Annotated in this window: 48 protein-coding genes, 2 pseudogenes and 1 riboswitch (2 of these 51 running past the window's edge); of the genes and pseudogenes, 17 read left to right on the top strand and 33 right to left on the bottom strand. The window is 70.9% G+C overall.

Features of this window, described 5'->3' with window-relative positions; translation table 11 throughout:
- The 3 genes and pseudogenes from ACZ4WS_RS05595 to ACZ4WS_RS05585 form a co-directional block, all read right to left on the bottom strand.
- Positions 1 to 1,498, bottom strand: partial view of an ABC transporter substrate-binding protein gene (locus ACZ4WS_RS05595; RefSeq protein WP_467977452.1) — the 5' portion only. Its footprint begins 59 nt before the window's first position; only the first 1,498 of its 1,557 coding nucleotides appear in the window; the start codon lies at positions 1,496 to 1,498; its stop codon lies beyond the left edge, outside the window.
- Between the two features lie 147 nt (positions 1,499 to 1,645).
- Positions 1,646 to 2,473, bottom strand: a pseudogene (locus ACZ4WS_RS05590) (metallophosphoesterase); the annotation flags it as partial.
- Between the two features lie 588 nt (positions 2,474 to 3,061).
- On the bottom strand, positions 3,062 to 3,304 hold the full coding sequence (locus tag ACZ4WS_RS05585; RefSeq protein ID WP_467977450.1) for an SCO4848 family membrane protein: 243 nt from the start codon (positions 3,302 to 3,304) through the stop codon (positions 3,062 to 3,064).
- Positions 3,305 to 3,395: 91 nt separating this feature from the next.
- On the opposite strand from ACZ4WS_RS05585, the gene ACZ4WS_RS05580 reads away from it, so the two are divergent.
- On the top strand, positions 3,396 to 4,727 hold the full coding sequence (locus tag ACZ4WS_RS05580) for a D-alanyl-D-alanine carboxypeptidase family protein (protein ID WP_467977448.1): 1,332 nt from the start codon (positions 3,396 to 3,398) through the stop codon (positions 4,725 to 4,727).
- Here ACZ4WS_RS05580 and ACZ4WS_RS05575 read toward each other — a convergent pair.
- From ACZ4WS_RS05575 to ACZ4WS_RS05560, 4 genes are read right to left on the bottom strand one after another with little or no spacing between them, the layout of a single operon-like run.
- Positions 4,681 to 5,589 carry a YihY/virulence factor BrkB family protein gene (locus ACZ4WS_RS05575; protein WP_467977446.1) on the bottom strand — a complete coding sequence of 303 codons (909 nt, stop codon included), beginning with the start codon at positions 5,587 to 5,589 and terminating at the stop codon, positions 4,681 to 4,683. The two genes, ACZ4WS_RS05580 and ACZ4WS_RS05575, sit on opposite strands and share 47 nt — an antisense overlap.
- Entirely contained in the window at positions 5,577 to 5,993 is a 417-nt protein-coding gene (locus ACZ4WS_RS05570) for a GtrA family protein (protein WP_467978297.1), read from the bottom strand. The genes ACZ4WS_RS05575 and ACZ4WS_RS05570 overlap by 13 nt, the downstream gene beginning before the upstream one ends.
- 29 nt (positions 5,994 to 6,022) lie before the next feature.
- The gene (locus ACZ4WS_RS05565) at positions 6,023 to 6,967 is read right to left on the bottom strand and encodes a decaprenyl-phosphate phosphoribosyltransferase (protein ID WP_467977444.1); all 945 of its coding nucleotides are present in this window, start codon (positions 6,965 to 6,967) and stop codon (positions 6,023 to 6,025) included.
- A complete protein-coding gene (locus tag ACZ4WS_RS05560; protein ID WP_467977443.1) occupies positions 6,960 to 7,490 on the bottom strand; it encodes a phosphatase PAP2 family protein in 531 nt (176 codons plus the stop codon). Before ACZ4WS_RS05560 ends, ACZ4WS_RS05565 begins: the two co-directional genes overlap by 8 nt.
- A 142-nt stretch (positions 7,491 to 7,632) precedes the next feature.
- On the opposite strand from ACZ4WS_RS05560, the gene ACZ4WS_RS05555 reads away from it, so the two are divergent.
- Together ACZ4WS_RS05555 and ACZ4WS_RS05550 are read left to right on the top strand one after the other, a co-directional pair.
- Positions 7,633 to 8,982, top strand: a complete 1,350-nt coding sequence (locus ACZ4WS_RS05555; RefSeq protein ID WP_467977441.1) for an FAD-binding protein — start codon at positions 7,633 to 7,635, stop codon at positions 8,980 to 8,982.
- Positions 8,983 to 9,039: 57 nt separating this feature from the next.
- On the top strand, positions 9,040 to 9,795 hold the full coding sequence (locus tag ACZ4WS_RS05550; protein ID WP_467977439.1) for a decaprenylphospho-beta-D-erythro-pentofuranosid-2-ulose 2-reductase: 756 nt from the start codon (positions 9,040 to 9,042) through the stop codon (positions 9,793 to 9,795).
- 29 nt (positions 9,796 to 9,824) lie between these two features.
- On the opposite strand, the gene ACZ4WS_RS05545 is transcribed toward ACZ4WS_RS05550, so the two are convergent.
- Both ACZ4WS_RS05545 and trpS read right to left on the bottom strand, forming a co-directional pair.
- The gene (locus tag ACZ4WS_RS05545) at positions 9,825 to 10,409 is read right to left on the bottom strand and encodes a 2'-5' RNA ligase family protein (RefSeq protein WP_467977437.1); all 585 of its coding nucleotides are present in this window, start codon (positions 10,407 to 10,409) and stop codon (positions 9,825 to 9,827) included.
- A 225-nt stretch (positions 10,410 to 10,634) separates the two neighbouring features.
- Positions 10,635 to 11,648, bottom strand: coding sequence for a tryptophan--tRNA ligase (gene trpS, locus ACZ4WS_RS05540; protein ID WP_467977435.1), 1,014 nt, complete (start codon positions 11,646 to 11,648; stop codon positions 10,635 to 10,637).
- Positions 11,649 to 11,793: 145 nt separating this feature from the next.
- Between trpS and ACZ4WS_RS05535 the strand changes: the two genes are divergently transcribed.
- From ACZ4WS_RS05535 to ACZ4WS_RS05520, 4 genes are all read left to right on the top strand, one after another.
- Positions 11,794 to 12,363, top strand: a complete 570-nt coding sequence (locus ACZ4WS_RS05535) for an RNA polymerase sigma factor (protein WP_467978295.1) — start codon at positions 11,794 to 11,796, stop codon at positions 12,361 to 12,363.
- The gene (locus ACZ4WS_RS05530; RefSeq protein ID WP_467977433.1) at positions 12,356 to 13,276 is read left to right on the top strand and encodes a hypothetical protein; all 921 of its coding nucleotides are present in this window, start codon (positions 12,356 to 12,358) and stop codon (positions 13,274 to 13,276) included. The genes ACZ4WS_RS05535 and ACZ4WS_RS05530 overlap by 8 nt, the downstream gene beginning before the upstream one ends.
- A 151-nt stretch (positions 13,277 to 13,427) precedes the next feature.
- Positions 13,428 to 14,099: a hypothetical protein gene (locus ACZ4WS_RS05525; RefSeq protein WP_467977431.1), complete on the top strand. Its 672-nt coding sequence runs from the start codon at positions 13,428 to 13,430 to the stop codon at positions 14,097 to 14,099.
- Positions 14,100 to 14,195: 96 nt separating this feature from the next.
- A complete protein-coding gene (locus tag ACZ4WS_RS05520; protein ID WP_467977429.1) occupies positions 14,196 to 14,897 on the top strand; it encodes a hypothetical protein in 702 nt (233 codons plus the stop codon).
- Between the two features lie 16 nt (positions 14,898 to 14,913).
- Here the strand turns inward: ACZ4WS_RS05520 and ACZ4WS_RS05515 are convergent, their stop codons facing one another.
- Entirely contained in the window at positions 14,914 to 16,359 is a 1,446-nt protein-coding gene (locus ACZ4WS_RS05515; protein WP_467977427.1) for a glycine hydroxymethyltransferase, read from the bottom strand.
- Positions 16,360 to 16,390: 31 nt separating this feature from the next.
- Positions 16,391 to 16,477: riboswitch (ZMP/ZTP riboswitch) on the bottom strand.
- A gap of 158 nt (positions 16,478 to 16,635) precedes the next feature.
- Between ACZ4WS_RS05515 and rocD the strand changes: the two genes are divergently transcribed.
- A complete protein-coding gene (gene rocD / locus ACZ4WS_RS05510) occupies positions 16,636 to 17,850 on the top strand; it encodes an ornithine--oxo-acid transaminase (RefSeq protein WP_467977426.1) in 1,215 nt (404 codons plus the stop codon).
- A gap of 19 nt (positions 17,851 to 17,869) precedes the next feature.
- Here the strand turns inward: rocD and ACZ4WS_RS05505 are convergent, their stop codons facing one another.
- A complete protein-coding gene (locus tag ACZ4WS_RS05505; RefSeq protein WP_467977424.1) occupies positions 17,870 to 19,054 on the bottom strand; it encodes a glutathionylspermidine synthase family protein in 1,185 nt (394 codons plus the stop codon).
- 38 nt (positions 19,055 to 19,092) lie between these two features.
- Positions 19,093 to 19,443, bottom strand: coding sequence for a hypothetical protein (locus ACZ4WS_RS05500; RefSeq protein ID WP_467977422.1), 351 nt, complete (start codon positions 19,441 to 19,443; stop codon positions 19,093 to 19,095).
- A gap of 187 nt (positions 19,444 to 19,630) precedes the next feature.
- On the opposite strand from ACZ4WS_RS05500, the gene ACZ4WS_RS05495 reads away from it, so the two are divergent.
- Both ACZ4WS_RS05495 and ACZ4WS_RS05490 read left to right on the top strand, forming a co-directional pair.
- Positions 19,631 to 20,836, top strand: a complete 1,206-nt coding sequence (locus tag ACZ4WS_RS05495) for an RNA-guided endonuclease InsQ/TnpB family protein (RefSeq protein WP_467977420.1) — start codon at positions 19,631 to 19,633, stop codon at positions 20,834 to 20,836.
- 54 nt (positions 20,837 to 20,890) lie between these two features.
- On the top strand, positions 20,891 to 21,715 hold the full coding sequence (locus ACZ4WS_RS05490; protein ID WP_467978293.1) for a DMT family transporter: 825 nt from the start codon (positions 20,891 to 20,893) through the stop codon (positions 21,713 to 21,715).
- A gap of 132 nt (positions 21,716 to 21,847) precedes the next feature.
- Here the strand turns inward: ACZ4WS_RS05490 and pdxR are convergent, their stop codons facing one another.
- A complete protein-coding gene (gene pdxR, locus ACZ4WS_RS05485; RefSeq protein ID WP_467977418.1) occupies positions 21,848 to 23,236 on the bottom strand; it encodes a MocR-like pyridoxine biosynthesis transcription factor PdxR in 1,389 nt (462 codons plus the stop codon).
- A 93-nt stretch (positions 23,237 to 23,329) separates the two neighbouring features.
- On the opposite strand from pdxR, the gene ACZ4WS_RS05480 reads away from it, so the two are divergent.
- The 3 genes from ACZ4WS_RS05480 (at position 23,330) to ACZ4WS_RS05470 (ending at position 25,092) form a co-directional block, all read left to right on the top strand.
- The gene (locus ACZ4WS_RS05480; protein WP_467977416.1) at positions 23,330 to 23,869 is read left to right on the top strand and encodes a carboxymuconolactone decarboxylase family protein; all 540 of its coding nucleotides are present in this window, start codon (positions 23,330 to 23,332) and stop codon (positions 23,867 to 23,869) included.
- Entirely contained in the window at positions 23,866 to 24,312 is a 447-nt protein-coding gene (locus tag ACZ4WS_RS05475; RefSeq protein ID WP_467977414.1) for a carboxymuconolactone decarboxylase family protein, read from the top strand. Before ACZ4WS_RS05480 ends, ACZ4WS_RS05475 begins: the two co-directional genes overlap by 4 nt.
- 63 nt (positions 24,313 to 24,375) lie before the next feature.
- The gene (locus ACZ4WS_RS05470; RefSeq protein WP_467977412.1) at positions 24,376 to 25,092 is read left to right on the top strand and encodes an isocitrate lyase/PEP mutase family protein; all 717 of its coding nucleotides are present in this window, start codon (positions 24,376 to 24,378) and stop codon (positions 25,090 to 25,092) included.
- Between the two features lie 90 nt (positions 25,093 to 25,182).
- Here the strand turns inward: ACZ4WS_RS05470 and ACZ4WS_RS05465 are convergent, their stop codons facing one another.
- The 5 genes from ACZ4WS_RS05465 to ACZ4WS_RS05445 form a co-directional block, all read right to left on the bottom strand.
- Entirely contained in the window at positions 25,183 to 26,139 is a 957-nt protein-coding gene (locus ACZ4WS_RS05465; protein WP_467977410.1) for an ABC transporter substrate-binding protein, read from the bottom strand.
- Position 26,140: 1 nt separating this feature from the next.
- The gene (locus ACZ4WS_RS05460) at positions 26,141 to 28,087 is read right to left on the bottom strand and encodes an ABC transporter permease (RefSeq protein WP_467977408.1); all 1,947 of its coding nucleotides are present in this window, start codon (positions 28,085 to 28,087) and stop codon (positions 26,141 to 26,143) included.
- Entirely contained in the window at positions 28,087 to 29,178 is a 1,092-nt protein-coding gene (locus tag ACZ4WS_RS05455; protein ID WP_467977406.1) for a quaternary amine ABC transporter ATP-binding protein, read from the bottom strand. Before ACZ4WS_RS05455 ends, ACZ4WS_RS05460 begins: the two co-directional genes overlap by 1 nt.
- Entirely contained in the window at positions 29,178 to 30,707 is a 1,530-nt protein-coding gene (locus ACZ4WS_RS05450) for a GMC family oxidoreductase (protein ID WP_467977404.1), read from the bottom strand. Before ACZ4WS_RS05450 ends, ACZ4WS_RS05455 begins: the two co-directional genes overlap by 1 nt.
- 79 nt (positions 30,708 to 30,786) lie before the next feature.
- Positions 30,787 to 32,298, bottom strand: a complete 1,512-nt coding sequence (locus ACZ4WS_RS05445) for an aldehyde dehydrogenase family protein (protein WP_467977402.1) — start codon at positions 32,296 to 32,298, stop codon at positions 30,787 to 30,789.
- 210 nt (positions 32,299 to 32,508) lie between these two features.
- Between ACZ4WS_RS05445 and ACZ4WS_RS05440 the strand changes: the two genes are divergently transcribed.
- Entirely contained in the window at positions 32,509 to 33,408 is a 900-nt protein-coding gene (locus ACZ4WS_RS05440) for a GNAT family N-acetyltransferase (RefSeq protein ID WP_467977400.1), read from the top strand.
- 138 nt (positions 33,409 to 33,546) lie between these two features.
- On the opposite strand, the gene ACZ4WS_RS05435 is transcribed toward ACZ4WS_RS05440, so the two are convergent.
- From ACZ4WS_RS05435 to ACZ4WS_RS05415, 5 genes are all read right to left on the bottom strand, one after another.
- Positions 33,547 to 34,536: a malate dehydrogenase gene (locus tag ACZ4WS_RS05435; RefSeq protein WP_467977398.1), complete on the bottom strand. Its 990-nt coding sequence runs from the start codon at positions 34,534 to 34,536 to the stop codon at positions 33,547 to 33,549.
- Between the two features lie 364 nt (positions 34,537 to 34,900).
- A complete protein-coding gene (locus ACZ4WS_RS05430; protein WP_467977397.1) occupies positions 34,901 to 36,160 on the bottom strand; it encodes a helix-turn-helix domain-containing protein in 1,260 nt (419 codons plus the stop codon).
- Positions 36,161 to 36,555: 395 nt separating this feature from the next.
- Complete coding sequence (locus ACZ4WS_RS05425) at positions 36,556 to 37,047, bottom strand: helix-turn-helix domain-containing protein (protein ID WP_467977395.1); 492 nt, start codon at positions 37,045 to 37,047, stop codon at positions 36,556 to 36,558.
- Positions 37,048 to 37,363: 316 nt separating this feature from the next.
- On the bottom strand, positions 37,364 to 37,831 hold the full coding sequence (locus ACZ4WS_RS05420) for a DUF3017 domain-containing protein (RefSeq protein ID WP_467978291.1): 468 nt from the start codon (positions 37,829 to 37,831) through the stop codon (positions 37,364 to 37,366).
- A 181-nt stretch (positions 37,832 to 38,012) separates the two neighbouring features.
- Positions 38,013 to 38,867, bottom strand: coding sequence for a bifunctional methylenetetrahydrofolate dehydrogenase/methenyltetrahydrofolate cyclohydrolase (locus ACZ4WS_RS05415; protein ID WP_467977393.1), 855 nt, complete (start codon positions 38,865 to 38,867; stop codon positions 38,013 to 38,015).
- A 268-nt stretch (positions 38,868 to 39,135) separates the two neighbouring features.
- Between ACZ4WS_RS05415 and ACZ4WS_RS05410 the strand changes: the two genes are divergently transcribed.
- Complete coding sequence (locus ACZ4WS_RS05410; RefSeq protein WP_467977392.1) at positions 39,136 to 39,738, top strand: phage holin family protein; 603 nt, start codon at positions 39,136 to 39,138, stop codon at positions 39,736 to 39,738.
- Between the two features lie 103 nt (positions 39,739 to 39,841).
- On the opposite strand, the pseudogene ACZ4WS_RS05405 reads toward ACZ4WS_RS05410, so the two are convergent.
- The 3 genes and pseudogenes from ACZ4WS_RS05405 to purN all read right to left on the bottom strand — a co-directional run.
- A pseudogene (locus ACZ4WS_RS05405) lies at positions 39,842 to 40,387 on the bottom strand (RNA-guided endonuclease InsQ/TnpB family protein); the annotation flags it as partial.
- Positions 40,388 to 40,575: 188 nt separating this feature from the next.
- On the bottom strand, positions 40,576 to 42,174 hold the full coding sequence (purH, locus tag ACZ4WS_RS05400) for a bifunctional phosphoribosylaminoimidazolecarboxamide formyltransferase/IMP cyclohydrolase (RefSeq protein ID WP_467977390.1): 1,599 nt from the start codon (positions 42,172 to 42,174) through the stop codon (positions 40,576 to 40,578).
- Entirely contained in the window at positions 42,171 to 42,791 is a 621-nt protein-coding gene (purN, locus tag ACZ4WS_RS05395; protein WP_467977388.1) for a phosphoribosylglycinamide formyltransferase, read from the bottom strand. Before purN ends, purH begins: the two co-directional genes overlap by 4 nt.
- A gap of 493 nt (positions 42,792 to 43,284) precedes the next feature.
- Here purN and ACZ4WS_RS05390 point away from each other — a divergent pair, with 493 nt between their 5' ends.
- On the top strand, positions 43,285 to 44,196 hold the full coding sequence (locus tag ACZ4WS_RS05390; protein WP_467977386.1) for a hypothetical protein: 912 nt from the start codon (positions 43,285 to 43,287) through the stop codon (positions 44,194 to 44,196).
- A gap of 168 nt (positions 44,197 to 44,364) precedes the next feature.
- On the opposite strand, the gene ACZ4WS_RS05385 is transcribed toward ACZ4WS_RS05390, so the two are convergent.
- Positions 44,365 to 45,978 (bottom strand): cell division protein PerM, encoded by a 1,614-nt coding sequence (locus tag ACZ4WS_RS05385; protein ID WP_467977384.1) that lies wholly within the window; start codon positions 45,976 to 45,978, stop codon positions 44,365 to 44,367.
- A gap of 96 nt (positions 45,979 to 46,074) precedes the next feature.
- Between ACZ4WS_RS05385 and ACZ4WS_RS05380 the strand changes: the two genes are divergently transcribed.
- On the top strand, positions 46,075 to 47,217 hold the full coding sequence (locus tag ACZ4WS_RS05380; RefSeq protein ID WP_467977382.1) for a sigma factor-like helix-turn-helix DNA-binding protein: 1,143 nt from the start codon (positions 46,075 to 46,077) through the stop codon (positions 47,215 to 47,217).
- Positions 47,218 to 47,295: 78 nt separating this feature from the next.
- On the opposite strand, the gene sucD is transcribed toward ACZ4WS_RS05380, so the two are convergent.
- From sucD to ACZ4WS_RS05350, 6 genes are all read right to left on the bottom strand, one after another.
- Positions 47,296 to 48,180 (bottom strand): succinate--CoA ligase subunit alpha, encoded by an 885-nt coding sequence (gene sucD, locus ACZ4WS_RS05375; protein ID WP_467977381.1) that lies wholly within the window; start codon positions 48,178 to 48,180, stop codon positions 47,296 to 47,298.
- A 22-nt stretch (positions 48,181 to 48,202) separates the two neighbouring features.
- The gene (gene sucC, locus ACZ4WS_RS05370; protein WP_467977379.1) at positions 48,203 to 49,381 is read right to left on the bottom strand and encodes an ADP-forming succinate--CoA ligase subunit beta; all 1,179 of its coding nucleotides are present in this window, start codon (positions 49,379 to 49,381) and stop codon (positions 48,203 to 48,205) included.
- Between the two features lie 432 nt (positions 49,382 to 49,813).
- A complete protein-coding gene (locus ACZ4WS_RS05365; protein ID WP_467977377.1) occupies positions 49,814 to 51,436 on the bottom strand; it encodes a hypothetical protein in 1,623 nt (540 codons plus the stop codon).
- A 150-nt stretch (positions 51,437 to 51,586) separates the two neighbouring features.
- Positions 51,587 to 52,570 carry a hypothetical protein gene (locus ACZ4WS_RS05360; RefSeq protein WP_467977375.1) on the bottom strand — a complete coding sequence of 328 codons (984 nt, stop codon included), beginning with the start codon at positions 52,568 to 52,570 and terminating at the stop codon, positions 51,587 to 51,589.
- A 122-nt stretch (positions 52,571 to 52,692) separates the two neighbouring features.
- The gene (locus tag ACZ4WS_RS05355) at positions 52,693 to 53,856 is read right to left on the bottom strand and encodes a VWA domain-containing protein (protein ID WP_467977373.1); all 1,164 of its coding nucleotides are present in this window, start codon (positions 53,854 to 53,856) and stop codon (positions 52,693 to 52,695) included.
- A protein-coding gene (locus ACZ4WS_RS05350; protein WP_467977371.1) for a DUF5682 family protein crosses the window boundary here: on the bottom strand, positions 53,853 to 55,998 show its 3' portion. It continues 332 nt past the right edge of the window; only the last 2,146 of its 2,478 coding nucleotides appear in the window; the start codon falls outside the window, past its right edge — the gene reads right to left on this strand; its stop codon occupies positions 53,853 to 53,855. The genes ACZ4WS_RS05355 and ACZ4WS_RS05350 overlap by 4 nt, the downstream gene beginning before the upstream one ends.

Raw genomic sequence — 55,998 nt, 5'->3', positions numbered from 1 at the left:
CGCCCCCGACGTCCTCACTGCTGAGTACATACTCCTTGCGCTGCCACAGGGGAATCAGCGGAACATCCTGAGCCACGACTTCCTGGAGCTGCTGGAGGTCGGACTCCGTACGGCTGCGGTCCTCGAACTGCTGGCTGTCCAGAATCAGCCGGTCGACTTCCTTGTTGCTGTAGCCGTTCTTCATGCTGTTGCCGCTGCCGACGAGCGGGCCGCTGAAGGTGTCGGGGTCGGGGAAGTCGGCGACCCAGCCGATCGCCCACGCGTCCAGCTTGCCCTCCGCGTACCGCTTCTGGAAGTCGGTCCACTCGTAGCCCTTGGTCTCCACCTTGAACAGTCCGCCGGCCTCCAGCTGCCGCTTGAGTTCGGCCGCCTCCTGCTCCGACGCGCCCCGCCCCTCGGCATACCCGTAGGTGAAACGCACCGGGAGCTGCACGCCCGCCTCCGTCAGCAATGCCCGCGCCTGCTTCGCGTCGGGTTTGGGATAGTCGTCGAAGAACGACGTCGAGTGCCCCGTGATACCCGCCGGAATCAGCCCGTACAACGCGTCGGTCGTCCCCTTGTACGTCTTGCTGACCAGTTCCTCGCGATTGACGAGCGCGGCGATGGCCTGCCGTACCCGCCGGTCGTGCAGCGGCGAGTTCGCACGCACATTGAGGACCAGGTTGCGGGTCTCGGCGCTGTCGGCCTCCGTGACGCGCTGCGTCGGGTCGCTCGGCGAGAGGTCCGCGAGCACGGCGGGGGGCAGCTGCCGGGAGGCGACGTCGATCTTCTTCGCCTTCCAGGCGCTGTGCAGCGCCTCGGAGTCGGCGTAATAGCGCAGCACGACGGGCCTGCCGGTCTCCTTGATGGCGCCCTCGTAGTGCGGGTTGGTGGCGAGGACGGCCCGCTTGTTCTTCGTATACGTCTTCAGTACGTACAGTCCGGTGCCGTCCGCGCCGGTGTCGGTGCGCAGGGCGTTCTTCGGATAGCGGGTGTGGTCGACGATCGAACCGGCTCCGGTGGCCACCTTGAACGGGAAGGTGGCGTCCGGCGACGCCAGATGGAAGGTGACGGTCAGCCCGCTCGCGTCCACCGAGCCGAGGGTGTCGAACAGCGACGCGGGCCCCACCAAGGAGTTGATCTTCTTGACCCGCTCGAAGGAGAACTTCACATCCTCCGCGGTCATCTTCCGCCCGCTCGGGAACGCCAGGTCATCCCGCAGCGTGCACCGATAGGTACGCAACCCACTGCCCACGAAGCCACAGCTCTTCGCCGCGTCCGGCACGGGTGCCGCGCCGCCCGGCTCGAAGGTCAGCAGCGACTGGAACACATTGCTGAACAACGCCCAGGATCCGGCGTCGTACGCGCCTGCCGGGTCGAGCGACGTGACGACGTCCGTCGTCCCGACCGTGATGGTCCTGTCGCTGTTCCCGTCCGACGGCAGCAACTGCCAGCCGCCCACTCCCACGCCCGCCAGCACAAGAAGCGTCGCGAGAATCCGTATGCGAACCGATCGCATCGGTGCCCCTCCCCAGGACCCACCGCACGTCACTCCCCTAGTGACGCGGATCACCTAATCACAGGTGTTTCAGCTGGGGAAGAGAATCTTGAAGAATGAACCAGGGAGATCGAAAAGACGATTTCAGGCCTGTTTCACAGCAAATTCTCAGGCTTGCTTCGACGCCAGCTCCACGACCGTGATGTCCGAGGGCGCGCCCACCCGGGTCGGCGGCCCCCAGGCTCCCGCGCCCCGGCTGACGTACAACTGGGTGTCGCCGTACCGCTCCAGCCCGGCGACCGTCGGATTGGCGGCGGCCGCGATGAAATTCCCCGGCCACAACTGCCCGCCATGCGTGTGCCCGGACAACTGCAGATCCACCCCGTGCCGGACGGCCTCATGGATCTGCACCGGCTGATGCGCGAGCAGCACGCACGCCCGCGCGGTGTCCCGATCCCCGAGCGCCTTCCCGAAGTCGGGCCCCTGCCCCTCGCTCTCGCCCTGTACGTCGTTCACGCCCGCGAGATCGAATCCGGCCACCTCGGTCCGCGCGTTCTCCAGGGGATGGATCCCCAGCTCCCGCACTTCCCGGACCCATTGCGCGGCACCGGAGAAGTACTCGTGATTACCGGTGACGAAGAAGCTCCCGTGCCGCGCCCTCAACTGAGCCAGCGGCGCGGCGGCCGGCCCCAGATCCTTCACGCTCCCGTCGACCAGGTCTCCCACCACCGCGATCAGATCGGGCTGAGTGGAGTTGATGGTGTCAACGACCTTCTGCGCGAACCCACGCCCGAGCACCGGCCCAAGATGGATATCGCTGACGACAGCGATCCGGAACCCATGCGCGGACCGAGGCAATTTGGCCAGCGGCACGGTCACCCGCTTCACCCTGGGCCCCCGCAGAACGCCGTACGTCCCGTACCCGACCGTCCCCACAGCCGCAGCCGCAGCCGCCCCACCCACCACCCGCGACACAAAGAGCCAGCGAGAGGCCGCCGACGCCGCACCCTTCGACGCCACACCCCCCACCACCCGCACCCGCCGACGCAACCGCAGGGGACGTGCCGGAACGTCCGCCCGCAGCGGCTGGCGCGTCAACGCCGGCACTTCCCTCAGCGACCGATTCCGCGCCTGACCGAGGACGGATGCTCCGGCGCGGCCACACCCACCAGCACGAAGACGATGACCATGACGCCGTAACCGTTCCTTTGGACTGAGCGGGAGTGAGCCCGATCAGCCGCACGCCCCGAACGGTCCTGGGCGCACTGGTCCCCGGCGTACTCATCCCCGAGGCGGCGACACGCATCCCGTGCGTGGTCCGATCCCGGGAGGCCAGTTCCCTGTGCGACCTGGCCATATGGAGACGGCCAGAGGCGACGGGGAGGCCCCGAACCATCACTCCGGTGGAGCGGGGGCCCCGCACGCTGGCACCGTTTCCGATGTCCCAGATCGCACAGCCACGCTAGCCCGGACCGCCCGGTGCATCGCAAGCCTGCAAGCCGACCATCACACGATCGAGCTAATCCGTCCTTGCGTGCATTCCTCGGCGAGCCTTTGCCGACCCCCGCTGAGCCGTATCCCCGGTTAGGACGTCCGGCGCAAAGCGCGCAACCCGCGCAACCCGATGCCGCCGACGACCGTCCCCAAGACAAAGGACACGACGGCAAGCGTCAGGTGCACCCAGAAGTACGCCGTCGGATCACCCGCGTCGTCGAACGCGAGCCCGCTGCCGTCTTTGTACAGATTCTTAATGAAAGTGACCCAAATGACCCAGCTCCACACCCCGAAGGCGAGCAGGAACCAGGAGACGGGGCGGCTGAGCTTCATGGGTCCAGTATCGCCGTCGTCGGCCGGAACCCGGCGCCGGGGTGCGGAGGGTGATGGGACTTCCCGACCGGAGCCCTGTACTTTCTCGACCGTGCCCGCGACCAAAAAGACCGTCAAGCGATCCCTGCTGGTCACTTCCGCCACCCTTTTGTCCCTTTCGCTCACCGCACCCGCGTTCGCGGACGCGAGCCCGACAGCGACTGCGACAACGACCCCGACAGAGACGTCGACAGCGACCTCGACGGCAACCCCGACAACGAGCCCGTCGGCCACTCCCCCGGCGAACATGTCGACCGTCGGCGGCGAACGGCTCGGCCAGGCCGGCACCCAGGTGAACCTCGGCACCGGCGCCCCCGTGCTCCCCAAGGACATCACCGCGCGCTCCTGGATCGTCGCGGACGCGGAGTCCGGCGACATCCTGGCCGCCCACAACGCGCACTGGCGGCTGCCCCCGGCGAGCACCCTGAAGATGCTGTTCGCCGACACGCTGCTGCCGAAGTTCCCGAGGTCCACCGAGCACAAGGTGGTCTCCTCCGACCTGGCGGGCATCGGCGCGGGCTCCAGCATGGTGGGGATAAAGGAGAACGAGACGTACACGGTCCACGACCTGTGGCTCGGCGTCTTCCTGCGCTCCGGCAACGACGCCGTCCACGTGCTGTCCCAGATGAACGACGGCATCGACCAGACGGTCAAGGACATGCAGGCGCACGCCGAGGAGCTCCAGGCCCTCGACACGCACGTGGTCAGCCCGGACGGCTACGACGAGAAGGGCCAGGTGTCGTCGGCGTACGACCTGACGCTGTTCGCCCGCTCCGGGCTGCAGAAGAAGGACTTCCGGGAGTACTGCTCGACGGTGACGGCGAAGTTCCCGGGCGAGACGACGAAGAGCGACAAGGGCAAGAACACCCGCGAGTCCTTCGAGATCCAGAACACCAACCGGCTGCTGACCGGCGACAGCGACGTCTCCACGTACCAGGGCATCGCGGGTGTGAAGAACGGGAACACCACCAACGCGGGCGCCACCTTCACCGGTGTCGCCGAACGCGACGGCAAGGTGCTGCTCGTCACGGTCATGAACCCGGAGAAGGACGAGCACAACGAGGTCTACAAGGAGACCGCGAAGCTGTTCGACTGGGGCTTCCAGGCCACGGGCAAGGTCCAGCCGGTGGGTGAGCTGGTGGCGCCGAAGGGGGTCGAGTCGAGCGCACAGCCGGGCGCGAAGGCGTCGGACGGCGCGTCGAATGGCGCGTCGGACGAGAGCAAGGCATCGGCCAAGCCCGTGGCCGCGGCCTCCGACGCCGGTTCGAGCGGCATCGAGATCGCCCTGGCCATCACGGGCGGCCTCCTCGTGCTGCTCGCGGCCGGTGTCTTCCTGGTCAACCGCCGTTGGCCGCTGCCCGATCTGATGCGCCGGCGCCGCTGACCTCGGCGGGTCGCTCGTCGTGCTGCGTCGCCGTCCAGGCGGCGCAGAACAGCAACAGCTTCGCGGTGAAGTTGATCCACAGCAGCAGCGCGATCGGCACTCCGAAGGCGCCGTACATGCTCTTCGACGCGACGCCCCTCATATAGCTGCTGAGCAGCAGCTTCAGCAGCTCGAACCCGGCGGCGCCGATCAGCGCGGCGACGATCAGCCGACGCCGCGGCGGCTGCACGCCCGGCAGCAGCGTCAGGATGTAGAGCAGAAGCAGGAAATCCGCGAGCACGGCGACGGCGAACGCGGCGGCCCGCAACAGCGACCCGCCCCACCCGCTCTCGTCGATGCCGATCTGCCGCGCGGTCCACCCCACCGTCGTGGACGCGACGGTCGAGGCGGCGATCGTCACGAGCACCGCGCCGCCGAGTCCGACGAGTACGCCGCCGTCTTTGAGCTTGCGCAGGAGGGGGTTCTCCTCGCTGTCGGGGAGCTCCCAGACGGCGCGCAGACACTCCCGCATCGAGCCGACCCAGCCGATGCCGGTGAACAGCAGGACGGCGCCCGCGATGAGGCCGATCGTGCCGGCGTTCTGGACGAGGCCGTTGATGTCCAGCTGGTCGGAGATGCCCGGCACCTGCTCGGCGAGCTTGTCCTGGAGCTCCTTCTGCCGGCTGCTGCTGAGCGTGGAGGCGGCGATCGCGGCGGCGACGGTCAGCAGCGGGAAGAGCGCCACGAAGCTGATGAACGTCATCGCCGCGGCGAGCCGCGTCCATTTCACCCGGTCCAGCCGCTCGTACGACTGCCACGCGTGCGTGGCCATCAGACGCGTCACGACGGGACCGACCCCAGGGAGCTTTTTCAGCCAGTCCATGATCCGACTCTGCCCTCGCCTCGGAAAACCAATGTGCGAGTACCCCAAAAACGCAGGACAGTAGCGAGCGCCATGCCGATTCCGGCGCCGGAGACGGTGTCCGCGCGCTGCGAGGTGAAGCCGAGGCCGTAGTGGCTGACGGCGATGCACAGCAGCTGGACGAGGGCGCCCGCGATGTTCACGGCGAAGAAGATCCCGTACTGGCGCAGGCGTCGTGCGGTCGTGTGCCGGTAGGTGCCGAGCGCGTTGCCCGTGTACGCCACCGAGCAACCCGCCACGAACGACAGCGCCTTGGCGGTCAGCGGGTCGAGGCCCACGGGCCCGCGCAGCCAGACGAAGAGGCCGAGGTCGGCGGCGTAGGCGAGGATTCCGACGGTGGCGAAGCCGAGGAGTTCCTGCGCCATGGGCCGCCGGGCGAGACGCTGGGCGAGGCTCACCAGTTGGCCACCGCCAGCCCGTACATCGCGAGCCAGACCAGCCCGATGAGCGCGAGCGCGCGGTCGCGCAGGACGACGTCCTCGGGCTCGCCCGCCGTGCCCCGGTCGGCGAAGACGGCGTACCGCAGGATGGCCAGAATGTAGGCAACCATCGACAACTGCCGCCAGGGCAGCACACCGGCGCCGGGCACACCGCCCTCCTCCAGGGCCCACAGGCAGTAGCCGAGAACGGAGACCCCGGCGGCCAGCTGCCAGACGAAGCGCAGATAGCCGGTGGTGTATTCGGTGAGCAACGCGCGCGTGGCGCCCGCTTTCCCGGCCATCTGGACGGCTTCGGAGTAGCGCTTCGCCGAGACCATGAACAGCGCCCCGAAGCCCGTGGTGATCAGGAACCACCGCGAGAGCGGGATACCGAGGGCGAGGCCGCCGATCATGGCCCGCATCAGGAACCCGGTCGTGACGACGACGAGGTCGACGACCAGGACGTGCTTGAGGCTGACGCAGTAGGCCAGTTGCATACCGATGTACGCGGTGAGCAGCGCGGCGACGGCCGGCGAGCTGAGCCAGGTCGCGGCGGCCGGGGCGAGGACCGCGAGGGTGCCTCCGACGGCGTACGCGACCGGGACGGGGACCTGGCCCGCGGCGACCGGGCGACGGCGCTTGACCGGGTGGGCGCGATCGGCGGCGGCGTCCCGGGCGTCGTTGACCAGGTACACGGCGGAGGCGCAGGCCGTGAACAGTGCGAAGACGAGCCCGAGTTGGGTGAGCGCGTGCCACGAGAAGAGCCGGCCCGCGGCGGCCGGGGCGGCCACGACCAGCACGTTCTTCACCCACTGGCGGGGGCGGGCGGTCTTGATCAGGCCCAGGGGCAGGCAGGTGAGGGTCTTCGCGGGGACCGGAGAGGCCGGCGTGCGCTCCAGAAGCGCGGTGCGCTCAGCCATGGCGGACTCCCATCCAGCGGGCGCCCAGACGTGCCGTCAGGACCCCCAGGGCCGCCCCGGCCGCGACGTCCGAGGGGTAGTGGACTCCGACGACCAGCCGCGAGAGGCACATCGCGGCGGCGAGCGGAGGGATCGCGTACGCGCCGAGCGCGCCGTACGCGACCGCCGCGGCCGCCGCCGAGGTGGCGTGCGCGCTGGGGAAGGAGTGCCGTCCGGCCGTGCGCACCAACGGCACCACGTGCGCGGGGCGCGGACGGCGCACGATCCGTTTCACGCCCATGCTGGCGAGGTGCGCGGCGGCGGTGAGCGCCGTTCCGCGCACCCACGCGCTGCGGCGCTCCCGGTCGGCCGCCGCTCCTGCGAGCCCCGCGGCGAGCCACAGCGCGCCGTGTTCCCCGCTCCAGGACAGGGCGCGCGCGGCGGCCGCCACGCGCGGATCCATGCCGTACCCGTGGAGTGCCGATAGCACCCGGTGGTCCATTCCCGCACGGCCGCCAGCACGGCCGTCGTCAATGTCGTCCATGTGATCTCACTCTTCTAGGGAGTGGTCGCAGAATTACGGCAATTTAGGACGACATCCCATTAATCACCCGTTTCGGTGAGGAGCCGTGAGGGCCGGGGAGATTGGGGCGTTATGCCCCCTTACCGGCGCTACGGTCACGGACATGCCTGCCGACACCGTCTCCGTCACGGGTTGGGGCCGCACCGCCCCGACCGCCACCCGCCTGGTCCGCCCGCGCACATACGAGGAGGCGGCGGCCGCCGTCCGGGAGTGCGGGACGCGCGGCGGCATCGCCCGGGGCCTCGGTCGGGCCTACGGGGACGCCGCGCAGAACGCGGGCGGCGCCGTGCTCGACATGACGGGCCTGGACCGGATCCACGCGATCGACGCGGACGACGGGATCGTCCTGTGCGACGCCGGAGTGAGTCTGCACCGGCTGATGGAAGTCCTGCTGCCGCTGGGCTGGTTCGTGCCGGTCACGCCCGGGACCCGCTATGTGACGGTCGGCGGTGCGATCGGCGCGGACATCCACGGCAAGAACCACCACGTGTCGGGCTCGTTCGCCCGCCACGTGCTCTCCTTCGAGCTGCTGACCGCCGACGGAGAGATCCGTACGGTCGGCCGTGACACCCCCCTCTTCGACGCCACGGCCGGCGGCATGGGCCTGACCGGCGTGATCCTCACGGCGACCGTTCAACTCCTGCCCGTCGAGACCTCGCTGATGTCCGTCGACACCGAACGCGCGGCGGACCTGGACGGCTTGATGGCCCGCCTCACCGCGACGGACCACCGCTACCGGTACTCGGTCGCCTGGATCGACCTGCTCGCGCGCGGGACGTCGATGGGCCGCTCGGTGCTGACGCGCGGCGAGCACGCTTCCGTGGACGAGCTGCCTCCACGCGCGCGGAGAGATCCGTTGGCGTTTCGCCCCGCGCAGCTCCCGGCCGCGCCCTCCTTCGTGCCGGACGGTCTGCTCGGCCGTGCGACGGTCGGCCTGTTCAATGAACTCTGGTACAGAAAGGCTCCACGCGCGCGTGCCGGTGAACTGCAGAAGATCTCGACCTTCTTCCACCCCCTCGACGGGGTGCCGCACTGGAACCGGATCTACGGGCGGGGCGGCTTCGTGCAGTACCAGTTCGTCGTCGGATACGGGCAGGAGGAGGCCCTGCGCCGGATCGTGCAGCGCATCTCCGAGCGCCGGTGTCCGTCCTTCCTCGCCGTCCTGAAGCGCTTCGGAGACGGGGATCCGGGCTGGCTGTCCTTCCCCATGCCCGGCTGGACCCTCGCCCTGGACATCCCCGCGAACCTGCCGGGCCTCAGCGCCTTCCTCGACGAGCTGGACGAGGAGGTCGCGGGCGCGGACGGGCGGGTGTACCTGGCGAAGGACGCGCGGCTGCGGCCGGAGCTGCTCGGGGAGATGTATCCACGGCTGGAGGAATTCCGGGCGCTGCGGGCCGAGTTGGACCCGCGATCCGTCTTCACCTCGGACCTGTCGCGTCGGCTCGGTCTCTGATGTCGCGCCCCTTGAGAGCGCGGTTTTGTTTTCTGGCCCCTTAGGAGTGTGGTTTTCATGAAGGACGCCTTCGGTATCCCCCAGTCCCTGCTGATTCTCGGCGGCACGTCCGAGATCGCGCTGGCCACCGCGCGTCGCCTGATCGTCCGGCGCGCCCGCACGGTGTGGCTGGCGGGACGGCCCTCACCCGCCCTGGAGCGGGCCGCCGAGCAGCTGCGCGAGCTCGGCGCGGACGCCCGCACCGTCGCCTTCGACGCCCTCGATCCCGAGTCCCACGAGACCGTGCTGGGCAAGGTCTTCGCCGAGGGCGACATCGACATGGTGCTGCTCGCGTTCGGCGTGCTCGGCGACCAGGCGCGGGACGAGAAGGAGCCGGTGTCCGCGGTGCGGGTCGCGCAGACCAACTACACGGGCGCGGTGTCGGCGGGGCTGGTGTGCGCGCGGGCCCTCCAGACACAGGGGCACGGCTCCCTGGTGGTGCTCTCCTCGGTCGCGGGCGAGCGCGCCCGCCGCTCCAACTTCATCTACGGCTCCAGCAAGGCGGGCCTGGACGCCTTCGCGCAGGGCCTGGGCGACGCGCTGCACGGAACGGGCGTGCACGTGATGGTCGTACGCCCCGGGTTCGTCCGTACGAAGATGACGGCCGGCCTGGCTCCGGCGCCGCTGGCCACCACCCCGGAGGCGGTCGCGACGGCCATCGAGACGGGGCTGCGACGGCGGTCGGAGACCGTGTGGGTGCCGGGGGCACTGCGGATGATCATGGCGGCGCTGCGGCATGTGCCGAGGCCGGTGTTCCGGCGACTGCCTGTCTGAGCCGCGTTCCCGAGGGGGCGGCCGGGGCGTCAGCGCGCGGGGAGTGTGCTGTCGCGCTCGGCGGGAGCGCACGCCTGCGGGGGCACCATCGCGCCCCCGAAGGCGAACTCCCGCAGCTGGCGCCAGACGCTGTCGGCGCCCTGCTCGTAGAGCGCGAACCCGGTGCAGGGCCACCCGGCCTCGTACCCGGACAGCTCCTCGTAGGCCCGGTCCATCGCCTCGTCCTCGATGCCGTGCGCCACGGTGACATGCGGGTGGTACGGGAACTGCAGCTCGCGCGCGACGGGCCCGGACACGTCCCTGACCTGCTTCTGCAGCCAGGTGCAGGCCTCCGCCCCCTCGACGACCCGCACGAAGACGACGGGCGACAGCGGGCGGAAGGTGCCCGTGCCGCACAGCCGCATCGGGAAGGGGCGCCCGGCGGCCGCGACCTCGACGAGATGCGCCTCGATCGCGGGCAGCGCCGAGTCGTCGACCTCCGTCGGCGGCAGCAGGGTGACGTGCGTGGGGATGCCGGAAGCCGCGGGGTCACCGAAGCCCGCGCGCCGCTCCTGGAGCAGGCTGCCGTGAGGCTCCGGGACCGCGATCGACACACCGATCGTTACGGTCCCCACGTCGTCTCCTGTCGTCGTCTCGATGGTCAGGTGTTCTTGCGGGCAGGGCTCGGTGGTGGTTCGGGCTCGGCTCTCGATGCTGCTTCGGGCTCGGCTATCGACTGTACGGCCGAGCAGCCCTGTACCGGCTGTCGTAGGGGTGTTGTGCTCGTCTCGTACTCGATGTCGAACGGACTGTGGTAGCGGCTGTGGTACCGACTGCCTTACCGGCTGCCTTACCGGCGGTCAGTGCTTGGCGGGCAGGAAGCCCACCTTGTCGTACGCCTGGGAGAGCGTCTCCGCGGCGACGGCACGCGCCTTCTCGGCCCCCTTGGCCAGGATCGAGTCGAGCGTCTCCGGGTCGTCCAGATACTGCTGGGTGCGCTCCCGGAACGGCGTCACGAAGTCGACCATGACCTCGGCGAGGTCCGTCTTGAGCGCACCGTAGCCCTTGCCGGTGTACTTCTGCTCCAGTTCCGCGATACCGGTTCCGGTGAGGGTCGAGTAGATGGTCAGCAGGTTGCTGATACCCGGCTTCTCGGCCGTGTCATACCTGATGACGGTGTCCGTGTCGGTGACCGCGCTCTTGACCTTCTTCGCCGTCGTCTTCGGCTCGTCGAGCAGGTTGATGAGGCCCTTCGGAGTCGACGCCGACTTGCTCATCTTGATCGACGGGTCCTGGAGATCGAAGATCTTCGCCGTCTCCTTGAGGATGTACGGCTTCGGGACCGTGAACGTCTCGCCGAAGCGGCCGTTGAAGCGCTCGGCGAGGTCGCGGGTGAGCTCGATGTGCTGACGCTGGTCCTCACCGACCGGGACCTCGTTGGCCTGGTACAGCAGGATGTCCGCGACCTGCAGGACCGGGTACGTGAAGAGGCCGACGGAGGCGCGTTCGGCACCCTGCTTGGCGGACTTGTCCTTGAACTGGGTCATACGGGAGGCCTCGCCGAAGCCGGTGAGACAGTTCATGATCCAGGCGAGCTGGGCGTGCTCGGGGACGTGGCTCTGGACGAAGAGCGTGCAGCGGTCCGGGTCGAGACCGGCGGCGAGCAGCTGGGCGACGGCGAGCCGGGTGTTGGCGCGCAGGTCCGCGGGGTCCTGCGGAACGGTGATCGCGTGCAGGTCGACGACCATGTAGAACGCGTCGTGCGACTCCTGCAGAGCCACCCACTGACGGACGGCGCCGAGGTAGTTGCCGAGGTGGAACGAGCCTGCGGTGGGCTGGATTCCGGAGAGCACGCGGGGACGATCAGAGGCCATGCTCACCATTCTCTCAGGTGTCGGGGCCCGGTCCGGAACCGGCCGGAAACAGATGTGGCACAGGTGGGAACCGATCTGCCTCGGGCGGTGTAGCAAGAGTGTGAGGACGCGGGAGGGGGGCCGCATCGTCGTCGACGAGGCCGTGGTGATCGCACGGGTACGCGCCGGGGAGCCGGAGGCGTACGCGGAGCTGGTGCGTGCCCATACAGGGATCGCGATCAGGGCGGCCAAGGCGCTGGGGGCGGGTGCGGACGCGGAGGACGTGGTGCAGCAGGCCTTCATCAAGGCGTACTGCTCGCTGGGGCGCTTTCGGGACGGCGCGGCGTTCAAGCCGTGGCTGCTGTCGATCGTCGCCAATGAGACGAGGAACACCGTGCGGACGGCGGTGCGCCAGCGGACGCTGGCCGGCCGGGAGGCCGCCTTCGCGGAGGCGGAGCCGCTGATACCGGAATCGGCTGACCCGGCGGTCGCGGCCCTGGAGATAGAGCGCCGCGCCGCCCTGCTGGCCGCCCTGGAGCAGCTGAGCGAGGAGCACCGCCTCGTCGTCACCTACCGCTATCTCCTGGAGATGGACGAACCGGAGACGGCCCAGGCCCTGGGCTGGCCGCGCGGCACGGTGAAGTCACGGCTCAACCGCGCCCTGCGCAAGCTGGGGCGACTGCTGCCGGACTTCGAACCTCGAGAACCTCGGGAAGGGGGTGATGAGCATGAGTGAGTCGTACGGGACAGGGGGCGCGGAGTCTCCCGATGGCGGGGGGTCCTTCGGTGAGCGGGGATCCTCCGGTGAGCCGGGGTCTTCCGGTCACCGGGGTCCGCGTGCACGTGAGGGTGTCTCGCGGTTGCCCGAGGAGCTGCGGGCGCTCGGGCGGTCGCTGGATCAGCCCGGGGCGGCCGGGAGCGAGTCGATGGTCGAGCGGGTGCTGGAGCAGATACTCGCCGAGCAGCTGTCGGCCCCGGTGGCCGAGCCGCCGGGGCCGGGTGAGCGCCTCCGTGCGGTGCGCCGCTGGGCACGGGTGCGATGGCGTGCGCTGACCGCCGGCCTGTGCGGTGTGCTGACGGTCCTCGTACTCACGCCCCCGGTGCGCGCCGCGGTCGTCGACTGGTTCGGCTTCGGCGGGGTCGAGGTGCGGTACGACCCGTCGGCGGTGCCCTCGCCCGGGGCCCGGGTGCCGGGGTGCGCCCCTTCGCTGACGCTGGCGCAGGCCGGGCGGCGGGCAGGTTTCGCGCCTCTCGTGCCCGACGCCCTCGGGGTGCCGGACGCGGTGGCGGTGACCCCCGAGCCCAAGGGGCGGCTCCTGATGAGCCTGTGCTGGCGCGAGCACGGGCGCACGGTCCGGCTGGACGAGTATCCGGCGCGCCTGGACATCGGCTTCGCCAAGACGGTGCGGGAGCCGCCGGAGTGGGTGTCCCTGGACGGGGACGAGAACTACGTCAATCCGGCGCTGTGGTTTCCGAAGCCGCATCTGCTGAATTTCTGGCTCATCGACGCGGACGGCCACCGTTTCACCCGCTCCGAGCGGACCGCGGGACCCACGCTGCTGTGGATGCACGGGGGGGACGTGACTCTTCGGCTGGAGGGGGTGGCGTCGAAGGCACGGGCGGTGGAGATCGCGAAGTCGTTGAAGTAGCCGGAATTACTGAAGTGGCTGGAATTGCCGAAGTAGCCGGAAATTTGGTCGGCGTCGAGTGGGAACCCCGGCGGGTCGAGCGGTCTACCAGAAGTGACACACGGCGTGCGGGCGGGCCGCACGCGGATCGACTGGCTGCTTGGGGGTTCGGATGCGCAGGCTTGGTGAACTGGACGCGGTGACGGGGACGTTGGCTGCGACCCTCGTCGTGGTGCTGATGGGAGCGCCGTCCGCGGTGGCAGGGGGCCCGACGAGTGTGCTGGTGGTCTCCCCGGAGAGCGCGGAGAGCGCGGCGCTGTACTACTCGGACGAGGAGTACGGGGAGTTGATGCGACTGCTGGGCGAGCCGGGCTCGGGTACCCGCGAGGAGCCGCCGGGGCTGGGCGCGGTCGAAGGACATCAGCTCAATGTCACGTGGCTGATGCATGACGTCGCGCCATGGCGGATCGACCGCGTCTATCCGGACTCGCCTCGGAACAAGGAGGTCTGGATACACACGACGACCGACCTGCCGAGCATGAACGGCTACTGGCACAAGGCCGAGCACCCGGCCAAGATGCGGTCACTGTTCAAGAAGCTCGGCGTACTGGGCAAGCCGTCCTCCGAAGGCGTCGGAGGAATCTTCCCTGCCCCCTGGCAGACCCCGGAGGACTCCACCACCGCGCCCACCCCCACCGAACAAACCCGTACGACGACCGCCGCAGCGACCGGCGACGGCACCGACTGGTGGTGGGCGATACCGGGGGCGGCGGCCGGGGCCCTGCTGGCCCGAGTACGACGACCGCGCAAGACGGAGCCTCGACAGGAGCTCCAGGACGTGTGAGGTGCTGGACGGACGAGAGAACGGACAGGCAGGTGGGGGGACGGGACAGATGGGGGCGGACGCCTGGGGGAACTGACGGATTCGGGGGACGGACGGATGAGGTTCCAGGTCGGACAGACGAGATCATGGCTCCTGTTCCTGGTTTCCGTGGCGCTGGCCGCGCTCGGGGCACCAGGGGCCCACGCCTCCACGCACACCACTGTGTATGCGAAGGCCGACATCCCTGACCTGGCGCTGGTCGTCGCCGGTGACACGGGGCGGACGACCGCCCTGCACTCCGGGGAGCGGGACTTCGTGCGGCTCTGGCGGTTGCTGTCGCCCAGGTACACGGGGACGGAGGGGGTGCCCGAGGCCTGGGAGGCGGGCAGCTTCCCGCGCGTGCGGGTCACGGTCGTCTGGGGACTGACCGGCGTCGGGGGCTGGCCGCAGACCAACCGCGCGCCCGGTGGCGACGTCGCCATCGAGCGCCAGGATCAGGTGTTCCTCGCGGAGGACGGCACGCCCTGGGTGCGCACGGATCCTTCGCCCGATGTGGAGGACGACGACATCCGCTGGCATCGGGCGCCGCGCTCGGTGTTCCAGCAGTTGGAGGAGGAGGGGAGGCTGTTCGGCTCCGGAAGCACATCGGTGGCTGCGTCGAAACCGCATCCGGTGGAGCGTGCGAAGGGGGCGATACCCGGGCTGGCGGCAGGCCTGGTCCTCGGAGTCGGCGGCACCCTGCTGATACGCCGCGCGGCGGCCCGGCGTGATGCTGCCGGACCGCCGCGGGAACCACGACAGGAGCTGATCGACTTGTAGCCCCCGGTGGGATGCGTCAGCCGAGGTCGATCTCCGGGTACAGCGGGAAGCCGGTGAGCAGGTCGGTGGCCCGGTGGGCGATCTCGTCGGAGATCTTCGGGTCCAGGACGTGCTGGGCCTTGGACGGGCTGCCCTTGGCGGTGGTGCCGGGCTCGGCGGCGGTGAGGACGCGGTCGATCAGACCGGCGATCTCGTCCATCTCGGTCGTGCCGAGGCCACGGGTGGTCAGCGCGGGCGTGCCGATGCGGATGCCGGAGGTGTACCAGGCGCCGTTGGGGTCGGCGGGGATGGCGTTGCGGTTGGTGACGATGCCCGAGTCGAGCAGCGCGGACTCGGCCTGGCGGCCGGTGAGGCCGTAGGAGGAGGCGACGTCGATCAGGTTGAGGTGGTTGTCGGTGCCGCCGGTGACCAGGGTGGCGCCGCGGCGCATCAGGCCCTCGGCGAGGGCGCGGGAGTTGTCGACGACGGCCTGGGCGTAGTCGCGGAACTCGGGGCGGCGGGCCTCGGCGAGCGCGACGGCCTTGGCGGCCATGACGTGCGGAAGGGGGCCACCGAGGACCATCGGGCAGCCGCGGTCGACCTGCTCGGCGAGGGTCTCGTCGCACAGCACCATGCCGCCGCGCGGGCCGCGCAGCGACTTGTGCGTGGTGGTGGTGACGATCTGGGCGTGCGGGACCGGGTCGAAGTCGCCGGTGAGGACCTTGCCGGCGACGAGACCCGCGAAGTGGGCCATGTCGACCATGAGGGTGGCGCCGACCTCGTCGGCGATCTCCCGCATGATGCGGAAGTTCACCAGGCGGGGGTAGGCGGAGTAGCCGGCGACGATGATCAGCGGCTTGAACTCACGGGCGGAGGTGCGCAGGGCCTCGTAGTCGATGAGGCCGGTGGTGGGGTCGGTGCCGTAGGAGCGCTGGTCGAACATCTTGCCGGAGATGTTCGGGCGGAAGCCATGGGTGAGGTGACCGCCGGCGTCCAGGGACATGCCGAGCATGCGCTGGTTGCCGAAGGCCTGGCGCAGCTCGGCCCAGTCGGCCTCGGAGAGGTCGTTGACGTTGCGGACACCGGCCTTGGCGAGAGCCGGGGCCTCCACCCGGGCGGCGAGGACGGCCCAGAAGGCGACGAGGTTGGCGTCGATGCCGGAGTGCGGCTGGGCGTAGGCGTGCTCGGCGCCGAAGAGCTCGCGGGCGTGCTCGGCGGCGAGGGCCTCGACGGTGTCGACGTTGCGACAGCCGGCGTAGAAGCGGCGGCCGACGGTGCCCTCGGCGTACTTGTCGCTGAACCAGTTGCCCATGGCCAGGAGGGTGGCCGGGGAGGCGTAGTTCTCGGAGGCGATCAGTTTGAGCATGTCGCGCTGGTCGGCGATTTCCTGGCCGATGGCGTCGGCGACGCGGGGCTCCACGGCCCGGATCACGTCGAGGGCGCTGCGGAAGGCGGTGGACTCGGTGGAGAGGGGCTCTGGCATGACGGCCTCCGGACGTGGCGTTCAGCGTTCACGGTTCGGCCCAGGCGCACGGCACTCGGTTCGTGGGCCGCTCCCCGATGGTCGGTCCCATCCCAGCGCGCCAGTCACGGCCCGCCGTCAGCCTACCGGGCGCGCCGGATCGCCGGGTTCCCCAGTCCACCATGCGAGCGACGATAGGAAATGGGCCACAAGCCCGCCCAGCGCCGGGTATCACTCCCCCGTGTACCGGAACACGCTCCGCTCCACCGGTGCTGCTCGTCGAGAAACGGAGACCCCGTGACCGCTACGGAGACGACGGAGGCGTTCATCGCCTCGGCCGACGCGCACAGCGCGCACAACTATCACCCGCTGCCGGTCGTCGTGGCGACGGCGGACGGGGCCTGGATGACGGATGTCGAGGGGCGCCGCTTTCTCGACCTGCTGGCCGGATACTCGGCGCTGAATTTCGGACATGGCAACCGGCGGCTGCTCGACGCGGCGAGAGCGCAGCTGGAGCGGGTGACGCTGACGTCGCGGGCGTTCCACCACGACCGGTTCGCCGACTTCTGTACGCAGCTGGCGGAGCTGTGCGGCATGGAGATGGTGCTGCCGATGAACACGGGGGCGGAGGCGGTGGAGACCGCGGTGAAGACGGCCCGGAAGTGGGGGTACCGGGTCAAGGGCGTCCCGGACGGGAGGGCGAGGATCGTGGTGGCGAGCGGCAACTTCCACGGCCGTACGACGACGCTCATCAGCTTCTCCACGGACCAGGAGGCGCGGGCGGACTTCGGGCCGTACACGCCGGGCTTCGACATCGTGCCGTACGGGGACCTGGCGGCGATGCAGGAGGCGGTCACCGAGGACACGGTGGCCGTGCTGCTGGAGCCGATCCAGGGTGAGGCGGGGGTGCTGGTGCCGCCGCCCGGTTATCTCCCGGGCGTGCGGGAGGTGACGCGGGAGCGGAATGTTCTGTTCATCGCGGATGAGATCCAGTCGGGGCTCGGTCGCACGGGGAAGACCTTCGCGTGCGAGCACGAGGGGGTGGTGCCCGACATGTATGTGCTGGGCAAGGCGCTCGGGGGCGGGGTCGTGCCGGTGTCGGCGGTGGTGTCCAGCCGTGAGGTGCTCGGGGTGTTCCGGCCCGGTGAGCACGGGTCGACGTTCGGGGGGAATCCGCTGGCCTGTGCGGTGGCGCTCGAGGTGATCGCGATGCTGCGGTCGGGCGAGTATCAGCGCCGGGCGGCCGAGCTCGGGGAGCATCTGCACCACGAACTGGGGCTGTTGACGGGCACGGGGCATGTCACCCAGGTGCGCGGGCGCGGGCTGTGGGCGGGTGTCGACATCGCCCCGGCGTACGGCACGGGCCGGGAGATCTCCGAGAAGCTGATGGACCGGGGTGTCCTGGTCAAGGACACCCACGGGGTCACGGTCCGGATCGCGCCGCCCCTGGTCATCAGCAAGGAGGACCTGGACTGGGGACTCGCCCAACTCCGCGCCGTACTGGGGGCCTAGCGGCTGCCGGACCCGGCGGCTAGAGGATCACGTGTGGCAGGAAGCGGGCGTACTCGTCGGTGATCAGGCCGGAGGACTCGCGGATGCCGAGGCCCGCCGACTCGTCCTCGACGACCCAGGCGCCGAGGACGATGCGGTTGCCGCCGAAGGACGGGAGGGGGGCCAACTCCTGGTAGCAGCAGGGCTCGTCGCGTACGACGGGGGCGGCGCCCGGTGGGTGGACCGTCACCCCGGCGCCCTCGCGGCCGAGGAGCGGCTTGGCCACGTATCCCTTGGTGGTGGCCAGCTCGCGGGGGCCGTCGAGGTAGGCCGGGAGGAGGTTCGGGTGGTCCGGGTACAGCTCCCAGAGGATGGCGAGGAGCGCCTTGTTGGAGAGGAGCATTTTCCAGGCGGGCTCGATCCACAGGGTCGTGCCCGTGCCGCCGCCGTTGTCGAGGGTGTCCAGGACGTGGTCGGCGAAGCGGTCGGTGGTGAGCCACTCCCAGGGGTAGAGCTTGAAGCAGCTGCGGATGAAGCGGAGTTGGTTGTCGACGAAGCGGCAGGAGAGGGGGTCCCAGCCGATCTCCTCCATGGAGATCCAGTCGGTGTCGAGGCCGGCCTGTTCCGCGGTCTCCTTCAGATAGGCGACCGTCATCAGGTCCTCGCCGAGTTCGTCGGCGGCGGAGTGGGCGAAGTAGAGGGGGCTCCCGGGTGGCAGGAGGGCGGCCTGTTTCTTCCAGACGGCGACGAGACGTTCGTGGAGGGAGTTCCACTGGTCGGCGCCGGGGAAGCGGTCCTCCATCCAGAACCACTGGGGGCTCGCGGCCTCGACCAGGGAGGTCGGGGTGTCGGCGTTGTATTCGAGGAGCTTGGCCGGGCCCGTGCCGTCGTAGCGAAGGTCGAAACGGCCGTAGACGGAGGGAAGTTCGGCGCGGCGGTGCCAGGCCTCGGCGACGAGTTCGACGACGCGCGGGTCGGTGATGCCGAGATCGGCGAAGCGGTGTGCGGTGACGATGTGGTCGGCCGCCGCCAGGCACATGCGGTGCAGTTCCTCGACGACCTCCTCCAGCGACTCCACCTCGGGGAGCGAGAAGACGTAGTACGCGCTCTCGTCCCAGTAGGGGCGCAGGGAGTCGTCGGGGTAGCGGGTGAGCGGATAGATGAGGCCCTGTTCCTCGACGGTCTGCTGCCAGCCGGGGCGGGGGTCGATGGTGCGGCGTTCCATGGCGTACGAGTCCGATCGCGTCTGTGTGTCCCGGGCGCTCAGCCGCCGGAGCTGCCCTTGCCGCTGCCGAAGCCGCCGCGGTCGACGCCGCTGCCGTGGCTGCCGCCGCTCGAACTGCCTGATCCCTTGCTGGGCTTGGTGAAGGAGCCGCCGTCGACCCAGCCGCTCTTCTTCTTGCCGCCGTAGTACCAGGAGCCGTTGACGGACGTCTTCGTCGACATGCAGTTCTTGTCGGCGACGACCTTGTAGCCCTTGGTGAGGGTGTAGCTGTCGCGGTCGACGCAGCGCTTGTCGGGGTCCGAGGAGCAGGCGGTGAGCGCGGCCGCGAGGAGTCCCATGCCGCCGAGTACGACCGTGCCCGAGCGCAGTTGGCGTCGTGTGTCTGCCATGTCCTGTGTCCCCCGTTCGTACGACTGATTCGGCGATCACTTTAGAGAGGGCCGCCCCGCCGTAATGCAACCGCCCCCTTCGCCCCCACAGCCACGTGGCAAGCCGGAGGATGCCGGACCTTGGAGAACCGCTTGATAATAGGCACTTCGCAATACCTGCGCTTAAATCCGGTGATAGAACTGGGACATGGCGCCATCACGGGAAGCGGGAAGGACAGCCGGGCATGCCCGGTACACCTACCGGCTCCGCCTGTCGTCCACCGCGCGGGCAGCACTGCTGTCCGAGTGGGACCGGTGCCGGTGGGTGTGGAATCAGTGCGTCGCGGAGTCCCGTGCGGCGCACGCGGCCAGAGAGAAGTGCGGTCCGGCCTGGCTCGACAGGATGCTGACCGGTTGGCGCACCGAACACACATGGCTCCATGAAGGTGCTTCGGTGCCGCAGCAGCAGACCATCCGGGACTTCGCCAAGTCGCGTGCCAGGGCGCTGGGGGACATCAAGGCCCGGTTGCCCGTGCGGCAGCGGGCGGGAATGCCCCGCTTCAAGAAGCGGGACTTGGCGGATCCGACTCTCAACTACACGCGGCGCGGATTCCGGTTGAAGGACGGCCGACTGCATCTGGCGGGTGGCATCAGCGTGAGCGTGGTGTGGTCGCGGGAACTGCTCGCCGCCCCGTCCAGTGTCCGTATCTACCGCGACAGCCTCGGCCACTGGTACGCCTCCTTCGTCGTCCCCGCGGAGGTCCGGCCGCTCCCCGAGACCGGTAGCGCCATCGGCGTCGACTGGGGCGTGAGAGAGACCGCGACTACAACCAGTGACCTCCACGACCTGCCCCACGCCGAGCACGGTAAGAAGGCCGCTCGGAAGCTGTCGCGCCACCAGAGGGAGATGGCCCGAAGGAAACCCAAGCCCGGCCAGGCCACGTCCAAGGGATACCGGAAGGCGAAGCGGCAGGCCGCAAAGGTCCACAAGAAAATCGCCCGTCAGCGCCAGGACAGCGCACGCAAGTGGGCCAAGAAAGTGACGGCCGACTTCGACCAGATCGCCGTGGAGGACTTCAAGCCCAAGTTCCTGGCGAAGTCAACCATGGCCCGCAAGGCGGCCGACGCCGCGATCTCGGCCACCAAGGCAGAGCTGATCAACATGGCGCGCAAGCACGCGCGCATCGTGCACCTGGTGCACCCGGCTCACACCACCATGGACTGCGGGAACTGCGGAGCGAGAACCAAGCACGCACTGCCGCTGTCTGAACGTACCTACACCTGCACCGCATGCGGAGTCTCCTCCCCTAGAGACAAGAACTCCGCCCGCGTGATGCTCGTCCGGGCTGGTCTCAACCCGGCTGGTGCCGATCGCGTAAGACTCGAATCCCCGCCGGGGAATCGAGCAGCGTGAGCCAGGAATCCCTTCCGTTTCAGGGATGGGAGGATTCAATTCGTGCTCTTTGGAATGATGTGCGCCCTTGGCGCGGCGGTCTGTTTCGGTACGGCGACGGTGTTGCAGGCGATGGCCGCGCGCGCGGCGGCCGACAGCGGGCCGGGCGGCGACGCGGCGTTGCTGCTGCGGGCACTGCGGCAGTGGCGGTATCTGGCGGGGCTCGCACTCGACGGCGTCGGGTTTCTGCTGCAGATCGCGGCGCTGCGGTCGATTCCGATCTACGCGGTCGGGGCGGCGCTCGCCTCGAGCCTCGCCGTGACGGCGGTGGTGGCCGCGCGGCTGCTGCGGGTGCGGTTGAGCCGGGTCGAGTGGGGCGCGGTGGGGGTGGTGTGCGCGGGGCTCGCGATGCTGGGGCTGGCGTCCGGGACGGAGGGGGAGCAGACGGGGTCCACGGCGTTGAAGTACGCGATGTTGGCGACGGCTGTCGCGGTGCTGCTGCTGGGATTCGTGGCCGGGCGGCTGCCCGAGCGGGGGCGGGCGCTCGCCCTCGGGCTGGGGGCCGGGTTCGGGTTCGGGGTGGTCGAGGTGGCGGTGCGGCTCATTGACGACCTCGATCCGGGCGCGCTGCTGAGCAATCCGGCGACGTATGCGCTGCTGCTGGGTGGAGGGGCGGCGTTTCTGCTGCTCACGTCGGCCTTGCAGCGGGGGTCGGTGACGACGGCTACCGCCGGGCTGGTCATCGGGGAGACCATCGGACCGGCGGTGGTGGGGGTGGTGTGGCTGGGGGACCGTACACGGGAGGGGCTGGAATGGCTGGCGGTTCTCGGGTTTGCGGTGGCTGTGGCGGGGGCGTTGGCGCTAGCGCGGTTCGGGGAGGCGCCGGGTGGGGAGGCGTAGTTTTTTTTCGCCCCCTCCGCCCCAACCCGTCCCTTACCTGGGGCTCCGCCCCAGACCCCTGGGTGGTTCTTTGGCTGCGGGTGGATGGGAACTGCGCAGGGCGCGGAAAACATCCCTACGCCGAGGGAACCGTCAAGGAAGCGCTCGGCACAGCGCGTCCAGCGCTCCCGACCATGCGCGGTCCGGTGGGGTGCCGTAGCCCACGACCAGGGCGTCGAGGGGCTCGGGGGTGGCGTCGGGGTGGCGGTAGCGGGACAGGCCGTGGACGGCGAGGCCCTGCCACGCGGTGGCCTGCACCACCGACTGTTCGGTGCCCGGCGGGAGTTGGAGGACGGCGTGGAGGCCGGCCGCGATGCCGGTGGCGTGGACGGCGGGGGCGCGGATGGCGAGGGCGGCGACCAGGGCGTCCCGGCGGCGGCGGTAGCGGAGCCGGGCGGCGCGGACGTGCCGGTCGTAGGCGCCGCAGGTGATGAAGTCCGCGAGGGTGAGCTGGTCCAGGGCACCGGTGGACCAGCCCCCGCCGCCCTTCAGCGAGGTGACCTCGTCCGCGAGCGACGGGGGCAGCACCAGCCAGCCCAGCCGCAGCGCGGGGGCCAGGGACTTGCTGGCGGTGCCCAGATAGACCACGCGATCGGGATCGAGGCCCTGCAGCGCACCGACCGGCTGGCGGTCGTACCGGAACTCGCCGTCGTAGTCGTCCTCCAGGATCAGCCCGCCGGTGCGGCGGGCCCAGTCCACGACGGCGGGCCGTCGGTCCGGGTGGAGCGGCACGCCCATCGGGAACTGGTGGGCGGGGGTCAGGAGGACCGCCCGTACGCCCGTCAAGTCGGCTGTGTTGGTGCCGAGTTCGTCGAAGGGGAGGGGTGTCGTGCGCAGGCCTGAGCGGTGCAGGAGGTTCCAGTGGACGTCGAGGCCGTACGACTCCACGGCGAGTGAGCGCAGACCTCTGCCCCGCAGGACCGCGCCGAGCAGGGTCAGGCCGTCCGAGAAACCGGAGCAGATCACGATGCGCTCCGGGTCGGCGCGTACGCCTCGGGCGCGGGAGAGGTAGCCCGCGAGGGCGGTGCGCAGTTCGGGGCGTCCGCGCGGGTCGCCGTAGCCGAGGACGTCGTACGGCGCGGCGGTCAGGGCGCGGCGGGCCGCCTTCAGCCACTCGGTGCGCGGGAAGGAGGCGAGGTCCGGGCTGCCGGGGACGAGGTCGTACGGGGGCCGCCGTTCGCGGCTGCGGGGTCCCGACTCCGGCGCCGGTTGCGGAACCGCCCGCTCCGCCACCCGCGTGCCCGAGCCCTGGCGGGCGGTGAGCCAGCCCTCGGCGACGAGATCGGCGTACGCGTCGGCGACCGTGTTGCGGGCGATGCCCAGGTCGGCGGCGAGCGAGCGGGAGGAGGGGAGGCGGGTTCCGGGGGCGAGCCGACCGCTGCGGACCGCCTCGCGCAGCGCGTCCGTCAGGCCCTTGCGGACGCCGGGGCCGGTCGGCTCGACATGCAGGTCGACCCCCAAAGTGGCCCATTTTTTCGCCATGGAAATGGACCATACTCCTGGGCTACTTCGCTCGTAGGGTCCATAGACGTGACCGACGTGACCGACACACAAGACGTGGCAGGTGTGACAGACATGGCAGACGTGGCAGACGTGACCGACGTGGCACGTGTGACGACGAACCGCGACGAGACCGTGGCGTACGCCCCCGAGAACAGCCCCCGGCTGCACTGGGCCAAGCTCGCCCCCGACGTCTACAAGGCGATGGTCCGGCTCGACGCGGCGGCCCAGCAGGGGCTCGACCCGAAGCTGCACGAGCTGGTGAAGATCCGTGCCTCGCAGCTCAACCACTGCGCCTTCTGCCTCGACATGCACACCAAGGACGCGCTCGCGGCGGGCGAGAGCGTTCAGCGGATCGTGCAGCTCAGCGCGTGGGAGGAGTCCAAGCACTTCTACACGGAGAAGGAGCTGGCGGCGATCGAGCTGACCGAGGCGGTCACCGTGCTCACCGACGGCTTTGTGCCGGACGAGGTGTACGAGCGCGCCGCGAGGCACTTCGAAGAGGCCGAGCTGACCCGGCTGATCGCCTCGATCACGGTGATCAACGCGTGGAACCGGTTCGGGGTGACCTGTCGGATGGTGCCGGGGCACTACACGGCGGGGCAGTACAAGTGACGGCGCGCACCACTCATCTCGACGCCGGGGTGCGCACCGCGATGCAGTCGCTGAGTGCCGCCGCGAAGAAGGGGCTCGGCGACCCGGCGCTCGCCGAGCTGGTCCAGATCCGCGCCTCGCAGCTCAATCACTGCGCCTTCTGCCTCGACATGCATCTGAAGATCGCCCGCAAGCACGGGGTCGACGAGGACCGCATCCAGCTCCTCAACGCCTGGGAGGAGACCGACGGCCTCTACAGCGAGCGCGAGCGGGCCGCGTTCGCCTTGACGGAGGCGGTCACCGCACTCACGGACGGCTTCGTGCCGGACGAGGTGTACGAGCGGGCGGCCAAGCACTTCGATGCCACGCAACTCGCCCATCTCATCGCGCTGATCACCGTCATCAACGGATGGAACCGGCTGATGGTCAGCCGTCGTATCGAGCCGGGGAGTACGGAATGGTGAGCCGTCGCGTCGCGCCGGGAAGTACGCAATGGTGAGCCGTCGTATCGCACCAGGGGGCACGCAATGGTGAGCAAGGTCGAGTCCTTCCGCGCGCTGCACCAAAGCCGCCTTCCGGGTGACCCGCTCGTCCTTCCCGGGCCCTGGGACGCCGCCAGCGCGCGCGTGTTCGCGGACTCCGGGTTCCCGGCGCTCGCCACGCCCAGCGCCGGGATCGCCGCCTCGCTCGGGTACGAGGACGGGGCGACGCCCGCCGACGAGATGTTCGCGGCGGTCGCGCGGATCGCCGGGGCCGTCGACGTGCCCGTGTCCGCGGACGTCGAGGACGGCTACGGGCTGGCGCCCAAGGAGCTGGTCGAACGGCTCCTGGAGACCGGGGCCGTGGGCTGCAACCTCGAGGACTCCGGCGGGGGTGTCCTCAAGGACCCGGCGCGGCACGCCGACTGGCTCGCCGAGGTGTGCGCGGTCGCGGGCGAGCGGCTCTTCGTCAACGCCCGCGTCGACACCTTCGTACGAGGGGTCACGGATCCGGAGCGGGCCATCGAGCGGGCCGCGTTGTACGTGGCCGCGGGCGCCGACTGTGTGTATCCGATCGGCGCCCCCGTGAACGTACTCCCGCTGCTGCGGGCCGGGATCAAGGGGCCGGTGAATGTGTTTGCCCGGCTTGATGGTCCCTCGGCGAAGGAACTCGGCGAGCTCGGGGCCACCCGGGTCACCTTCGGGCCGGGGTTGCAGCGCCGCTCGACCGCAGCGCTGTGGGAGATCGCGGCGGGGTTGAGGTAGGTCCGCCGGGCGCCTCTTCGAGAGGCGCCCGGCGTGCCGGGTGTGGGCACAGCTACGAAGCCGCGGGGTGTGGGCACAGCTGCAGAGCTGCTACGGCAGCCACGCCCGCCAAGTCGACTCGTGGCTGTCGATCCACTTCTTCGCCGCCTCCTGGGCGGTGAGTTTGTCGTTGGCGATCATCAACGACACCTGGTTCTGGTCCTCGGTGGTCCACTTGAAGTTCTTCAGGAAGGCAGCCGCCTTGCCACCGGACCGGGCGAAGTCCGTGTTGAGGTACTTCTGGAGGGGGGTGTGGGGGTACGCGCAGGCGATCTTGGCCGCGTCCGCGTCGCAGCCCTCCTTGTAGGCCGGGAGCTTCACCTCGGTCATGGGGACCTTCTTGAAGAGCCACTGCGGCGAGTACCAGTACGTGAGGAACGGCTTGTGCTCCTTCGCGAACTGGTTGATCTGGGTGATCTGCGCGGCCTCCGAACCGGCGAACACCACCTGGTAGTTGAGCTTCAGGTTGTTCACCAGGGCCTTGTCGTTGGTGACGTAGGACGGGGAGCCGTCCAGGAGTTGGCCCTTGCCGCCGCTCTCCGCGGTGCGGAGCTGGTCCGCGTACTTGTTGAGGTTCTTCCAGTCGGTGACGTCCGGGTGCTGCTTGGCGAAGTACGTGGGGACGTACCAGCCGATGTGGCCGGTGACCCCCAGCTCCCCGCCGCCCGTGATCGTCTTCTTGTCCTCGACGTACCGCTTCTCCTGGTCGGGGTGGCCCCAGTCCTCCAGGATCGCGTCGACCCGGCCCTGGCTGAGCGCGTCCCAGGCGGGGACCTCGTCGACCTGGACGGTGTCGACGCGGTAGCCCATCTCGTGTTCGAGCAGGTACTGCGCCACGGCCACGTTGGACTGCGCGCCCACCCAGGACTGCACGGAAAGGGTGACGGTCTTGGCGCCCTGGGCGTTCGCGAAGGGCGAGGCCTGCTTGGTCATGTCGGCGGCGCCGCAGCCGGTCAGCAGCAACAGGGCCGATGCGCCGGCCACCACAGAGGTCGTACGAAATCGCATGTCACGCTCCCTTCTTCGCGCGGCGTTCGGTCGGCTGCGTCACCCGGTCGAGCATCAGGCCGAGGCAGACGATCGCGGCGCCGGCGACCAGGCCGGTCGCCAGGTCGCCCTGGGCGAGGCCGAAGACGACGTCGTAGCCGAGCGCTCCGCCGCCGACCAGGCCGCCGATGATGACGACGGCGAGGACGAGGACGACGCCCTGGTTGACGGCGAGGAGCAGCGCCGGGCGGGCCAACGGGAGCTGGACCTGGCGCAGTTGCTGACCACTGGTGGCGCCGAGCGAGCGGGCCGACTCCAGGGCGGCGGGGTCGACGGCGCGCAGGCCCTGGGTGGTGATGCGGACGACGGCGGGCAGCGCGTAGACGACGGCCGCGGCGACGGCGGGCGCGCGGCCCACGCCGAACAGCGCCACCACCGGGATCAGATACACGAACTGCGGCATCGTCTGGAAGACGTCGAGGACGGGCCTCAGCAGCCGCTCGACCCGCTCACTGCGGGCCGCCGCGATACCGGTCGCGAAGCCGAGAACGAGGGTCACGGCGACCGCCGCGAGGACCTGCGACAGCGTGTCCAGGGACGGCTTCCACACACCCAGGACTCCGATCGCGGCCATCGCGAGGACGGCGGTGAGCGCGGTGCGCCAGGTGCCGATCAGCCAGGCGAGGGCGGCGACGATCAGCAGGACCGACCACCAGGGCAGCCACTGGAGGCCGTCCCGGAGGGGGTTGAGGATCCAGGTGGTGAAGTGGCCCGCCCAGTCGGCCGTGCCACCGATGTAGGGGACGCCCGAATAGAGGTGACCGGTCATCCAGTCGACCACGCGGTTCACCGGCTCCGCGATGGACACCGTCCATGCGTCGGGCCAGTCGGCGCGGCCCGTGAGGCGTCCGGCAAGCGCGATGGCGACGGCCGCGACGACGGCGTACGCCCATGCCATCGGGTTTCCGGGGGCGTCACCCCCGAGCCGCTCCCCCGCCGCTCCGGTCACCCGGTCCAGGACGACCGCGAGCAGCACGATCGGGATACCGGCGGCGAGCGCGGCGCCCACGTCGACGGAGGCGAGGGCCTGGTAGACGCGGTCTCCGAGGCCGCCCGCGCCGATCACGGAGGCGATGACGGCCATGGACAGCGCCATCATGATCGTCTGGTTGAGGCCGAGCAGGAGTTCCTTGCGGGCCAGCGGGAGGCGGGCGGTGAGCAGGCGTTGACGGGCGGTGGCGCCCAGCGAGGCGACGGCCTCCATCACGCCGGTGTCCGCGCCGCGCAGGCCGAGCGCGGTGAGGCGGGCCATGGGCGGGGCGGCGTACACGACGGTGGCCAGGACGGCCGCGGGGACGCCGATGCCGAACACCAGGACGACCGGGAGGAGGTACGCGAACGCCGGGAGCACCTGCATGGTGTCCAGGACCGGCCGCAGGGCCCGGTACGTGCGGTCGGACAGGCCCGCCGCGAGGCCGAGCAGCGCGCCCAGCACGACGGACGCGAGCACCGCGACCACCATGAGCGCCAGCGTCTGCATGGTGGGCACCCACATACCGAGCAGGCCGCAGGCAAGGAACGCGGCGGCCGTGCCGAGGGCCAGGCGGACCCCGGCGACCCGCCACGCCACCAGGGCCGCCACCGCCGTGACGCCCGCCCAGCCCGCCGCGAGCAGCACCAGATAGACGGCGCGCACGGAGAGGACGACGGCGTTGCTGACGTACCCGAAGAAGTACAGGAACAGCGGGTGACTGTCCCGGTTGTCGATGATCCAGTCGCTGGCCTTGCCGAGGGGTTCGGTGAGGTCGACGGTGAGTGTGTGCGGCCACGTGCCGCTTGCCCAACGAGAGTTGAGGATCGGGACGATCACGGCCGCGGCGACGGCGAGCAGCAGGAGCTTGCCGACGGCGCGGTGTCTGAGCAGGCCCGGGAGAGCGGTGCGGGGGGCCGATGCCGTGATGGTGGCCATCAGGCGGCCTCCTCGCGGTGCTCTGTTCCGGCCACGACACCCAGCAGGCGCTCGTGGTCGACGATTCCCAGGCAGCGGCCGTCCTCCACAACGCAGGCGGCCTCGCCGCTGCGGGCGACAACCTTGATGGCGTCGGCGACCACCGCGTCCGGGGCGAGCGCACCGGGGTGCTCCGGCCCACCGCAGTCTCCGGCCCGCATAGCCGTACGCACCGTCATCACCTGCTCGCGCGGAATGTCCCGTACGAACTCGCGTACGTAGTCGTCGGCGGGCGAGCCGACGATCTCCTCGGGGGTGCCGAGCTGGACGATCCGGCCGTCGCGCATCAGGGCGATGCGGTCGCCGAGGCGCAGGGCCTCGTTCAGGTCGTGGGTGATGAAGACCATCGTGCGGCCCTCTTCGCGGTGCAGCCGGATGACCTCTTCCTGCATGTCGCGCCGGATCAGCGGGTCGAGCGCGCTGAACGGCTCGTCGAACAGCAGGACTTCGGGGTCGACGGTGAGTGCCCGGGCGAGCCCGACGCGCTGCTGCTGACCGCCGGACAGCTGCCCCGGCTTCCGGTTCTCCAGGCCTTCCAGGCCGACCTTGGCGACGACCTCCTGGGCCCTCTCCCGGCGCGCGCTCTTGGACATCCCCTGGATCTCCAGGCCGTACGCGACGTTGTCGAGGACGGAGCGGTGCGGCAGGAGGCCGAAGTGCTGGAAGACCATCGCGGCACGGTGGCGGCGCAGTTCGCGCAGCCTGCCCTTGTCCATGGCGAGGACGTCCTCACCGTCGATGGCGAGACCGCCGGACGTCGGTTCGATGAGCCGGGTCAGACAGCGGACCAGCGTGGACTTGCCCGAGCCCGACAGGCCCATGACGACGAAGACCTCGCCCTTGCGCACGTCGAAGCTGACGTCATGGACGGCGGCGGTGCAGCCGGTGCGGGAGCGCAGTTCGGCGGGCGGGAGCGCGGCGAGTTCGGGGTCGGCAGGGACGCGGTCGGCCTTCGGACCGAAGACCTTCCACAGGTTGTGCACGGAGAAGACGGACTGAACGGTCTTGTTCTGCACAGGGGTTGCCTCGGTTGCCTGGGTTGTCGTACTCATCACGCACCACCACCGATCAGCTCGGCGCATTTCTCCCCGACCATGAGCACCCCGATCATCGGGTTCACGGCGGGCATCGTCGGGAAGACGGAGGCGTCGGCGATGCGGATGCCGTCGAGGCCGTGGATGCGCAACTCGGGGTCGACGACGGCGAGTTCATCGCTCGTGGCGCCCATACGGCAGGTGCCCGCCGGGTGGTACACGGTGTGCGCCACCTGTCGCGCGTACGCGCTGAGCTCCTCGTCGTCGGTGACATCCGGTCCCGGGCACACCTCGCGCTTGAGCCAGCCGGCCAGCGGCTCGGCCTTGGCTATCTCGCGGGCGATCTTGATGCCGTCGACGAGGGTACGGCCGTCGTAGTCGTCCTCGTCCGTGAAGTACCGGAAGTCGAGGGCGGGCTTGACGGAGGGGTCGGGGCTCGTCAGGTACAGGCGGCCGCGGCTGCGTGGCTTGGGGATGTTGGGGGTCATCGAGACGCCGTGCGCCGGACGCTCGTAGCCCAGCCGCTCCGGGTTGTCCGTGAAGGGGATCTGGTAGAAGTGGAACATCAGGTCGGGCCCCAGATGCTCCGGATCACGGCGTACGAACAGGCCCGCGTCGGAGTCCATCGCGGAGTTCTCGGGGATGGGACCGTTCGTCTCCCAGACGATCACGGACTCGGGGTGGTCGAGCAGGTTCTCGCCGACGCCGGGCAGGTCGTGCGCGACCGGGATGCCGAGCGCCTCCAGATCGGCGCGCGGCCCGATGCCGGAGTGCAGCAGCAGCCGCGGCGAGTCCACGGCGCCCGCGCACAGCAGGACTTCGCGCTCGGCCCGTACGAGGATCTCCTCGCCGTCCTTGGTGCGGACGTGCACGCCCGTCGCCCGCGTCCCGTCCAGCTCCAGCTTGTGCGCCCAGGTCTCCAGCAGGAGCGTCAGGTTGGGCCGGTGGTCCATGACGGGGTGCAGATACGCCACCGACGCGCTCGACCGCTTGTTGTTCTCGGGGTGGTACGCCAGGTCGAAGAAGCCGACGCCGTCGGTGAACGGCTCCTTGTTGAAGCCCTCCACGCGGGGCACGCCGAGCGCGGACTGCGCGGCGTCGACGAAGTCGCGGGCGATGGCGTTCCGGTCCTTCTCGTCGACCGGGACGATGTTGTTGAGGAGCCGTGCGAAATACGCCTCCATCGGCACCGCGCCCCAGCCCTTGGCGCCCGCCGCCTCCCACTCGTCCCAGTCGGACGGCAGCGGCTTGAACGCGATCAGCGTGTTGTGGGACGAGCAGCCGCCGAGCACCCGGGCGCGGCTGTGCCGGATGTACGAGTTGCCGCGCGGCTGCTCGGTCGTCGGGTAGTCGTAGTCGAGCTCCCCGCCGAGCAGGCCCATCCAGCGGCGCAGGGTCAGGACGTCCTCGCGGTCGACGTCGCTGGGGCCGCCCTCGATGACGGCGACCGTGACGTCCGGGTTCTCGGTGAGGCGGGAGGCGATCACGGAGCCCGCCGTGCCGCCGCCGATGACGACGTAGTCGTACGTGTTCTCGTGCTGGGACATGAAGTGGTGCTCCTCTGGTCGTGCAAGGTGCTGCGCGTAGTGGTGTGGGGGGTGCGCGGCAGGGGTCGGTCAGGTGGCGTCAGCCCGCGAACCACCGCACCGGCTTCGGCGCGAGGTTCTGGTAGACGTGCTTGGTCTCGCGGTACTCGGCGAGGCCCGCGGGGCCGAGTTCGCGCCCCACGCCGCTCTTGCCGAAACCGCCCCACTCCGCCTGCGGGAGGTAGGGGTGGAAGTCGTTGATCCAGACGGTGCCGTGCCGCAGCCGTCCGGCGACGCGGCGGGCGCGGCCCGCGTCGGCGGTCCAGACGGCGCCCGCGAGCCCGTACTCGGTGTCGTTGGCGAGCGCGACGGCCTCGTCCTCCGTACGGAAGGTCTCCACCGTCAGTACGGGCCCGAAGACCTCCTCGCGGACGACCGTCATCTCCCGGTGGCACTGGTCGAGGACGGTCGGCTCGTAGAAGTACCCGGTGGCGGGCCTGGCGTCGGACGGCTCGGGACGCCTGCCGCCCGCCCGCAGCACCGCGCCCTCCGCCAGCGCGGAGGCGACGTACGCCTCGGTCTTCTCCCGCTGCTGCTCGGAGACGAGGGGGCCGCACTCGACGCCCTCCTCGGTGCCCCGCCCGAGCCTGATCTTCCCTGCCCTGCGGGCGAGTTCGGCGACGAAGCGCTCGCGCACGGACTCCTCGACGATGAGCCGGGAGCCCGCCGAGCACACCTGGCCGCTGTGGATGAACGCGGCGTTGAGGGCCTGGTCGACGGCCGTGTCGAAGCCCTCCTCCGTCGCGCAGGCGTCGGCGAAGACGACGTTCGGGTTCTTGCCGCCCAGTTCCAGGGCGACCTTCTTCACGCTCGCGGCGGCGGCCCGCGCCACCTTCGTACCGCTGAGCAGGCCGCCGGTGAAGGAGATGAGGTCGACGTCGGGGTGCTCGGCGAGGCGCGCTCCGACGGTGTGGCCGGGCCCGGTGACGAGGTTGGCGACACCGGCGGGCAGCCCGGCCTCCAGAAGCAGGCGCACCAGCGCGATCGTCGTCAGCGGGGTGATCTCGCTCGGCTTGACGACGAAGGTGTTCCCGGCGGCGAGCGCGGGGGCGATCTTCCAACTGGCTTGCAGCAGCGGATAGTTCCAGGGCGTGATCATCGCGCAGACGCCCACCGGCTCATGCACGACGACGCTGTGGATGTCGTCGGACCCGGCGTCGACGACGCGTCCGCCGCCCTCCCCCACCACCAGATCGGCGAAGTACCGGAAGGCGTCGGCGACACAGTCGATGTCGACGCGGCCCTCTTCCAGGGTCTTGCCCGCGTCCCGGCTCTCCAGGAGACCGAGCTCTTCACGATCGCGTACGAGGAGATCGGCGACGCGGCGCAGGAGGGCGGCGCGCTCCGCGACGGGGGTGCGGGGCCACGGGCCCTCGTCGAAGGCGCGCCGGGCCGCCGCGACAGCCGCGTCCGCGTCCTTCTCGTCACCCTCCGCTACCACGGCGAACGGCTTGGCATCGGCGGGATCGAGGATCTCGCGGGTGGCGCGGGAGACGGCTTCGAGCCATGCGCCACCCGCGTGAATCGTCTGTTGTGCCTGCTGTCCAGCCATGATCGGTGTTGCCTTCCGTTCCTGTTCTGTGCCCCTGCGTCACACGCGTGTCGTTCTCAGAGGCCGTGAGCACCTGCCCCCCGGCCCCGGATGCATGCACAACCGGTGACCAAAAGTGCGCCGCGTCACTGAAAAATCACCGGAAATGCCTTCAGATCACCCAAAGCGTGACCCCTTGCTTCGTCGCTTTCTTTGACTAAAGTCAAAGAAATGAGGGAGCCAGCGTCAGCGGACGACGTGAGGGCGCTTCGGCGCTTCAACCGGTACTTCACCCGGCGCATCGGAGCCCTCGACGATCACTACCTCGGGCAGGACCGCCCACTCGGTGAGGCGCGGCTGCTGTTCGAGATCGGGGACGGAGTCTCCCTGCGGGAGCTGAGGAGCCGACTCGTCCTGGACGCCGGGTACGTGAGCCGGATGGTCCGGGCACTGGAGGCGCAAGGGCTCGTGCGGGTGAGCGTGCACCCCGAGGACGGCCGACTGCGCGTCGCGGAGCTGACACCGGCCGGCCGGGTCGAGGTGAAGGAGCAGAACCGGCGGGCCAACGCGCTCGCCGGGGGACTGCTCAGCGGCCTCGACGAGCGGCAGCGCGGCGAACTGACCGCCGCCGTCGCCGTCGCCGAGCGGCTGATGCGCCTTGCCGGGATCACCGTCGAGGTGGTCGACGGCGCCGCGCGCGACGCGCGGGACTGCCTGGCCGCGTACGCCGCCGACATCGACGAACGGTTCCCGGAGGGGTTCGATCCCTCCGCCCTCGTACAGCCTCACGAGGTGTCGGGGGACTCGGGTGCCTTCCTGGTCGCGTACGAGGAAGGCCGCCCCGTGGGGTGCGGGGCGCTGCGGCGGCTGGAACCGGGTGTGGGCGAGATCCGGCATGTGTGGGTCCATCCCGCCGCCCGGCGCCTCGGGCTCGCGCGGCGGATCCTCGACGGGCTGGAGCGGCAGGCCGTCGAGCGCGGCTGTGCGGTCGTACGGCTCGACACGCACGCGGTGCTCACGGAGGCGCAGGCCATGTACCGGGCGTGCGGGTACCGGGAGATCCCGCGCTACGACGAGAACGTGTACGCCGCCCACTGGTTCGAGAAGCGGCTCGCCGGCGCGTCGGGCTGACGTCGGCGCCCTCCTGGAGTGAGCCTGTGGATGCGCGGGCTGGAGTGACCCCGTGGACGCGGGGAGCCGGAGTGACCCCGTGGATGCGCGAAGCCGCCCCAGGCAGGTGCCGGGGGCGGCTTCGGTGGTGCGGGTGGCTCAGATGAGGCCGAGGGCGCGGACCGCCTCGCGCTCCTCCTCGAGCTCCTTCACCGACGCGTCGATGCGGGTGCGGGAGAACTCGTTGATGTCCAGGCCCTGGACGATCTCGTACTGGCCGTCCTTCGTGGTGACCGGGAAGGAGGAGATGAGACCCTCCGGGACGCCGTACGAACCGTCCGACGGGATACCCATCGACGTCCAGTCGCCGTCCGCCGTGCCGTTGACCCAGGTGTAGACGTGGTCGATGGCGGCGTTGGCGGCGGAGGCGGCCGAGGACGCGCCACGGGCCTCGATGATGGCGGCGCCGCGCTTGGCGACGGTCGGGATGAAGTCCTCGGCGAGCCACTTCTCGTCGCTGACGACCTCGGCGGCGTTCTTGCCGGCGACCGTGGCGTGGAAGATGTCCGGGTACTGGGTGGCGGAGTGGTTGCCCCAGATGGTGAGGCGCTTGATGTCCGCGACCGTCGAACCGGTCTTCTTCGCGAGCTGCGTGAGCGCGCGGTTGTGGTCCAGACGGGTCATCGCGGTGAAGCGCTCGGCCGGTACGTCCGGGGCGGCGGCCTGCGCGATGAGCGCGTTGGTGTTCGCCGGGTTGCCGACGACCAGGATCTTGACGTCGTCCGCGGCGTTGTCGTTGATGGCCTTGCCCTGCGGCTTGAAGATGCCGCCGTTGGCGGACAGCAGGTCGCCGCGCTCCATGCCCTTGGTGCGGGGGCGGGCGCCGACGAGCAGGCCGACGTTCGTGCCGTCGAAGGCGACGTTCGGGTCGTCCGTGATGTCGATGCCCTGAAGGAGCGGGAAGGCGCAGTCGTCGAGCTCCATGGCGGTGCCCTCGGCGGCCTTCAGCGCCGGTGTGATCTCCAGGAGGCGCAGCTTGACCGGCACGTCCGCGCCGAGCAGCTGGCCGGAGGCGATGCGGAAGAGCAGGGCGTAACCGATCTGGCCGGCCGCGCCGGTGACGGTGACGTTCACGGGAGTGCGGGTCATGGCGTTCTCCGTATGACAGCTGGCGGTGGGGCGTCCCTGCCCCGGGTGCAGGATCTTCCCCTGCGTCCGCCGGGATGATCGATCAGGGGTACCGATGATCGATCTCTTGGCGTCAAGAGAGATCCGCCGTCAGGCTATCGCGCATCCGGGACCCCGGACGTCCAGGGCCGTGTGGCCCACCCCACAGAGCGGCGCGGTGGGGTGTATTTCGCCCCCGCCGCCCCTGCCCGTCCCGTACCTGGGAGCTGCGCCCCCAGAGCCCCGCTATCGGCCTGACGGCCTCGTCCTCAAACGCCGGACGGGCTGAAGACTCTTAGCCCGTCCGGCGTTTGAGGAGCGCCCGCTCCCGCCAAAGGCCGACCGCCTACTTCGTGCACCCCTTCTGACCCGACTTCAGCGTCGCGCACGCCGTCGCGTCGCCGGCGTCCTTGACCGCGACCATCGGGGTGTACGCGTCGGTGTCGGTGGTGACCGAGCCGGTCTGCTTGGCCGCCGTGCCCGAGGCCACCTGGACGGTGTCGCCCACCGCTGCCTGGGTGATGCGGGCCCAGGCGGCACCGCAGGTCTTGCTGTAGCGGACCTCGACGAGGGTCGTACCGACGGTGACGCTGTTGGTGGTCTTGGCCAGTTCGCCGCCGCAGCCCATGTTCTCCGGGTCCTTGCCGGTGCAGTCCGTACCGCTGCACTTCACCCCGGCCGGCAGGTCGGGGTCGGTGCCGGCGGAGGTCGCGGGCGTGCTGGGCGTCGTACCCGCGTTCTTCTTGTCTCCGCCGCTGGTGAGATAGACGGCCGCCGCGACCACGACGAGCGCGCCGACGATGCCCGCGAGGAACATGGTGAGCCGCCGCCTGCGCCGTGCCCCGTCGGGCGACCCCCCCGCGGCCGGCCGACCGTCCTGCGGCGGACCCCCCGCCGTACGGGGTGGCCCCACCGGCGCCGCCGGACCGAACTGCCCCGCGCCGTCGGACGGCGTGGCGACGACCCCCCAACCGCCGCGCGCCGCCCCGCCGGCCGAGGAACCTCCGCCGGAGGAACCACCGGACGAAGCCCCACCGGAAGAAACACCGGCAGAACCGCCGGAAGAAGACCCGCCGTACCCGGCACCGCCGCCCCGCGAGTCACCCGCGTACGAAGAAGCCCCGTACGACGACTCCTGCGCGTCCGGTCCCGTCGGCTGCGGCGGCACCGTCGGCGCCACCCCCGCGGGCCCGGCGATCCCCGGCATCGCGGTCGCGTTGCCGCCCCGGGCCTGCTTGCCGTTGCTCCCCTTCGCCGGGGTCGGTCCGAACTCCCCCAGGGCGGCGCGTGCCTGGGAGATCCGGATCGCTTCCATGGTCATGTCGTGGCGCATCTCCGAGCGGCTCCAGGCGCGCTCGGCGAGCTCCCACATCGTGGTGAGGTGGATGGGATTGGTACCGGTCACCTCGGCCAGGGCGACGATGGCACCCTTCGGTGCGAGGAGCCGGCCGTTGAGGTAACGCTCCCAGGACGTCTTGCTGTAGCCGGTGCGGTCGGCCACGGCGGCGATGCTCAGCCCGCTCCGGTCGACGAGCCGGCGCAGCTGGCTGGCGAACTCCCTGACCTGCGGATCGAGTTCATCCGGCAAGGCCCTCCAACGAGGCATGACTTCTCCCCCCTCATTGCTTTCCCCCCGTACGTGCCTGACTTTTCTCCCTCGCGCCGCTCTCCCCGCGCGTGGCGCCCCTCCGCCTGGTCCCCGTTCTGGCTACCCACAGGGATGCGCTTGGTCTGGATCTCAGTTCCCGGAGTGGGGGCGCACAGGAGCATTTCGGGCCGGGGCATGCACCGTTGCACGCCCGCCGGGCCGCGGTCCAGTGTTCCACGGACGACTTGTGCGGCCAGTCGAACATCCGACCTTCGCACAGGACGTCCCGGACCGTCCCGATTGCCCACGTTAACCCGGCTGTTGTGACGGATCCGGGCAAATCCTTGAACTTGTCAAGACATCGACACAACGGGAACACACGCGCTACCTCAGGTGTCACGGGAGCGGTCAGCTCACCCGAGGGTGACGGCACCGGCGAGGGCGACGAGCAGAAGCGCGAGGAGCAGCAGGACGGCGTAGCGGAGCAGGCGGGCCGGGGAGTGCCCGGGCTCCGGCGTCACGTCGGGCGCATCGGGCGCGTTGGGCGTGTCCCACCACGGGAGCGTCGGGTCGTCGTCGTACGAGCCGGGGGCGGGACCGCCCGCCGACGGGCTGACGGGCGCGGGCACCCGGGGCCAGACCCGCACCGCCAACTCCCAGCGCACGCCGAAGCGTTCGGTGTCCCCGCCCGCGAGACCCGCGACCCGGCACAGCGCGACGACCGCCTGCCGGGGTGGCGGCTGGGTCGCGTTGAGGTAGCGCTGCCAGGAGGACTTGCTGTACGCGGTGCGCGCGCCCAGCGCCACCAGGCTGAGGCCGGTGCGGTCCTTGAGCTGCCGCAACTGCTCGACGAAGTGCCGCACCTCCGGCGGAAGTTGCTCCGGCAGCGGCTGCCAGGCGCCCATCACTGACCTCCCTCGGCGTACCCCCTCAGCATTCCCCTGAGCGAGGGACGACGCCGGGCGGCCGTCGGTTCCCGTGAGGGGTCTACGCCCCCGGACAGCAGCCCGGTGCCCGTTGCGCGAGGGTCTACGGCCCCCGGACAGCGGCCCGGTTCCCGTTGCGCGGCGTGGACTCCGTAGCGGAATGGTCACTTCCGTGCCACAGCGAACTGCCGGCTGTTGAACAGCCTGTTCCTGTGCACAAGTGTTGTCCCCGGGCGGAACACCCGCCCGGTCGCGGCCCGTCCTTACTCGGGGGAGAGGACGGGCCGCGGTCCGCTCAGCGGATCGTGAAGTGCAGGGTGTCGTCGAGGAACGGGATCTCCAGCCACGGGCTGGGCTGCGCCATCATCGCGAGCAGCACGATGGCCACGCCGAGCACGCCGTACGTGACCATGTCCGTGAAGCGGGAGCGGACCGCGAGCATGCCCACGTCGGGCAGTATCCAGCGCAGCACGCCGCCGGCCAGCAGCGCGGCGCCGATCAGGATCGTGCCGAACCGGAACACGTCGAGGGCGGTCAGCAGCAGCCCCAGCCCGACGGCCGAGAGCACGGTGAGGATCGGCCACTGACGCGCGGGCGCGGGGGCGTCCCCGGGTGCCGCCCGGCCGCCGCCCTCGGGCCGCGCGGTGTCCCTGGTGATCCGCGGGAAGCGCCGCGTGGTGCGCCGCGGCTTCCCCTCGGCGTCGGGGGCGCTGACGGCGTCCCGCACGACCGGCTCGGCACCCTCGGCACCGTCGTCCGGCACGACCGGCTCGCCGCCCGTGCCCTCCCGGTCCTGTGCGCCGTTCCCGGCGGCCGCGCTCTCCGCGGCCGGTACGTCCTTCTCGGCGTCGCCGCCCGGCGTGTCCCGTACGGCCGGGTCGGCGCCCTCCGGCTCCCGTACCGTCGGCCGGGCGCCCCGCGCTCCGGTGTCCTCGGAGTTGCCCTCAGCCGACACTGCGCTCCGCCGCTTCCACCACGTTGACGAGCAGCTGGGCGCGGGTCATCGGGCCGACGCCGCCCGGGTTCGGGGAGATCCACGCGGCGACCTCGGCGACGTCCGGGTGGACGTCTCCGACGATCTTGCCCTCGGCGCTGCGCGAGACACCGACGTCGAGGACGGCCGCGCCCGGCTTCACGTCCTCGGCCCTGATGAGGTGCGCGGAGCCCGCCGCGGCGACGATGATGTCGGCGCGCTTCAGGTGGGAGGACAGGTCACGGGTGCCGGTGTGGCACTGGGTGACCGTGGCGTTCTCACTGCGTCGCGTCAGCAGCAGCGGCATCGGGCGGCCGATGGTCACGCCCCGGCCGACGACCACGACCTCGGCGCCCTTGATCTCGACGCCGTAGCGGCGGAGGAGGGTCAGGACGCCGTTCGGGGTGCAGGGCAGCGGCGCGGGCTCGTTGAGGACGAGGCGCCCGAGGTTCATCGGGTGCAGGCCGTCCGCGTCCTTGTCCGGGTCCATCAGTTCCAGGATGCGGTTCTCGTCGATGCCCTTGGGGAGCGGCAGCTGGACGATGTAGCCGGTGCAGTCGGGGTCCTCGTTCAGCTCGCGGACCACCGCCTCGATCTCCTCCTGGGTGGCGGTCGCGGGCAGTTCGCGTTGGATGGAGGCGATGCCCACCTGGGCGCAGTCGCGGTGCTTGCCGGCGACGTACTTCTGGCTGCCGGGGTCGTCCCCGACCAGGATCGTCCCGAGGCCGGGCGTGACGCCCTTCTCCTTCAGGGCCGCCACGCGGGCGGTCAGATCGGACTTGATCGCGGCTGCGGTGGCCTTGCCATCGAGAATCTGGGCGGTCATGACCCCATCCTCCCGGATGACCCGGTCCTGGTTCCAATCCGGCCCCCGGGCGGCCTTTCCGCAGCCCGTTTCGGCCGTATCCGACCATGATCACCGATGTTGCACTTGCACAACACATAGGGATTGCGGCTGGACAAGTAAGAGGCTGCTAAAGAACCATGAGCAGCACAGTGCCGCGGGCAGTACCGGGGGGACGGACCGCTCTGTAGAAATTCCTCCGAACCGTGCCGCGCTTCGTCCCCGCCCAGGCAACGGAGGAAAACCCGCCATGAGTTTCGGCGACCCGAACAACCCTTACGGGCAGCCGCCCCAGCAGCCCCCCGCCGCTCCCGGCTACGGCTACCCGCAGCAGGCCCCGCCCCAGCCGGGCTACGGCTACCCGGCGGCCCCGCCGCTCCAGCAGCCCTACGGCGCGGGCTACCCCGGTGTCCCCGGAGTCCCCGCCCAGATGCCGGGCATCACGCGCGCCGCGCAGATCATGGTCGTCGTGATCGCGCTGGCCCACGCCATCATCGCGGCGATCTACGGCTACACGCTCTCGCAGTGGGACAAGACCATGGTGGAGGCCGGGATCTCCGGCGACTCCCAGGCCCAGCGGTACGCCGACCTCGGCAAGGGCGTCGTCGTCTTCTTCCTGGGTCTCGCGGCCGTCTTCGCGATACTCGGTGTCGTCCTTCTCCTGCAGTACGCGTCGGGGGCCAACGGCGTCCGGGTCTGCTCGATCGTCTACGGCTCGTTCGCGATCGTCACCGGCATCTTCATGCTCGCGGCCTACGGCCTCGGGGCCATCATCATCATCGTCTCCATCCTGCTGATCGTCTTCGCCTCCAAGCGCGCCAGCGCCGACTGGTTCAAGCGTCCGCGCTACTGACCTCCCGGGCGACTTCACGCCATTCGTTCCAAGGGCCGTGTCTCACTCTGCACCAACAGGGACACGGTCTTGGTGCGTCTGTCTACCGTCAACTACCCAGTACTTAAAGCGCCGGGCTTGCACAACGGGCATCACTGGCGGTGATGCTGCGTTTGCGTCCAGCCTCACCCCGGAGTGTTCGGGGCGGGGCAGGGGCCGTTGACCCGGCCCCACGTCGCCACAACTCCCACGCGCGGGCGCGGATGTTGCGGGAGCCGTTCCGGTCTGCGTGATCAACGAATCCGCAGGACCGGCACGCGAACCAGGCCTGCGAGACCCGGTTCGCCTTGTCGATGTGCCCACACTCGGCACAGGTACGCGAGGTGTACGCCGGATCGACGTACACCACCGGCACCCCCGCCTTGCGGGCCTTGTACGTGATGCACCTCCCGAGCTGATGGAAGGCCCAGGAGTGGAGAGTGGCCCGTTGGGGCTTTCGAAGCCGTACCCGTTCGCGGATCCCGCCCAGGTCCTCCAGGGCGATCCCGCGACCGGTGCGTTCTGCCTCGGCCACCACATGCTTCGCGATCTTGTGGTTGATGTCCTTCGCCCGCAGTGCCTCCTTGCGCCTGCGCTTCTTCAGGCGCCGCTTGGCGGACGGGGTGTTCTTCAAACCCGTCGTCCTGATGGCGCCTCCCGACGCGGGCCTCTCGGTAAGCGATCCCGTACGCCGTGTAGGTGCCCAAGGACTACCGTGTGGGCTCTCGGGAGGTGCGCAAGCCCCTCTCGAGGGGCGTACGGCGCCTCCGGCCTCTCCCGAGGGGGCCGGAGGCGCCGTGTCGTGCTGCCGGGTTCCGCTCAGTGGAAGAAGTGACGCGTCCCCGTGAAGTACATCGTGATGCCCGCCTTCTTCGCGGCATCCACGACCAGCTCGTCGCGGACTGAACCGCCGGGCTGGACCACGGCCTTGACGCCCGCCTCGGCGAGGATCTCCAGGCCGTCGGGGAACGGGAAGAACGCGTCCGAGGCCGCGTACGCGTCACGCGCACGCTCGGCGCCCGCCCGCTCGACCGCGAGCTTCGCGGAGTCGACGCGGTTGACCTGGCCCATGCCGACGCCGACCGAGGCACCGTCCTTGGCGAGCAGGATCGCGTTGGACTTCACGGCGCGGCAGGCCCGCCAGGCGAAGGCCAGCTCGTCGAGCTCGCCCTCGTTCAGGGCCTCACCGGTCGCGAGGGTCCAGCTCGCCGGGTTGTCGCCGTCGGCCTGGAGGCGGTCGGTGACCTGGAGCAGCGCGCCGCCGTCGACCGGCTTGATCTCGACCGGGTTGGCGGGCGCCCTGTGGGCGCGCAGTACCCGGATGTTCTTCTTCTTGGTGAGGGCTTCGAGGGCGCCGTCCTCGTACTCGGGCGCCACGATGACCTCGGTGAAGATCTCGGCGACCTGCTCGGCCATCTCCTTCGTCACCGGCCGGTTGACCGCGATCACGCCGCCGAAGGCGGACAGCGGGTCACAGGCGTGCGCCTTGCGGTGCGCCTCGGCGACGTTCGAGGCGACCGCGATCCCGCACGGGTTGGCGTGCTTGATGATCGCGACGCACGGGTCCTCGTGGTCGTACGCGGCACGGCGCGCGGCGTCCGTGTCCGTGTAGTTGTTGTACGACATCTCCTTGCCGTGCAGCTGCTCGGCCTCGGCGAGACCGCCCGTGCCGTCGACGTACAGCGCGGCACCCTGGTGCGGGTTCTCGCCGTAGCGGAGGGTGTTCTTGCGCTCGTACGTCGCGCCCAGGAAGTCGGGGAAGCCGCTGTTGTCGACGGCCGCGTAGTCGTCCGCGAACCAGGAGGCGACCGCGACGTCGTAGGAGGCGGTGTGCTGGAAGGCCTCGGCGGCGAGCCGCTTGCGGGTGCGGAGGTCGAAGCCGGCGGTCTTGACGGCGGCGAGGACGTCGCCGTACCGGGCGGGGCTGGTGACCACGGCCACGGACGGGTGGTTCTTGGCGGCGGCACGGACCATCGACGGACCGCCGATGTCGATCTGCTCGACGCACTCGTCGGGCGTCGCACCCGAGGCCACGGTCTCGCGGAAGGGGTAGAGGTTGACCACGACCAGGTCGAACGGCTCGACGCCCAGGTCTTCCAGCTGCCGCCGGTGGTCCTCGAGCCGCAGGTCGGCGAGGATGCCCGCGTGGACCTTGGGGTGCAGGGTCTTGACGCGGCCGTCCAGGCACTCGGGGAAGCCGGTCAGCTCCTCGACCTTGGTGACGGGGACGCCGGTCGCGGCGATCTTCGCGGCGGTGGAGCCGGTGGAGACGAGCTCGACACCGGCCTCGTGCAGCCCGCGCGCGAGCTCCTCGAGCCCGGTCTTGTCGTAGACGCTGACGAGCGCGCGACGGATGGCCCGCTTCGTGCCCTCGGTGCCCTCGGTGCTCTCGGCCGTGACTGTGCGGTCGGCGGTCACTGGATAACTACCTTTCGTCCCTCAATGCGATAGCCGTTGCGGGCGAGCCGCCCCACGACATCGACGAGCAGCCTTCGCTCGACTTCCTTGATGCGCTCGTGCAGAGCGCTCTCGTCGTCCTCGTCCCGGACCTCGACCACGCCCTGAGCGATGATCGGTCCGGTGTCGACGCCGTCGTCGACGAAGTGGACGGTGCATCCGGTGACCTTCGCGCCGTACGCGAGCGCGTCACGTACGCCGTGGGATCCCGGGAAACTGGGCAGCAGGGCGGGGTGCGTGTTGACGAACCGCCCGCCGAACCTGGCGAGGAATTCCTTCCCCACGATCTTCATGAACCCGGCCGAGACGACGAGATCGGGCTCGTGGGCGGCCACGGCCTCGGTGAGCGCGCGGTCCCACTCGTCCCGGCTGCCGTAGTCCTTGACCTTGCACACGACGGTCGGCAGCCCGGCACGCTCGGCGCGCGCGAGCCCCTCGATCCCGTCGCGATCGGCCCCGACGGCCACGATCTCGGCTCCGTAGGCCTGAGGGCCTGCCTCCGCGACGGCATCGAGCAGTGCCTGCAGATTCGTACCTGATCCGGAGACCAGCACGACGAGGCGCTTGGCCTTGGCCACGACGGGGCCCTTTCTCGGGGGAGCGTTTGTACGGTCGTACGAATGCTTCGCGCCCCCGGATACGGGGAAGTCTACGAAGCGGCCGACCGTCAGCAACGATACCGGCACACCGGGCGGCCCCCACGGGACGGGGGCGTGGCCGGAAGGTAGCGTCTGGGGAGGGCCCACCTGGGAACACCGTCCGACGCGGGGAACGCCCTGCGCGCGTGGGACGTTGACCTGGGACGGGTATGAACACTCGGGGCCGCGGGCCTTGGGAGGGAATACCTGGGCGCGCGTCCTGGGGCGCGTGGTCGCGGGATCGGCCGGTCACAGGGCCGGGCGGTCACGGGAACGGGCGGTCACGGGAACGAACGGTCGCAGGATCGGGCGGTCGCAGGATCGAATGGTCGGGGCGTGAGCCTCGGGCAGGAAGCACGGGGCGCGCGTCGCCGGCACGATGCTGTGCGGACACGCCGCCCGCCAGAACCACCAAGGGGAAGACGCACACCTGATGCCGGACCGCAGTCTCCGACTCCCTCCGCTGCTGCTGCGCGAGCGGCGCCCTTCGCCTACCCCGCCGCGGGAGAGCGGACACGGCTCCGCAGGGGGGCACGACTCCTCGGGCGAGAGCGGCGGGAGCGGCACGAGCAGCTCGGCAGGCGAGAGCGGCTCCGCGGGCGGGCGGGGCCAGGACGCTCCTCCCCCGCATCCCCCACGTCCTACGGATCCCCCGCACTCCGCGGATCCCTCGGCCCCGGCCCCGGCCCCGGAAGACAATCCGTTCGCTCCGCCGCCGGAGGGGACACCCGACCGGCCGTGGCAGCCGAGGCGGCCCGCGAACGGGCAGGGTCCGGACGACAACAGTGGGTCCGGGCCGCAGTCCGGACAGTCCCCGTGGGGCAGCCAGTGGAGCGACCGGCAGCCCGGGCCCTCGTCCGGCGGCGGTTTCGGTGACCGGCCCGGTGCGCCGCAGGGGCAGGGCGGTCCGGAGGGGCCCGGCGGAGGTCCGGGGAGCGGAATGCGCTGGGATCCGACGGACCCGGCCCAGCGCCGCGCGCGCTACGCGCTGCTCTCCGGCATGTGGGCGTTCTTCTTCGCCCTCTTCAGCTGGCCGTACGTCGCCCTGCTGCTCGGCGCGCTCGCCCTGTACTGGGGCGGCAGCGCACTCCGCGCCAAGCCCCGCACCCCGGACCCGGACGCTCCGACGCCCGACCAGAACGTCCGCCCGCAGACGACGGCCGCGGTGAGCGGGCTGGTCACCGCCTCCCTGGCCATCGCCATGGTCGCCGCGACCTTCACCGCCCAGTTCGTCTACAGCGACTACTACAACTGCACGAACGACGCGCTCACCAACGCCGCGAAGCAGTCCTGCAACGACCTTCTGCCGAAGGATCTGCGGGGGTTGCTGGGGACGCGGGGCTGACGGCTGTGGGGGGTGTGTTTTCCGCCCCCGCAGCCCCTACCCGTCCCTTCCTGGGGCTCCGCCCCAGACCCCGCTCCTCAAACGCCGGAGGGGCTGAAATCTGCGGTAGCCCCCAGGTACGGGAAGGGTAGGGGCGGCTAGAGGCGGCGGGGGCGAAAACCCCTCGGTTCACGTCGCGTCCGGCGGCTCCTCAAGCGTGGACGCCTCCCTCAGCGCCGCCCAGCGGGATTCGCGGGACATGTCCTCGTGCCAAGGGGAGCCCGTGCTGTCGGACGGAAGAAAGTCGTACGGCTCGAAGTCCTCAGCCGTGGCGTCCGAGACCACGGCCTGGGCCTGGACTTTGACCTGGGCAGCAGACGCCTGCGGCGTCGCCCGGTCAGGACCGCCCCGCTTCCGCCGGGAAAGCCACGAAGGCAAGGACGGCAACGCCACACGAAGCCGGCGCCCACGCCCCCGCACGCCCAACCCCACCCCACGTTCCCGAAGCCGCCACCCACGCAACCCCACAGCCACAGGGACCCCGACCACCCACGTCCACACCACCGCCGCAGGCCCCACCTGCCACCACACCGGCCCGAAATGGGCCAACGCCCGCACCCCCAGCGCCCCACCCGCCACCCCGGCCAGCACGGCCAGCACAACCCCGCAGATCCCCGCCGCAAGCGACACGGCGGCGACGATCCGCCCCCGGGACCACACCTCATCCGGCCGCACCGCCACCCCCACCACGAACCACGCCACCGTCACCCCCGCAGCCACCGGCACCACCCCACCCGCCCAACCCCACGGCGCCCCCGCCCCCGCCCCCGACACCGCGGCCAGCAGCGGAAAGGCGGGCAGCAGCGCCCCCGGCGCGGCCGAGGACAACGGCCCGGTCACATGCCCGGCCCCCAGGACGACCCCGGGCCCGAGCCCGTACGCCGCCCCCCACACCGCCGCGTTCGGCACCAGCGCCAGACAGAGCAGCAGTACGGCGAAACGTCCCGACCACCCCTCGGTGAGCTGCAGAAACGCGTCGCGGGCAAGCCCCCCGTGCCACACCAGCGAGCCACCCACGAGCGCCGCCCCACCCCCCACGAGCACCGCGACCCCGGCCCCGGCGGCCCGCGCCGCACCCCCGAAGACCGTCCGGCCCTCCGGCGCGAGCACATCGGCCGTGACGAAACGGCGTACGCCGGAAGGCAGCGCCTCAAGCGCGCGGCGCCCCCACGCCGGCATGGGCCCCCGCGGACGGCCGTACGCCGTCCACACCCCCGCCGCCGCCGCGACCCCGGCGAGCAGCGGCAGGCATACGGCGGTCCACATCAAGGAGGGCCGCAACTCCCCGCCCGAGGCGTACAGCACGGCGGCCCCGCCGACGGCCAGATAGCCGGCGACGACCCCGGCCCACGCCGTACGGGGCGTCGCCTCGGTCTCGGCGTCGGCCGCGGCGTCGCGCGCCGCCCGGTGCAGCAGCCACACCGGCAGCACGATCAGGAGCAACGGCGTGATGCCCACCGGCATGGGCGCGCCGGAGAGCGTGTCGGTGCGCACGAGTTCGGCGCCGTGCGCGAGCAGCCACAGCGCGGCGGCGGCGTGCAACGCTCCGCCGGGCCCGCTGTCCGGGTACGGCGAGCTGATCCACAGCACCATGACGAGGACGGCGAACGAGCCGAGCCCGAGCCCCGCCGCGAGGGCGCCACCCAGGAGGCTGGCGGCCAGTCCGGGGGATCGGTCGCGCATCCGGGTGAGCAGGGGCGACAACGACAGCCTGCGGTCGGTCATCTGGGTCACGACCGCCATGCTCCCAACGACACGCGCTTTCTCGTCGTAACAGGCGAACCCCGGATGTGTCGCTCAATATGCAGCTATGCACTTTTTCGTACGAAGGGGCGCCCTGTGAAGCAGAGCCCTACCCCCTTGCCGCCCCCCGACGAGCGCCGCCGCCTGCGCGAGGCCAAGTCGCTGACCCAGGCCGACGTTGCCATCGGCTTGGGCGTCACCCGCGAGACGGTGCGCTCGTGGGAGACCGGCCGTACGACACCGCGCGGCCGCAAACGGGAAGCGTACGCACAGCTGTTGACCGCGCCGGACCCCGTGCCCGCCGAGGCCGAGGTGCCCCTTCGTCACGAGCGCCCCGTCCCCGCGCTGGTGGGCGCCGCCGAGGACCTCGCATGCGAGGAGGGGGCACCGGCCCCGACGGGTCAGGGCGCCGAGGTCGGGCTGCCAGAGCCTGCGCCCCCCACTCTGACGCCCGCTCAGGCCTTCGACGCGCTCTACGCGTTCTGCGCCCCCGCCCTCGTACGGCAGACGTATCTGCTCACCGGGCGGCGCGAGCTGGCGCGCGAGTCCGTGGAGCGCGCCTTTCAACTGGCCTGGCACCGCTGGCCCGAGGTGGCCGTGGACCGGGATCCGGCCGGGTGGGTGCGGGCGACGGCGTACGAGTACGCGCTCTCCCCCTGGCACCGGATGCGCCTCCGGCACCGGCACCCGGAGGCGCCGCCCGCCGATACGGCCGACCGCGCGCTGCTCGACGTACTCCTGAAGCTGCCGCCCGTGTACCGGCGCACGCTGCTGCTGTACGACGGTGTCGGGCTCGACCTGCCCGAAACCGCGGCCGAAACGGAGGCGAGCACGCCCGCCGCGGCCAACCGGCTGCTGCACGCGCGTGAGGCCATCACCGCGCGCCTGCCGGAGCTGGCGGTGCCGGACGAACTGCACCGGCGTCTCACCGAACTCGCCGGCACGGAACGGCTGCGCGCCGCGAAACCCCCCACGGTCCGCTCGGGCAGCGAACGGCGCGCCCGCCACTGGACCCGCGCCGCCATCGCCTTCACGGTCCTGCTCATGTGCACCACGACGCTGACGCTCAGAACGGCCCCGGACCACTACGAGGCCCCACTGGCCCCGGGCGCGACGGTCCGCGGCCTGCCGCCCCGGGCGGCCCCCGGCCCCCTGTCCCAGCAGCAGCTGAAACTGCACCACAAGCTCAAGTCGGAAACGGTGAGCGGCCCGGGAAGGCTCATCCCGGAGGACTGGTAACGCCGCGGAAGCCGCGGAAAACGCCGGTGGGCCCGCACCCCCAAGGGGTACGGGCCCACCGGCGTTCAGCTGAGAAACTCAGCCCGCGAGGATCTCGCGCGCGAGCTTCGCCGTCTCGGTCGGCGTCTTGCCGACCTTGACGCCGGCGGCCTCGAGGGCCTCCTTCTTCGCGGCGGCCGTGCCGGAGGAGCCGGAGACGATGGCGCCGGCGTGGCCCATGGTCTTGCCCTCGGGCGCGGTGAAGCCGGCGACGTAGCCGACGACCGGCTTCGTCACGTTCTTCGCGATGAAGTCCGCCGCACGCTCCTCGGCGTCGCCGCCGATCTCACCGATCATGACGATCAGGTCGGTGTCGGGGTCGGCCTCGAACGCGGCGAGCGCGTCGATGTGCGTGGTGCCGATGACCGGGTCGCCACCGATGCCGACGGCCGACGAGAAGCCGATGTCACGGAGCTCGTACATCATCTGGTACGTCAGCGTGCCGGACTTCGAGACCAGGCCGATGCGGCCCGGCTTCGTGATGTCGCCCGGGATGATGCCGGCGTTCGACTGGCCCGGGGTGATGAGACCGGGGCAGTTCGGGCCGATGATGCGGGTCTTGTTGCCCTTCGACTTCGCGTACGCCCAGAAGGCGGCGGAGTCGTGGACGGCGATGCCCTCGGTGATGACGACGGCGAGGGGGATCTCCGCGTCGATCGCCTCGACGACGGCGGCCTTGGCGAAGGCCGGCGGCACGAAGAGGACGGACACGTTGGCGCCCGTCTTCTCGATCGCCTCGGCGACCGTACCGAAGACCGGGACCTCGGTGCCGTCGATGTCGACGGACGTGCCCGCCTTGCGCGGGTTGACGCCACCGACGATGTTCGTGCCGTCGGCCAGCATGAGCTTGGTGTGCTTCATGCCCGTGGCACCGGTCATGCCCTGGACGATGACCTTGCTGTCCTTGTTGAGGAAGATAGCCATGGCTGTGGTTTTCCCTCGTCCCTTACTTGGCCGCGGCCAGCTCGGCGGCCTTGTCGGCCGCGCCGTCCATGGTGTCCACGCGCTGCACGAGCGGGTGGTTGGCGTCCGACAGGATCTTGCGACCCAGCTCGGCGTTGTTGCCGTCGAGGCGGACGACGAGGGGCTTGGTGACTTCCTCGCCCTTGTCCTTGAGCAGCTGCAGCGCCTGGACGATGCCGTTGGCGACCTCGTCGCAGGCGGTGATGCCACCGAAGACGTTGACGAAGACGGACTTGACGTCCGGGTCGCCGAGGATGATCTCCAGGCCGTTCGCCATGACCGCGGCGGAGGCGCCGCCGCCGATGTCGAGGAAGTTGGCGGGCTTGACGCCGCCGTGGTTCTCACCGGCGTACGCGACGACGTCGAGGGTGCTCATGACGAGACCCGCGCCGTTGCCGATGATGCCGACCTCGCCGTCGAGCTTGACGTAGTTGAGGTTCTTCTCCTTGGCGGCGGCCTCGAGCGGGTTGGCCGACTCCTTGTCCTCAAGCGCGGCGTGCTCCGGCTGACGGAACTCGGCGTTCTCGTCCAGCGACACCTTGCCGTCGAGCGCGATGACGCGGCCGTCGGCGACCTTGGCGAGGGGGTTGACCTCGACGAGGAGGGCGTCCTCCTTGACGAAGGTGTCCCACAGCGTCACCAGGATCTCGGCGACCTGCTCGGCCACCTCGGCCGGGAACTTCGCCTGGGCGACGATCTCGCGGGCCTTCTCGATCGAGACGCCCTCATTGGCGTCGACCGGGACCTTCGCGAGGGCGTCGGGGTTCTCCTCCGCGACGACCTCGATCTCCACGCCGCCCTGGACGGACGCCATGGCGAGGAAGGTGCGGTTGGTGCGGTCGAGGAGGTACGAAACGTAGTACTCCTCGGCGATCTCGGGCGCGGTCTCGGCGATCATCACCTTGTGGACCGTGTGGCCCTTGATGTCCATGCCGAGGATGTCCGTCGCGCGGGCGACGGCCTCGTCCGGGGTGGCGGCGAGCTTCACGCCACCGGCCTTTCCACGGCCACCGACCTTCACCTGCGCCTTGACGACGGACTTGCCGCCAATGCGCTCGGTCGCCTCGCGGGCTGCCTCAGGCGTGTCAATGACTTCACCGGCCAGCACCGGTACACCGTGCTTGGCGAAGAGGTCCCTCGCCTGGTACTCGAACAGGTCCACGCGCGTCCGTCCCTATCAGTGATCTCGCGGTTCGTTGTCTGCGTGGGCGTGCCGCGAAGGGCAACGTGACGTCCGCTGTCACAAGGGTGGCGCACACGGTGTCCGAGCGCGCGGCATGTCCGTCTCGCAGGTTATCGCCGCTGGACGCGGGTCCCTAAATCACAGATCACACCTGAGCGGTGATACCTGTCACAGATCTGGCCAGAACAGGGCCTCACCAGGCTGGGGTTTGCCTGGTGAGGCCCCTTGAACAGCCCCTAAGGGGCGCAGGGCGGGTGGTCCCCACCCCAATGGGGACCACCCGCCCCATCCGCGGGGTTTCGGTCGCACGGACCGACGGCTTTCGGCCGTACAGGGCCGTGGCCCCGCGGAGTCGTTCGGGTGCCGTACGTCGGCGTCGCCGGTCGTCACCGACGTACGGCAGGGGGTGTGTCAGATGGAGTACGTGCCGTACTGGACGTTCTGCGCGTAGCTCGGCGCGACCGACTGGGCCACGCCCTGGACGCCGGTGCCGGCGTTGCCCGCCAGGGGGCCGCCGGTGGCCTCGGCGGTTCCGGTGAGGTCCTGCGCGAACGGGGAGACCTGGCCGACGACACCGTGAGCGAACGGGTCGACCTCCTCCACGACTCCGCCCGCGAACGGCTGGACGTCGCCGGCCACGCCGTACGCCAGGTTGTTGGCGCTGTGGCCGACGCCGTACGTGACGGGCTGGACCTGATCCACCACGGTCTGCACGACCGGCTGCACCGCGCCGGCCACGCCACCGGCGAAGGGCTGCACCTGGTCGGTCACGCCGTGCGCGAAGGGGGCGACCTGGCCGGTGACGCCGTACGCGAGCGTGCCCGCGTCGCCCACGACCCCGCCCGCGAAGGGCCGCACGTCGCCGGTCACGCCGTACGCCAGCGCGCCAGCGTCCCCGACGGCCTGCCCGGCGACCGGGACGACGCCGTGCACGGCGGTCGCGGCGACGGGCGGCAGAACGGAGGCGGCCGCGTCGTCGGCGACCTGGCCGACGAGGCCTCCGGCGAACGGCTGTACGTCCCCGACGGCGCCGTACGCCAGGGTGCCCGCGTCGCCCGTGGCACCGTGCGCGAGGGTCGTCGCGTCACCGGCGACGTCGTACGCCAGCGCGGTCGCGTTGCCCACGGCTCCGTACGCCAGCGGCGTCACCTGGCCGACGGCGTGGTCCACGACCGGGGTGACGCCGTGGACGGCGGTGGCGGCGACCGGCGGGAGGACGGCGGCAGCGGTCTCGTCGACGACCGGGACCGCGATGCCCGTGGTGGTGCCGACGGCGCCCTGGACCTGGGCGGGGGCGCCGGTGACGGTCCGGCGGGCGCCGGTGACCGTCGTCCCTGCGGTACTTCCGGCGGTCTTTCCGGCGGTGGCGACGGTCTGCTGGACCTTGGCCTGCGCGGCGGACGGCACCGCGGCGGCGGTGCGCTGGGCGGCCGCGAGCTTGGTCTGCGCCCCGGCGAGGGCCTCCTCCAGCTCCGGCGCGAAGGCCGCGAGCGGACCGAACAGGTAGTCGATCTCGTCCTGGGGGGCGCTGACGTCGGCTACGGCCTCCTTGGCCTTGCCGGTGGCCTGGTCCGCGACAGCCGCCGCCTTGGACGCGGCGGCCTTGGCCTGCGAGAGGTGGGTCACGGAGGGGACCTCGGCGTCGACGTAGCGGCGGGCGTGGTCGGCGGTCTGCGCCGCCGCGGTGGTGGCGCTCTTCTTGACCTGGGTGGCACCGACCGTGGACTGCGCCTTGGCGGCGGTGCTGGTGACGGTGTCCGTGGCGGTCTCCGTGACGGTCGAGGTCGCACCGTCGACGGCCGTGCCGCCGGTGACGCCGGAGACGGTGCTCTGGACGTCACTCGTGACATTCCCGACGACGCCGTCGACGGTGTCGGTGACCGCGCCGACGGTGTCCGTGACATCGACGCTCACGTCGGGAGCGGATACGGAGGACGCGGGCAGCTCGTCCGCACTGGCGACGGCGGAGCCGAGCGCCCACGCGCCGGTGACACCGGCGGCTATGACGATGGAACGGCGGATGTTCTTGTTCATGCTTGCGTCAGATCCTTCGGGATTCCGAGAGTTCCGGGACATTCCGGGAGATTTCCGGGGCTTCCGTCCGGGGATCGGAGGGGCGTCCGGACGGCGGGCAGACCTGTTCCGCCCCCGCGCGGCAGGTCATTCAGCGGGGGAAGGGCTGCCCTAGCCGGGGAAAACGGGAATGTCCCGGTACCTGTCCCGGGTCCCGTCCGCGGTCACGACCACGGACGCTCCGGACACGAGCCGCAGCGGCGCCCGGTGGTTCGGAGTGACGGCATGCGCATCGCCGTGCCGCGGCGTGCCGGTGTCGACCGCGGACTGGTTGCCCAGCGCGCCGGTCGGGTCGCCGGGGGGCGCCTGCTGGACGGGCGCGTGCGCGAAAAGTACGCCGGGCCGGCCGCGGCGCGCCTCAGCGCCTCCGGCCCACGCGCCGACGCCGATGGGCCCGTACGCGGACACGGTCCCTGCCGCCTGACGCCGGTGCCGCGAGCCGTCCTCGACGACCGCGCCCGGCTGCCGCGTCGGCCCGCCCGACTGCCGCGGAGCCGAACCGACGGCGGGCGGAGTCCCGCCACCCACGCCGGGGAGCGCCGGCTGACCCGGCAGCGAGGGGAGCCCGGGCAGGGACGGCAGCGCCTTGCGCGGAGCCTCGGCCAGCCCACCGGTGACCGATTCCACCAGGTCGCCGATCGGTCGTACGACCTTGCCGGCGATCGGCGGTACGACCTTGCCGGCGGCCGGTCGCACGAGGTTGTCCGCGGCCGGTCGCACGAGGTTGTCCAGGGCCGGTCGTACGACGGCGTCTGCGGCCGGTCGGGCGACGTGGCGGACGGTGTCGCTGACATGCGCCACGGCGTCGGTGACGGTGACGGTGACGTGCGTGACCGTGGCCGTGGTCGACGGGATCGACCCCACCTCGGGGGCCGAAGTACCCGATCTCACGGACTCCTTCGCCCCCTGCGCCGACTGAACGACCTGCGCCGGAGTCGTCGGCACCGCGCCGTCCGCCGCATGCGCCTGCTCCCCGCAGAGGAAGCCGAGAGCGAACAACCCGCCCACCAGCAGCACCACTTGCAGCGCACGTCGTCCGGCCGCCGTACGCATCACGCGTAGAGCGGCACCGGGCAGTGCGGCTGACAGGGTCAAGAGGGGGAGGGTCCTCCCGTGCGACGGGGCTCTGAAGACGCGTCGATCCTCGCACGGGACTCCCGAGGTTGCGCAAGTCCCCTGTTACCGATGGGTAGTCATGTCCGTTTTTTCAACTCCTCTCACCTGGTGTCCGGTATCGGCAGTGGACGCTTCTCGATCGCCGCCGCCATCACCTCGGGAAACAGGTCGGGCGTACAGGCGAACGCCGGCGCGTCGAGGGCCGCGAGCGCCGCCGCGTGCTCACGGTCGTACGCGGGTGCCCCCTCGTCGGACAGCGCGAGCAGCGTCACGAACTGCACCCCGGACGCCTTCATCGCCGCGACCCGCTTGAGCATCTCGTTGCGTATCCCCCCTTCGTAGAGGTCGCTGATCAGCACGACGACCGTGTCGGCGGGCCGGGTGATCTGCGACTGGCAGTACGCGAGCGCCCTGTTGATGTCCGTGCCGCCGCCAAGCTGCGTACCGAAGAGGACGTCGACCGGGTCGTCGAGCTGGTCGGTGAGGTCGACGACGGCCGTGTCGAAGACGACGAGCCGGGTGTTGATGGACCGCATGGACGCGAGGACGGCGCCGAACACCGAGGCGTAGACGACGGACGCCGCCATCGACCCCGACTGGTCGATGCAGAGGATGACCTCCTTCTTCACGGACTGCGAGGCGCGCCCGTAGCCGATCAGCCGCTCGGGCACGATCGTGCGGTACTCGGGCAGGTAGTGCTTGAGATTCGCCGCGATCGTGCGGTTCCAGTCGATGTCGTGGTGGCGGGGCCTGCTGATGCGGGCGCTGCGGTCGAGGGCGCCGGTGAGCGTGGCCCGGGTGCGGGTCGCGAGCCGCTTCTCCAGGTCCTCGACGACCTTGCGCACGACGGCCCGCGCGGTCTCCTTGGTTGTCTCCGGCATGGCCTTGTTGAGGGAGAGGAGGGTGCCGACCAGGTGCACGTCGGCCTCCACCGCCTCCAGCATTTCGGGCTCCAGCAGCAGGGTGGACAGCCCGAGCCGGTCGATGGCGTCCCGCTGCATCACCTGCACCACGGACGACGGGAAGTACGTCCGGATGTCCCCGAGCCAGCGCGCGACGGACGGCGCGGACGCCCCGAGCCCCGCCGAACGGTCCCGCCCCGACTGGGCCTTGCCCCCCTTCCCGTACAGCGCGGCCAGCGCCCCGTCCATCGCGGCGTCCTGCCCGGCGAGCACGCACCCGGTGCCGTCCGCTTCCTCACCGCCGAGCACGAGCCGCCAGCGCCGGAGCCGCTCGTCGGTCACGTCCACCGGTGCCGCGGTCATCGGGTCACCCCCACAAGGTCGTTGACGTCATCGGATTCATCCAGCCCGAGCAACAGGCTCAGCACCGGCAGTACGGCGTCCGCGCGCTCGAGGTCGAGGCCGGGGGCGAACCCGGGTATCCCCGAGGTGGCGACCGCCATGCTCCCCCGCGCTCCCGGTCCACGCCGGACCAGCTCGCCCAGCGTCCTGCGCACCCCGGACTCGTACGCCGAGAACGTCCGCCGCAGCAGTGGCAGCACGTCGGTGAACGCCTCCGTCGGCACCCCGGTCAGCCACGCGTCCACCAGCCCGAGCAGCCGCTCGTCGTGCACGAGCAGCATCCCGCCCCCGGAGCCACCCCCGACGAACCCCTCGATCCACGCGGCCGCGTCCCCCGGCGCCGTCCCCGGCGACAGCACGAGCCCCATGAGCCGGGCGGCCTCCTCCTGCCCCAGCTCGCCCTCGTCCAGCAGCAGTCGCACGGCCCGCCCACGGATCACCCCCGGCACGGTGTCACGCCCGGCCAGCACCCGGAGCACGGAGTGCCAGCGGCCGCGTATGCCGCCGGATGTCGGTGTGCCGCTCGGTGACCGTGCGCCGCCCGGTGACGGTATGCCGCCCGGTGACGGTGTCTCGCCCGGTGGCGCCGTGGTGGCCGTCTCGCCCAGCAGCCCCACCGCGCCGTGCACCGCGTCCACATGGCGCCGCATCTCCTCGGCGGCCTCGGCGTCGAGGGCCGCGCAGGCCGGTGGGAGGCCGACGAAGATCCGCTCGGCGAGGCCCGCCGCGACGTCGGTGAGGGCGTGCGTGTCCGTGCCGCGTACGTCGCCGTAGCGCAGGGAACGGACCAGTGCGGGCAGGGCCTGGGCGAGGTGGCCGACGTCCGCGTCGAGGGCGGCCCGGTCGGTGAGGACCCGCATCACCACGGGCAGCGCGTCGGGGAGTTCGGCGAGGAGACAGCGCTCGGCGAGTGCCGTGACATCGGCCAGGGCGTGCGCGGCGACGGCGTCCGCCTCGGCCTTGACGGTCGCCGCGGCGAGCACGGTGGTGCCCCAGACCCCGGCCTCGGCGACCCGCACGGACAGCTCCGGCTCCCAGCGCAGCCGCCAGGTCTCCCGGAAGGTGCCGGTGCTGCCCCGCGACACCGCGGGCTCGCCCCACGCGACGCCCAGGAGCCGCAGCCGGTGCAGCAGTCTGCTGCGCCCGGCATCGGTCTCCTTGCGCAGGTCGAGCTCCAACTCCCGCTCCAACGGCTCCGGTTTGAGCCGCAGCCGGCGCTGGAGCCGCCCGAGGTCGCGCTGCAACGGCACCGCGGGGGCGGACTCCGGCACCTCCCCCAGCACATCGCCGACCACCAGCCGGTCGTGCACGAGCGCCAGCGGCACGTCCGAGCCCTCGCACATCACGGCCCGTACGGCGTCGGTGGTCTCGGTCAGCCCCGGCAATGGGCGGCCGCGCATCGCGGCGAGCGTGTCGGCCAACCGCACCGCCTCGATGACGTGCGCGGACGACACGATCCTGTCCTCGTCGCGCAGCAGCCGGGCGACCTTCGTCATCCAGCGCTCGACCGGCCGGTCGGGGGCGTCGAACAGATGCCCGTACCAACCCGGCGAGTCGATGCCCGCGCCGTACCCGCTGACCCGGGACAGCCGGCGGTGCGTCCACGGCACCCACGTCATGTCGGCCTTCGCCTTGGGCAGCCCCTTCAGCAACGCCCGGTCGGCGGCGACGCCGCTCTTCTGACGCAGCGCGGGCACATGCCAGGCCCCGCACACCACGGCCACGTCGTCCCCGAACTCCCGCTGCGCCGACCGCACCTGGAGCCGCATGTACGCCTCCCGGACCAGGTCCCGGTCATGTCCTCCGACCCCGTACACCTCCCGCAGCGCCGCCATCGCCTCCTCGAGCACGGTGAACGGTGCGAACGGATCGGCCCCGGCTCCGCCCCGGTGCTCGACCACGTCCTCCCACCAGCGCTCGGCATCGTCGTAACCGGCCGTCTCGGCCAGCACGCCGAGGGGGTCGATCCGGATGGCTTCGGCGTCGGAGGGAGACGAACCCTCCTTGGCTTCCGAGGGTGACCCCTTGCCTTCCGAGGGTGCACCCTCGTCTTCCGGAGGAGACTCCTCGTCTTCCGAAGGAGACCCCTCCTTCCCCCACGCC

The organism is Streptomyces sp. NPDC029292, assembly GCF_055569295.1.
The sequence above is the reverse complement of the archived record's forward strand: the minus strand, read 5'-3'. Positions and strand labels throughout refer to the sequence as shown.

What these genes read in the sequence shown, in the direction of transcription:
- ACZ4WS_RS05585 (WP_467977450.1), bottom strand. Translation starts at nt 3,304, where the DNA reads ATGAAGCTCAGCCGCCCCGTCTCCTGGTTCCTGCTCGCCTTCGGGGTG.
- ACZ4WS_RS05575 (WP_467977446.1), bottom strand. Translation starts at nt 5,589, where the DNA reads ATGGACTGGCTGAAAAAGCTCCCTGGGGTCGGTCCCGTCGTGACGCGT.
- ACZ4WS_RS05570 (WP_467978297.1), bottom strand. Translation starts at nt 5,993, where the DNA reads ATGGCGCAGGAACTCCTCGGCTTCGCCACCGTCGGAATCCTCGCCTAC.
- ACZ4WS_RS05565 (WP_467977444.1), bottom strand. Translation starts at nt 6,967, where the DNA reads ATGGCTGAGCGCACCGCGCTTCTGGAGCGCACGCCGGCCTCTCCGGTC.
- ACZ4WS_RS05560 (WP_467977443.1), bottom strand. Translation starts at nt 7,490, where the DNA reads ATGGACGACATTGACGACGGCCGTGCTGGCGGCCGTGCGGGAATGGAC.
- ACZ4WS_RS05555 (WP_467977441.1), top strand. Translation starts at nt 7,633, where the DNA reads ATGCCTGCCGACACCGTCTCCGTCACGGGTTGGGGCCGCACCGCCCCG.
- ACZ4WS_RS05550 (WP_467977439.1), top strand. Translation starts at nt 9,040, where the DNA reads ATGAAGGACGCCTTCGGTATCCCCCAGTCCCTGCTGATTCTCGGCGGC.
- trpS (WP_467977435.1), bottom strand. Translation starts at nt 11,648, where the DNA reads ATGGCCTCTGATCGTCCCCGCGTGCTCTCCGGAATCCAGCCCACCGCA.
- ACZ4WS_RS05530 (WP_467977433.1), top strand. Translation starts at nt 12,356, where the DNA reads ATGAGTGAGTCGTACGGGACAGGGGGCGCGGAGTCTCCCGATGGCGGG.
- ACZ4WS_RS05525 (WP_467977431.1), top strand. Translation starts at nt 13,428, where the DNA reads ATGCGCAGGCTTGGTGAACTGGACGCGGTGACGGGGACGTTGGCTGCG.
- ACZ4WS_RS05520 (WP_467977429.1), top strand. Translation starts at nt 14,196, where the DNA reads ATGAGGTTCCAGGTCGGACAGACGAGATCATGGCTCCTGTTCCTGGTT.
- ACZ4WS_RS05515 (WP_467977427.1), bottom strand. Translation starts at nt 16,359, where the DNA reads ATGCCAGAGCCCCTCTCCACCGAGTCCACCGCCTTCCGCAGCGCCCTC.
- ACZ4WS_RS05505 (WP_467977424.1), bottom strand. Translation starts at nt 19,054, where the DNA reads ATGGAACGCCGCACCATCGACCCCCGCCCCGGCTGGCAGCAGACCGTC.
- ACZ4WS_RS05500 (WP_467977422.1), bottom strand. Translation starts at nt 19,443, where the DNA reads ATGGCAGACACACGACGCCAACTGCGCTCGGGCACGGTCGTACTCGGC.
- ACZ4WS_RS05495 (WP_467977420.1), top strand. Translation starts at nt 19,631, where the DNA reads ATGGCGCCATCACGGGAAGCGGGAAGGACAGCCGGGCATGCCCGGTAC.
- ACZ4WS_RS05490 (WP_467978293.1), top strand. Translation starts at nt 20,891, where the DNA reads ATGATGTGCGCCCTTGGCGCGGCGGTCTGTTTCGGTACGGCGACGGTG.
- pdxR (WP_467977418.1), bottom strand. Translation starts at nt 23,236, where the DNA reads ATGGCGAAAAAATGGGCCACTTTGGGGGTCGACCTGCATGTCGAGCCG.
- ACZ4WS_RS05480 (WP_467977416.1), top strand. Translation starts at nt 23,330, where the DNA reads ATGGCAGACGTGGCAGACGTGACCGACGTGGCACGTGTGACGACGAAC.
- ACZ4WS_RS05470 (WP_467977412.1), top strand. Translation starts at nt 24,376, where the DNA reads ATGGTGAGCAAGGTCGAGTCCTTCCGCGCGCTGCACCAAAGCCGCCTT.
- ACZ4WS_RS05465 (WP_467977410.1), bottom strand. Translation starts at nt 26,139, where the DNA reads ATGCGATTTCGTACGACCTCTGTGGTGGCCGGCGCATCGGCCCTGTTG.
- ACZ4WS_RS05460 (WP_467977408.1), bottom strand. Translation starts at nt 28,087, where the DNA reads ATGGCCACCATCACGGCATCGGCCCCCCGCACCGCTCTCCCGGGCCTG.
- ACZ4WS_RS05455 (WP_467977406.1), bottom strand. Translation starts at nt 29,178, where the DNA reads ATGAGTACGACAACCCAGGCAACCGAGGCAACCCCTGTGCAGAACAAG.
- ACZ4WS_RS05450 (WP_467977404.1), bottom strand. Translation starts at nt 30,707, where the DNA reads ATGTCCCAGCACGAGAACACGTACGACTACGTCGTCATCGGCGGCGGC.
- ACZ4WS_RS05445 (WP_467977402.1), bottom strand. Translation starts at nt 32,298, where the DNA reads ATGGCTGGACAGCAGGCACAACAGACGATTCACGCGGGTGGCGCATGG.
- ACZ4WS_RS05440 (WP_467977400.1), top strand. Translation starts at nt 32,509, where the DNA reads ATGAGGGAGCCAGCGTCAGCGGACGACGTGAGGGCGCTTCGGCGCTTC.
- ACZ4WS_RS05435 (WP_467977398.1), bottom strand. Translation starts at nt 34,536, where the DNA reads ATGACCCGCACTCCCGTGAACGTCACCGTCACCGGCGCGGCCGGCCAG.
- ACZ4WS_RS05430 (WP_467977397.1), bottom strand. Translation starts at nt 36,160, where the DNA reads ATGCCTCGTTGGAGGGCCTTGCCGGATGAACTCGATCCGCAGGTCAGG.
- ACZ4WS_RS05425 (WP_467977395.1), bottom strand. Translation starts at nt 37,047, where the DNA reads ATGGGCGCCTGGCAGCCGCTGCCGGAGCAACTTCCGCCGGAGGTGCGG.
- ACZ4WS_RS05415 (WP_467977393.1), bottom strand. Translation starts at nt 38,867, where the DNA reads ATGACCGCCCAGATTCTCGATGGCAAGGCCACCGCAGCCGCGATCAAG.
- ACZ4WS_RS05410 (WP_467977392.1), top strand. Translation starts at nt 39,136, where the DNA reads ATGAGTTTCGGCGACCCGAACAACCCTTACGGGCAGCCGCCCCAGCAG.
- ACZ4WS_RS05390 (WP_467977386.1), top strand. Translation starts at nt 43,285, where the DNA reads ATGCCGGACCGCAGTCTCCGACTCCCTCCGCTGCTGCTGCGCGAGCGG.
- ACZ4WS_RS05385 (WP_467977384.1), bottom strand. Translation starts at nt 45,978, where the DNA reads ATGGCGGTCGTGACCCAGATGACCGACCGCAGGCTGTCGTTGTCGCCC.
- sucD (WP_467977381.1), bottom strand. Translation starts at nt 48,180, where the DNA reads ATGGCTATCTTCCTCAACAAGGACAGCAAGGTCATCGTCCAGGGCATG.
- ACZ4WS_RS05365 (WP_467977377.1), bottom strand. Translation starts at nt 51,436, where the DNA reads ATGAACAAGAACATCCGCCGTTCCATCGTCATAGCCGCCGGTGTCACC.
- ACZ4WS_RS05355 (WP_467977373.1), bottom strand. Translation starts at nt 53,856, where the DNA reads ATGACCGCGGCACCGGTGGACGTGACCGACGAGCGGCTCCGGCGCTGG.